The 57671-nt window shown below is 56.9% G+C and carries 50 protein-coding genes and 1 pseudogene; 16 read left to right on the top strand and 35 right to left on the bottom strand.

Features of this window, described 5'->3' with window-relative positions; genetic code table 11:
- Window positions 1–27 precede the first annotated feature (27 nt).
- Window positions 28–654, top strand: coding sequence for a J domain-containing protein (locus tag AC2FH8_RS10615; protein ID WP_496689725.1), 627 nt, complete (start codon window positions 28–30; stop codon window positions 652–654).
- 5 nt (window positions 655–659) lie between these two features.
- Here the strand turns inward: AC2FH8_RS10615 and AC2FH8_RS10610 are convergent, their stop codons facing one another.
- Window positions 660–1562, bottom strand: a complete 903-nt coding sequence (locus AC2FH8_RS10610) for a Hint domain-containing protein (protein ID WP_496689724.1) — start codon at window positions 1560–1562, stop codon at window positions 660–662.
- A 611-nt stretch (window positions 1563–2173) separates the two neighbouring features.
- Between AC2FH8_RS10610 and cobS the strand changes: the two genes are divergently transcribed.
- Window positions 2174–3157, top strand: a complete 984-nt coding sequence (gene cobS, locus AC2FH8_RS10605) for a cobaltochelatase subunit CobS (protein WP_271950250.1) — start codon at window positions 2174–2176, stop codon at window positions 3155–3157.
- Between the two features lie 93 nt (window positions 3158–3250).
- Here cobS and AC2FH8_RS10600 read toward each other — a convergent pair whose 3' ends face one another.
- A complete protein-coding gene (locus tag AC2FH8_RS10600) occupies window positions 3251–4282 on the bottom strand; it encodes a hypothetical protein (RefSeq protein ID WP_281972783.1) in 1032 nt (343 codons plus the stop codon).
- A gap of 251 nt (window positions 4283–4533) precedes the next feature.
- On the opposite strand from AC2FH8_RS10600, the gene cobT reads away from it, so the two are divergent.
- From cobT to AC2FH8_RS10585, 3 genes are all read left to right on the top strand, one after another.
- Window positions 4534–6411: a cobaltochelatase subunit CobT gene (gene cobT, locus AC2FH8_RS10595; RefSeq protein WP_142634986.1), complete on the top strand. Its 1878-nt coding sequence runs from the start codon at window positions 4534–4536 to the stop codon at window positions 6409–6411.
- 53 nt (window positions 6412–6464) lie between these two features.
- Window positions 6465–8246, top strand: a complete 1782-nt coding sequence (locus AC2FH8_RS10590) for an aminopeptidase P family protein (protein ID WP_496689723.1) — start codon at window positions 6465–6467, stop codon at window positions 8244–8246.
- Between the two features lie 65 nt (window positions 8247–8311).
- Window positions 8312–8653, top strand: a complete 342-nt coding sequence (locus AC2FH8_RS10585; RefSeq protein WP_142634990.1) for a DUF427 domain-containing protein — start codon at window positions 8312–8314, stop codon at window positions 8651–8653.
- A gap of 136 nt (window positions 8654–8789) precedes the next feature.
- On the opposite strand, the gene AC2FH8_RS10580 is transcribed toward AC2FH8_RS10585, so the two are convergent.
- The 8 genes from AC2FH8_RS10580 to AC2FH8_RS10545 all read right to left on the bottom strand — a co-directional run bounded on the left by AC2FH8_RS10580 (window position 8790) and on the right by AC2FH8_RS10545 (window position 14653).
- Entirely contained in the window at window positions 8790–8915 is a 126-nt protein-coding gene (locus AC2FH8_RS10580) for a hypothetical protein (protein ID WP_271950255.1), read from the bottom strand.
- Window positions 8916–8993: 78 nt separating this feature from the next.
- Complete coding sequence (locus tag AC2FH8_RS10575; protein ID WP_142634991.1) at window positions 8994–9275, bottom strand: hypothetical protein; 282 nt, start codon at window positions 9273–9275, stop codon at window positions 8994–8996.
- A gap of 119 nt (window positions 9276–9394) precedes the next feature.
- On the bottom strand, window positions 9395–9607 hold the full coding sequence (locus tag AC2FH8_RS10570) for a hypothetical protein (protein WP_281972780.1): 213 nt from the start codon (window positions 9605–9607) through the stop codon (window positions 9395–9397).
- A 48-nt stretch (window positions 9608–9655) separates the two neighbouring features.
- Entirely contained in the window at window positions 9656–10777 is a 1122-nt protein-coding gene (locus tag AC2FH8_RS10565) for an alanine/ornithine racemase family PLP-dependent enzyme (RefSeq protein ID WP_496689722.1), read from the bottom strand.
- Window positions 10774–11973 (bottom strand): N-acetyltransferase DgcN family protein, encoded by a 1200-nt coding sequence (locus AC2FH8_RS10560; RefSeq protein WP_496689721.1) that lies wholly within the window; start codon window positions 11971–11973, stop codon window positions 10774–10776. The genes AC2FH8_RS10565 and AC2FH8_RS10560 overlap by 4 nt, the downstream gene beginning before the upstream one ends.
- A gap of 83 nt (window positions 11974–12056) precedes the next feature.
- Entirely contained in the window at window positions 12057–12821 is a 765-nt protein-coding gene (locus AC2FH8_RS10555) for a hypothetical protein (protein ID WP_282027536.1), read from the bottom strand.
- 64 nt (window positions 12822–12885) lie between these two features.
- Window positions 12886–13239 carry a hypothetical protein gene (locus AC2FH8_RS10550; protein WP_142635000.1) on the bottom strand — a complete coding sequence of 118 codons (354 nt, stop codon included), beginning with the start codon at window positions 13237–13239 and terminating at the stop codon, window positions 12886–12888.
- Window positions 13240–14011: 772 nt separating this feature from the next.
- Entirely contained in the window at window positions 14012–14653 is a 642-nt protein-coding gene (locus AC2FH8_RS10545; protein ID WP_496689720.1) for a cysteine hydrolase family protein, read from the bottom strand.
- A gap of 145 nt (window positions 14654–14798) precedes the next feature.
- Here AC2FH8_RS10545 and AC2FH8_RS10540 point away from each other — a divergent pair, with 145 nt between their 5' ends.
- From AC2FH8_RS10540 to AC2FH8_RS10505, 8 genes and pseudogenes are all read left to right on the top strand, one after another.
- Window positions 14799–15647, top strand: coding sequence for a MurR/RpiR family transcriptional regulator (locus tag AC2FH8_RS10540; RefSeq protein ID WP_271950266.1), 849 nt, complete (start codon window positions 14799–14801; stop codon window positions 15645–15647).
- A complete protein-coding gene (locus AC2FH8_RS10535; protein ID WP_496689719.1) occupies window positions 15644–16948 on the top strand; it encodes a glutamine synthetase family protein in 1305 nt (434 codons plus the stop codon). Before AC2FH8_RS10540 ends, AC2FH8_RS10535 begins: the two co-directional genes overlap by 4 nt.
- A pseudogene (locus tag AC2FH8_RS10530) lies at window positions 16948–17717 on the top strand (Rossmann-fold NAD(P)-binding domain-containing protein). The gene AC2FH8_RS10535 and the pseudogene AC2FH8_RS10530 overlap by 1 nt, the downstream one beginning before the upstream one ends.
- Window positions 17714–18484 carry an N-formylglutamate amidohydrolase gene (locus tag AC2FH8_RS10525; protein WP_496689718.1) on the top strand — a complete coding sequence of 257 codons (771 nt, stop codon included), beginning with the start codon at window positions 17714–17716 and terminating at the stop codon, window positions 18482–18484. Before AC2FH8_RS10530 ends, AC2FH8_RS10525 begins: the two are co-directional and overlap by 4 nt.
- On the top strand, window positions 18481–20361 hold the full coding sequence (locus tag AC2FH8_RS10520) for a branched-chain amino acid ABC transporter ATP-binding protein/permease (protein ID WP_496689717.1): 1881 nt from the start codon (window positions 18481–18483) through the stop codon (window positions 20359–20361). The genes AC2FH8_RS10525 and AC2FH8_RS10520 overlap by 4 nt, the downstream gene beginning before the upstream one ends.
- Entirely contained in the window at window positions 20358–21509 is a 1152-nt protein-coding gene (locus tag AC2FH8_RS10515; protein WP_142635012.1) for an ABC transporter substrate-binding protein, read from the top strand. Before AC2FH8_RS10520 ends, AC2FH8_RS10515 begins: the two co-directional genes overlap by 4 nt.
- A 12-nt stretch (window positions 21510–21521) precedes the next feature.
- Window positions 21522–22235: an ABC transporter ATP-binding protein gene (locus AC2FH8_RS10510; RefSeq protein ID WP_142635014.1), complete on the top strand. Its 714-nt coding sequence runs from the start codon at window positions 21522–21524 to the stop codon at window positions 22233–22235.
- Between the two features lie 3 nt (window positions 22236–22238).
- Entirely contained in the window at window positions 22239–23126 is an 888-nt protein-coding gene (locus tag AC2FH8_RS10505) for a branched-chain amino acid ABC transporter permease (RefSeq protein WP_142635016.1), read from the top strand.
- Between the two features lie 524 nt (window positions 23127–23650).
- On the opposite strand, the gene AC2FH8_RS10500 is transcribed toward AC2FH8_RS10505, so the two are convergent.
- The 15 genes from AC2FH8_RS10500 to ftsW form a co-directional block, all read right to left on the bottom strand.
- On the bottom strand, window positions 23651–25336 hold the full coding sequence (locus AC2FH8_RS10500) for a chloride channel protein (RefSeq protein WP_281972772.1): 1686 nt from the start codon (window positions 25334–25336) through the stop codon (window positions 23651–23653).
- Between the two features lie 81 nt (window positions 25337–25417).
- On the bottom strand, window positions 25418–27067 hold the full coding sequence (gene recN, locus AC2FH8_RS10495) for a DNA repair protein RecN (protein ID WP_496689716.1): 1650 nt from the start codon (window positions 27065–27067) through the stop codon (window positions 25418–25420).
- A gap of 35 nt (window positions 27068–27102) precedes the next feature.
- Window positions 27103–27945: an outer membrane protein assembly factor BamD gene (locus AC2FH8_RS10490; RefSeq protein ID WP_142635022.1), complete on the bottom strand. Its 843-nt coding sequence runs from the start codon at window positions 27943–27945 to the stop codon at window positions 27103–27105.
- A 126-nt stretch (window positions 27946–28071) separates the two neighbouring features.
- The gene (lpxC, locus tag AC2FH8_RS10485; RefSeq protein ID WP_185956629.1) at window positions 28072–28992 is read right to left on the bottom strand and encodes a UDP-3-O-acyl-N-acetylglucosamine deacetylase; all 921 of its coding nucleotides are present in this window, start codon (window positions 28990–28992) and stop codon (window positions 28072–28074) included.
- A 212-nt stretch (window positions 28993–29204) separates the two neighbouring features.
- Complete coding sequence (gene ftsZ, locus AC2FH8_RS10480) at window positions 29205–30812, bottom strand: cell division protein FtsZ (protein WP_496677586.1); 1608 nt, start codon at window positions 30810–30812, stop codon at window positions 29205–29207.
- A gap of 348 nt (window positions 30813–31160) precedes the next feature.
- Window positions 31161–31574: a hypothetical protein gene (locus tag AC2FH8_RS10475; RefSeq protein ID WP_271950279.1), complete on the bottom strand. Its 414-nt coding sequence runs from the start codon at window positions 31572–31574 to the stop codon at window positions 31161–31163.
- Entirely contained in the window at window positions 31561–32895 is a 1335-nt protein-coding gene (gene ftsA, locus AC2FH8_RS10470; protein ID WP_281972769.1) for a cell division protein FtsA, read from the bottom strand. The genes AC2FH8_RS10475 and ftsA overlap by 14 nt, the downstream gene beginning before the upstream one ends.
- Before the next feature lie 8 nt (window positions 32896–32903).
- Window positions 32904–33899, bottom strand: a complete 996-nt coding sequence (locus AC2FH8_RS10465; RefSeq protein WP_142635027.1) for a cell division protein FtsQ/DivIB — start codon at window positions 33897–33899, stop codon at window positions 32904–32906.
- On the bottom strand, window positions 33887–34807 hold the full coding sequence (locus AC2FH8_RS10460; RefSeq protein WP_496689715.1) for a D-alanine--D-alanine ligase: 921 nt from the start codon (window positions 34805–34807) through the stop codon (window positions 33887–33889). Before AC2FH8_RS10460 ends, AC2FH8_RS10465 begins: the two co-directional genes overlap by 13 nt.
- 104 nt (window positions 34808–34911) lie before the next feature.
- On the bottom strand, window positions 34912–35838 hold the full coding sequence (gene murB, locus AC2FH8_RS10455) for a UDP-N-acetylmuramate dehydrogenase (RefSeq protein ID WP_142635030.1): 927 nt from the start codon (window positions 35836–35838) through the stop codon (window positions 34912–34914).
- Between the two features lie 45 nt (window positions 35839–35883).
- Complete coding sequence (locus AC2FH8_RS10450) at window positions 35884–36138, bottom strand: DUF2484 family protein (RefSeq protein ID WP_142635031.1); 255 nt, start codon at window positions 36136–36138, stop codon at window positions 35884–35886.
- The gene (locus tag AC2FH8_RS10445; RefSeq protein ID WP_496689714.1) at window positions 36135–36419 is read right to left on the bottom strand and encodes a DUF2484 family protein; all 285 of its coding nucleotides are present in this window, start codon (window positions 36417–36419) and stop codon (window positions 36135–36137) included. The genes AC2FH8_RS10450 and AC2FH8_RS10445 overlap by 4 nt, the downstream gene beginning before the upstream one ends.
- A gap of 52 nt (window positions 36420–36471) precedes the next feature.
- A complete protein-coding gene (gene murC, locus AC2FH8_RS10440) occupies window positions 36472–37869 on the bottom strand; it encodes a UDP-N-acetylmuramate--L-alanine ligase (RefSeq protein ID WP_496689713.1) in 1398 nt (465 codons plus the stop codon).
- Entirely contained in the window at window positions 37866–38963 is a 1098-nt protein-coding gene (locus AC2FH8_RS10435; protein ID WP_496689712.1) for a UDP-N-acetylglucosamine--N-acetylmuramyl-(pentapeptide) pyrophosphoryl-undecaprenol N-acetylglucosamine transferase, read from the bottom strand. Before AC2FH8_RS10435 ends, murC begins: the two co-directional genes overlap by 4 nt.
- A complete protein-coding gene (gene ftsW / locus AC2FH8_RS10430; protein WP_496689711.1) occupies window positions 38963–40126 on the bottom strand; it encodes a putative lipid II flippase FtsW in 1164 nt (387 codons plus the stop codon). The genes AC2FH8_RS10435 and ftsW overlap by 1 nt, the downstream gene beginning before the upstream one ends.
- Before the next feature lie 483 nt (window positions 40127–40609).
- On the opposite strand from ftsW, the gene AC2FH8_RS10425 reads away from it, so the two are divergent.
- On the top strand, window positions 40610–41791 hold the full coding sequence (locus tag AC2FH8_RS10425) for a BaiN/RdsA family NAD(P)/FAD-dependent oxidoreductase (protein WP_142635040.1): 1182 nt from the start codon (window positions 40610–40612) through the stop codon (window positions 41789–41791).
- 22 nt (window positions 41792–41813) lie between these two features.
- Here the strand turns inward: AC2FH8_RS10425 and AC2FH8_RS10420 are convergent, their stop codons facing one another.
- The 9 genes from AC2FH8_RS10420 to mraZ all read right to left on the bottom strand — a co-directional run bounded on the left by AC2FH8_RS10420 (window position 41814) and on the right by mraZ (window position 51456).
- Window positions 41814–42188 carry a glycine zipper family protein gene (locus AC2FH8_RS10420; RefSeq protein WP_246097157.1) on the bottom strand — a complete coding sequence of 125 codons (375 nt, stop codon included), beginning with the start codon at window positions 42186–42188 and terminating at the stop codon, window positions 41814–41816.
- 111 nt (window positions 42189–42299) lie between these two features.
- A complete protein-coding gene (gene murD, locus AC2FH8_RS10415; protein ID WP_496689710.1) occupies window positions 42300–43694 on the bottom strand; it encodes a UDP-N-acetylmuramoyl-L-alanine--D-glutamate ligase in 1395 nt (464 codons plus the stop codon).
- A gap of 147 nt (window positions 43695–43841) precedes the next feature.
- Entirely contained in the window at window positions 43842–44924 is a 1083-nt protein-coding gene (gene mraY, locus AC2FH8_RS10410; protein ID WP_496689709.1) for a phospho-N-acetylmuramoyl-pentapeptide-transferase, read from the bottom strand.
- A 24-nt stretch (window positions 44925–44948) separates the two neighbouring features.
- Window positions 44949–46343, bottom strand: coding sequence for a UDP-N-acetylmuramoyl-tripeptide--D-alanyl-D-alanine ligase (locus AC2FH8_RS10405; protein WP_496689708.1), 1395 nt, complete (start codon window positions 46341–46343; stop codon window positions 44949–44951).
- Complete coding sequence (locus AC2FH8_RS10400; protein ID WP_281972762.1) at window positions 46340–47821, bottom strand: UDP-N-acetylmuramoyl-L-alanyl-D-glutamate--2,6-diaminopimelate ligase; 1482 nt, start codon at window positions 47819–47821, stop codon at window positions 46340–46342. Before AC2FH8_RS10400 ends, AC2FH8_RS10405 begins: the two co-directional genes overlap by 4 nt.
- 21 nt (window positions 47822–47842) lie before the next feature.
- Window positions 47843–49630 (bottom strand): peptidoglycan D,D-transpeptidase FtsI family protein, encoded by a 1788-nt coding sequence (locus tag AC2FH8_RS10395; protein WP_496689707.1) that lies wholly within the window; start codon window positions 49628–49630, stop codon window positions 47843–47845.
- Entirely contained in the window at window positions 49627–49995 is a 369-nt protein-coding gene (ftsL, locus tag AC2FH8_RS10390; RefSeq protein ID WP_142635053.1) for a cell division protein FtsL, read from the bottom strand. The genes AC2FH8_RS10395 and ftsL overlap by 4 nt, the downstream gene beginning before the upstream one ends.
- Window positions 49992–50984 carry a 16S rRNA (cytosine(1402)-N(4))-methyltransferase RsmH gene (gene rsmH / locus AC2FH8_RS10385; protein ID WP_496677605.1) on the bottom strand — a complete coding sequence of 331 codons (993 nt, stop codon included), beginning with the start codon at window positions 50982–50984 and terminating at the stop codon, window positions 49992–49994. Before rsmH ends, ftsL begins: the two co-directional genes overlap by 4 nt.
- A gap of 4 nt (window positions 50985–50988) precedes the next feature.
- Window positions 50989–51456, bottom strand: coding sequence for a division/cell wall cluster transcriptional repressor MraZ (mraZ, locus tag AC2FH8_RS10380; RefSeq protein WP_246097158.1), 468 nt, complete (start codon window positions 51454–51456; stop codon window positions 50989–50991).
- 918 nt (window positions 51457–52374) lie between these two features.
- On the opposite strand from mraZ, the gene AC2FH8_RS10375 reads away from it, so the two are divergent.
- Window positions 52375–52599, top strand: coding sequence for a DUF1127 domain-containing protein (locus AC2FH8_RS10375; protein WP_142635057.1), 225 nt, complete (start codon window positions 52375–52377; stop codon window positions 52597–52599).
- 394 nt (window positions 52600–52993) lie between these two features.
- On the opposite strand, the gene AC2FH8_RS10370 is transcribed toward AC2FH8_RS10375, so the two are convergent.
- Complete coding sequence (locus AC2FH8_RS10370) at window positions 52994–55390, bottom strand: ATP-dependent helicase (protein ID WP_142635059.1); 2397 nt, start codon at window positions 55388–55390, stop codon at window positions 52994–52996.
- A 181-nt stretch (window positions 55391–55571) separates the two neighbouring features.
- Between AC2FH8_RS10370 and AC2FH8_RS10365 the strand changes: the two genes are divergently transcribed.
- Window positions 55572–57359, top strand: coding sequence for a sensor domain-containing diguanylate cyclase (locus AC2FH8_RS10365; RefSeq protein WP_496689809.1), 1788 nt, complete (start codon window positions 55572–55574; stop codon window positions 57357–57359).
- The last annotated feature ends 312 nt before the right edge of the window (window positions 57360–57671 follow it).

The raw sequence follows: 57671 nt of genomic DNA, 5'->3' as shown, positions 1-57671 counted from the left end.
AGAAGATGCGTTCTTAAGGATCATAGCATGACGAAATCAGACCCATTTGGATTCGATATGTCCGTCTCCAGCGCGAAGAAAAAAAACCCGCGTGGACGGCGTGGTATGTCTGGCGCGTCTGAAACTTCGGTGCGAATCTGTGACCATGAGGGCTGTGAAGAGCCTGGTAAATTTCGGGCCCCGAAAGCACCGGATGTTTTGGATGATTTCTTCTGGTTCTGCCAGCAGCATGTGCGCGAGTATAACCAGAAATGGAATTTCTTCGACGGCACGACCGAGGCCGAAATGAATGCTCAACAGTCTAAGGACAAAGTCTGGGAGCGTGAAACCAAACCCATGGGCGATCCCGAGGCACGTGCCTGGGCCCGTTTGGGAATCGAAGACCCACACCAGGTGTTGGGCGCGAACAGTACCCAGAACAAAGGGCGCACTACAGGCGGAGGCGGCCGCCGCCTGCCCCCAACCGAACGTCGCGCTATCGAGATTCTGGAAGCCAATGACAGCTGGTCCAAGGCCGAAATCCGAAAGACCTATAAAAAGCTGATCAAGGTGTTGCACCCCGATATGAACGGCGGCGACCGCTCGCAGGAAGAGCAGCTGCAAGAGGTTGTCTGGGCCTGGGACCAGATCAAAGACAGCCGGAACTTTAAATAGGCGTTTTAATTGCTGGCCATACCCTGCAGCGCCAGCACTTCGGGGCGTTTTAGGCAACGTACGCGCGTTTGCTCAAAAGCGGGTGCCGCGTTTCGCAGTTCGGGAAATAGCTCACGGAGTTCCTCGGCATCTTCCCGATCGAAGGACATCACCGCCATTTCACCTAAAAACAAACTTTCAGTTGGCAAACCATTCGACAACAGTATCGCGTGGCGACAGCAAGCAATATGGTAGTATGTAACGGGATCATAAGTATTTACTTGGCGAATTGTATGATCGTTAACGAGATGAACTGCCGCGGCGAAAACTTTTGGCTCTCCAAACAGCAACTCTGCGCGCCAACCCTCCACGACAATCCTATGTTGTGGAGAAACGTACAAATCTCGGTCAGGCAGTCCTTTTCCGAATGCACCTTTCTGAATGCAAACCGGACGTAACTGGGGGTTTCGCTTCAAAGCTTCTGCCTGCAGGGTCTTCTCTCCGATCCACTCGATGCGTAGCAGTTCACCACTGGAAGCACGCACTTTGTCACCAACAGCGAGTTCCTCAACAGCGCGACAGCCACTTTCAGTTTCAATCAATGTCCCTTTCACGAAACACGGCACCGTTCCAGCGGGCAACCTAACGGTTACCCCAATCGAGGCATTGTTGCCATTTCCAGGCCCGCTGGAGGCTCTGACGATCAAACTCAGAGTTGTATTTGGGGGAACAATAACCCCCGGCTGCAGGTCCACTGTTAGTAAACCAGCACTGGAAATCGTAACCGAGTAATCTGAAGGGGAAAGAAGTCCGTCATCTGTTACAGATACAAACCAAGACGCTGGCTTGCTGGAGTTGTAGTCCACAGAAAATGTGTCCGTGTTCGGAGGAAAGAAAATCCTCGTTGGACCGGTAATTACTAAAGCCATGGCAACCTTTTACTTAAACTAAGTCCAAAATAGTGTACCACCTCCACAACACATTTCAATATCTGCACGTGACGAGCCGCAAGTTGTGACGATTTCTTGTGGCATTTGCCCGAGGTCACTTTCCCGTTCGCCGAAAGTGTTGCCCTGCCTAGTTTCTACACGTCCTTAGGATGACGCTGAATCCAGAAACTGCCATCTCGACGTCTGGTATTGCCAACTGACAGTTCTGGCTCGCGACTAGCAAAGAAATCTGCTGTGTACTTGAGCAACTTGCAAAAAGCCCCATGAGACCATTTTTCATATGTCTGATAAGGTCATTTTCAACATTTGGATTATTGAATACTTACCTGCATACAGCATTTCCGACACATGGATCGGCATGTGCGTCCGAACAGGCCGCAGTGCCTTTGTTGACAAACGCGGCTTGACCTGCACCTGGTACGCGTCGCGACCAAGGATCGCCCGCGCGTCAATAGGGCCAGTTTGAAAGAAAAACCTGCTCACCTTTCCAAGGGGGCCGCTTTCCCTTGCCCTTATCTGCAATATGTTGCACCACACACGGGTTCAGAAGCCCGCGCGGGGGCCGCGGTATCAGGATAAGGACGACAGGCATGGATTGGCCGATTGACGCAAACGCAAAACCAACAGAAGAGATTTCGGTCCGAGATGTGTTCGGCATCAATTCTGACATGCAGGTCAAACGCTTTTACGAACAGACAGAACGGGTTCCCGAGATCGACCCGACATATAAGTTCGACCCAGATACGACGCTGGCAATCCTCGCAGGGTTTACCCATAACCGCCGCGTGATGATTCAGGGTTATCACGGCACCGGTAAATCGACCCATATCGAGCAGGTCGCTGCGCGACTGAACTGGCCGGCCGTGCGCGTCAATCTGGACAGCCATATCAGCCGGATCGACCTCATCGGCAAGGATGCGATCAAGCTGCGTGATGGCAAACAGGTCACGGATTTCCACGAAGGAATTCTGCCCTGGGCTCTGCGTAACCCTGTTGCGATCGTCTTTGACGAATACGATGCCGGGCGCGCAGACGTGATGTTTGTGATCCAGCGCGTTCTGGAAACCAATGGCAGCCTGACCCTGCTGGACCAGAACGAGATTCTGACCCCGCACAAGTATTTCCGCCTGTTTGCCACCGCCAATACTGTTGGCCTGGGTGACACGACCGGCCTGTATCACGGCACACAACAGATCAACCAAGCCCAGATGGACCGCTGGTCTCTGGTCGCGACGCTGAACTACCTTAGCCATGACGCAGAAACGATGATCGTTCTGTCCAAAGCGCCGCACTACAACACGGCCGAGGGCCGCAAGATCGTCGCTCAGATGGTCACCGTTGCCGATCTGACTCGGACCGCCTTCATGAACGGTGATCTTTCAACCGTGATGAGTCCCCGGACCGTAATCAACTGGGCCCAAAACGCCGAGATTTTCCGCAATGTCGGCTATGCTTTCCGCCTATCATTTCTGAACAAATGCGACGAGCTGGAGCGCCAGACAGTGGCCGAGTTCTATCAGCGGTGTTTTGACGAGGAACTCCCGGAAAGCGCTGCAAGCACCAGCTTGGGATAACAAAATATACGGAATTTCCGGGGGCTTGTGCGTGGCACAGGCTTTCGGAAGCTCTTGCAGGGCCACATCATCAAAAGCTACGAAAGTTAGCTTTTATGCATTATTGGCCAAATGTGCCTGTGCAACTTCTTGAGCCGCATCTGGAGCCAACAATCCATCGTCGTCAAGTTTCCAGATTCCAATGTGATTGTCACAGAACTCGCGAAGATGACCGCGTTTACTGACGTCTTCCGCCAATTTGGTTAAACTATCCGCCGCCTCTGTGAAGTTATGCATGGCATAATCATCAAAGTCCTGGGTTTTCCACGGCCGATCATCGCCGAAATGAAACGTCAGACTGACATTCTTGAGCATCAGCATTCGTTTCGAGTGCGCAGCGAGATTGAATAGCATTGGCTGTATGACCCCAGACATCCCGAGGCAGGAATCTGTGCGAACAAATTGATCGAAAACTTCTTTGGAAAAAACAAAGCAGTCGAAACCCGGATGCTGCATACCAACCTCGCCCATAGACAGGGGGTCATGGGAAAACCCATGCGCATCGCCAAATGTCCGACGATTGATCGTGATGGCATCGAAACCACCCGCAATAAGCTGACGTACCGCGCCATAAAAATAGGGCTGAAGACAAATATCTGCATTAGTGTAGATTACAAAATCTCCGGGTTTAGCAACGGATGCACCCTTTTCCAGAACATCAAACAAAAGTGGCAAAGGCCGAGGAATTCGAAACGTTCCGACATCCAGAACCGTGCGTTCCAGTTTTGTCGCAACTTGCAGGCCGTAATGGGCTTGAATCAGATCTTCGTCCCCATGCACCGGAACCTGCACCAAAGTTGTTTCACCTTCACCAGCCAACGGATCTGATTTGGCAGTCACCATGCTATCCAACGTAGCGCGCTGGACATCATTCATCGCTCCGTCGACAGAAAAGAAATTGACGATATGCACTAGGTTGATTGGGTCAGGATCTTTGTATTTGGGATCGAAAACGTGAACTATCTCACTCAGCGGCGTTGAGGGTGACTGACAGAAAACATTCTCGGCTAACCAGCCCGAGGGCTGTAATTCTATGGTCTGTCTTTTGATCCCGAACAATTTTCGAAATTGTCTTCTGAGTCCCATTAAACCGTCCCAAACAAATAACTATATCACGCGTTCGTGTACCGTTCGTTTTGCATTGTACTGACGGAAAAGTCACCCCCAGTTAGAATCACAGGCCACGCAGAAGCCGGGCGTTGCCTCTTTTCTACAGGTCTGGCGTTTTTGCAATTCGGGCGTGCCGCTGATTACCCGGAAAACAAGGCCGACCCTATGGTCAAGACCTATGATTGGCTCTAGGTTGCCCGAGTAGAACAAGACCGGACCTGCCACCGATGAGCAAACCCAAAGACAACCCCGCTGATCCGTTCAAGAAAGCTCTGGCCGAAGCCACCAAAGTGATGGCCGACGATCCGGAACTTACGGTGAGCTATACGGTCGACCCGTCGGGCCTGTCGGGTGAGTCGATGCGGTTGCCTCAGGTCTCGCGGCGCATGACGCGGGAAGAGGTTCTGTTGGCGCGCGGGACCGCGGATGCTTTGGCTTTGCAGCGACGCTATCACGATGATGCTACTCATAATCGCTATGCGCCTCCAGGTGACATGGCCCGCGATCTGTACGAGGCGATGGAGGTTGCCCGGTGCGAAGCGATGGGTGCGCGGGACATGCCAGGCACTGCGTCCAACATCGACGTCAAGATCGGGCACGAAGCGATCCGGCGTGGGTATGATCAATGCAAACAGCCAGCTGACGCGCCTCTTTCGGTGGCCGCCGGCTATCTGATCCGGCATCTGGCCACTGGTCGCGACCTGCCGCCTGCGGCTGACAATGTCATGAACCTGTGGCGCGGGTTTATCGAAGATCAGGCAGGGGGCGTACTGGAGAACCTTGACGAGGTGCTTTCGGACCAGGCCGAATTCGCCAAGTTTGCACGCCAGATGATCAAGGATCTGGGCTATGGCGATCAGCTGGGCGATGACCCGGATGAGCTGGACGAAGATCAGGAAGATCAGGCCGAAGACGACGCCGAAGAACAGCCCGACCCCGACAGCACTGGTCAGGATGATCAGGACGAACAGGACGCGGATGCGACCCCTGAGCAGTCACAGGAAGAACAGCAGGATCAGTCTCAGGCCCAAGTCTCCATGGATGAGATGGCCGAGGATGAAATGGGAGAAGAGGCCGAGATGCCCGAGGGCGAGGCCCCGCTGGAGCCGCCTGCCCCTCCGCCTGCATCCGATGCTGATCCCGACTATAAGGTCTACCTGAGCACCCATGACGAAGAGATCGCCGCCGAGGATCTGGCGGAGCCCGCTGAGCTGGAACGCCTTCGGGCCTATCTGGATCAACAGCTAGAACCGCTGAAAGGTGCCGTCAGCCGTTTGGCCAACAAATTGCAGCGCCGGTTGCAGGCGCAACAGAACCGCAGCTGGGAGTTCGACCGCGAAGAAGGCATTCTGGACGCGGGCCGTCTGGCGCGTGTTGTTGCAAGCCCAACCACACCGCTGAGCTTTAAGGTCGAGAAGGATACTGAGTTCCGCGATACGGTGGTGACGCTGCTGTTGGATAATTCGGGCTCGATGCGCGGGCGACCTATTTCGATCGCGGCGATCTGCGCGGATGTTCTGGCACGCACGCTGGAACGCTGCAACGTCAAGGTCGAGATTCTGGGCTTTACCACGCGAGCGTGGAAAGGCGGGCTGGCGCGCGAGGCCTGGCTGAACGATGGCCGCCCACAGCAGCCCGGTCGTCTGAACGATCTGCGCCATATCATCTACAAAGGCGCGGATGCCCCGTGGCGACGCGCCCGACCCAATCTGGGGCTGATGATGAAAGAAGGTCTGCTGAAGGAAAATATCGACGGCGAGGCGCTGGAATGGGCGCATCGCCGGATGACGGCACGGCGCGAGCAGCGCAAGATTTTGATGGTAATCTCGGACGGGGCGCCGGTCGATGATTCAACGCTCAGCGTGAACCCAGCAAACTATCTGGAAAAGCACCTGCGCGATGTGATCGGGATGGTCGAAAAGCGCAAGATGGTGGAATTGCTTGCCATCGGCATCGGCCATGACGTGACCCGGTATTACGACCGCGCCGTGACCATCACGGATGTCGAGCAACTGGCCGGAGCCATGACCGAGCAACTGGCCGCTCTGTTTGACAGTGATCCGCGCGCACGAGCGCGGGTGATGGGAATGAAGAGAGTAGGCTGAATCGCCTTTTCCATAACATGGCGTCGCGCGCTCCAAACTGATAGAGGTATGATATGTTTCAGTCCTTCGCCGTGACCGCACGGCCGGAACAGGGCCCGCCCCGGCTGGCCGATCTGCGGACCGAATTGGCCCGCGACGGGTTGGACGGTTTCTTGGTCCCGCGCGCGGATGTGCATCAAGGCGAGTATGTGGCCCCGCGCGACGAACGGCTTGCCTGGCTGACCGGGTTCACAGGTTCGGCCGGGTACTGCGTGTTTTTGGCAGATAAGGCCGGCGTCTTCATTGACGGACGTTATCGCACGCAGGTCAAAGCGCAGGTCGCCGCCGATTACACACCCGTTCCATGGCCCGAGGTCAGCCTTGCCGCGTGGCTAAAGGAACAACTCCCGCAGGGTGGTCGGGTTGGCTTTGATCCGTGGCTACATTCGGCGGGTCAGATCGCGAAAACGCAGACCGACCTTGAAGGCCGAGATATTACACTGGTGCGCAGCGACAATCTGGTGGACCGGGTTTGGCGGGATCAACCCGATCCACCAATGAACCCGGTAAAGCTGCACCCGATCGAATTCGCGGGCGAAAGCGCAGACAGCAAAATCGCGCGTCTGGCGCAGTCCCTGCAGGACGCGGGCTGTGGCGCAGCGGTGATTACCCTGCCCGACTCGATCATGTGGTTGTTGAACATTCGGGGCTCCGATATCGGGTACAACCCGGTGGCGCATGGGTTTGCTATACTGCATGCGGATGGCCGCGTGGATCTGTTCATGGCGCACCAAAAGCTGAACGTGGCGATGGCCGATTCAGTCACAGTTCATGCGCCGGACACGTTTTTGACGGCTGTCGCAGCGCTTGACGGTAAGGTTCAGGTTGATCTTGGTACACTGCCACAGGCAGTGGCCGATGTGCTAGAGGGGCAGATGGTCGATGGCGGCGACCCTTGTGCGCTGCCCAAAGCCTGCAAGAACCCTGCCGAAATCGCAGGCAGTGCCGAGGCACATCTGCGCGATGCTGTCGCTGTGATCGAAACGCTGTGCTGGCTGGATGCGCAAGCCGCTGGCGATGTTACGGAAACGCAGGTGGTCACTCGGCTTGAGGAGAACCGGCGCAAGGATAATGCCCTGCAGGATATCTCGTTCGATACGATTGCAGGGACAGGACCCAATGGCGCGATCATGCATTACCGGGTGACCGAGGAAACCGACAGCCTGCTGCAAGACGGTCATATCCTGGTGCTGGACAGCGGCGGACAATATTTGGATGGCACGACTGATATCACCCGGACCATTGCTATCGGCAATGTGGGTGAAGAAGAAAAAGCCTGCTTTACTCGCGTGCTGAAAGGCATGATCGCCATGTCTATGCTGCGCTGGCCTGCCGGGTTGGCTGGACGTGATATCGAATCCGTGGCGCGTATTCCCCTATGGGCAGCGGGTCAGGACTTTAATCACGGTGTCGGGCACGGCGTCGGTGCCTATCTGAGTGTGCATGAGGGCCCTCAGCGTCTGTCCAAAGCCAGCCATGAGCCCTTGCTGCCGGGCATGATCTTATCGAATGAGCCGGGTTATTACCGCGAAGGTGCCTTTGGAATCCGGATTGAAAACCTTTTGGTGGTGCAATCTGCCCCTACACTGTCCAGTGGTGACGCGGAACGTCCCATGTTGGAATGGCGCACATTGACCTATGTCCCTATCGACCGACGCTTGGTTCTGACCGATATGCTGACGGCAATCGAACGCGACTGGCTGAACGCATATCACCGCGAAGTTGTCGAAAAAGTTCGACCAAGGCTGGGAGATGACGCCCAACTGTGGTTGGATGCCGCAACCGCACCGATCTGACACCGCATCGTTACATATACCGGGCAGTGGACAAGCGGGAAACCGGACCAGAGGAAAGAGCAAAGATGACCGAGATCACCATTCGCAAGACACCAGGCAAATGGAGCGTCCGTTCAGGAGGCGCCATTCTGGGTGAAACCACAAATGCTCTGGAATTGCTCGAGGGCGATCTTGATCCGGTCATCTATTTCCCTCGTACCGATATCGCGATGGCATTTCTGGACGTTACCGACAAGGTCACGCAGTGCAAACACAAGGGCCAAGCCACGCATTTTTCGATCGTCAACAAATCCTCGGTCACTGAAAACGCTGCTTGGAGCTATGAAGACCCGATCCATTCTGCCTTAGACATCAAAGGCCATGTCGCCTTCTACCCGCTTGATTCCGTGAAGGTCGAACAAATCTGACGTATGTCCCAGATGCGCAATACCTCTACTCAATCGAGTTGTTGCACAATATGAAAGGCCAGATCGCTTTGGCCTTCACGTCAAAATCTGGCTCGAAGTAAGAGAACGATCCTTTACGCTGGATACCACGAAAGTATCAAACGAGCCCGACCTGCACCTTGGGATTTCTCGCTGCGCCTACACTAAAAACTGCTTTTTTCCGGTATTCATGGCGCAGTTTCTTGGCAAAACCCACGCCCAAAATGGTCTGTTTTTCTGGCACCAAATAGATTTACTTTTTGTCGATCTAATGCCGCAATCAATGTGAATTTAGAGAGTTAAACTGAAGCCTGCTCAAGATCTAAAACTCATCAAATTCCGGAACATTTCCAAGCCTAATGATGAAACTCGGCGCCCCGACCTCGCCACTGTTCGGGTCCTCACTGACCATGTAGGCATCAGCGCCAGCGCAATCGTCGGATAGCGCTTCCCTTTCTGCTCTGTTTTGTGCCTCTGCCGCCGTGGAATATTCAAATTGCTTACCAATTTTCAAGTTTCCTTGCCCTCCGCGACCGGGCTTATTTTCCACATATGTCTGGCAGATATAGTGAATTTTTTCTGAGCTCTCATCTGAGATTGTCATGGCAGTATCCGTAAAATGAGTATGGGTGCGATTGATGCATGGGAAAAACAATGCTCGCTAGCCGCTTTGTTCGTGTTTCGATAATTCCAGTCGCGCAAAAAGAAGGGGCGACAATCCTGTCACCGCTTTTTGACGGGCTTCGGCGGACAGGCTTCAGATAATGTATTCGCATCCCTTTCGAGCCGAGTTTTGCGGAGCCGGGCATTCTTGATCTGTCTTTGCTCTGCTTCTTCGTTGACCATTTCTCTAACGATCCGCGTTGTTTTGTCCATCGGTGTTTCCGCCTTGGGAACGTGTGCATTGAAGACAGTTTTTTTTGTCAGCTTTGCCAATGGTTATTCTCCTAACCGTTTTCAACGGTGCATTTATCAGTTGAGTGTTCAAATCGATGCCAGGTGATTGCCTGATCCTTGAGAGACATGCGCATGTCGTGAATGACTGCCACGGAGCAGCTTTGTCTTAACGTCAGGAGCGGACATAGCATTCATCAATGCACTATAGTTCATTTGGAACTTCATTTCCGATCCTACGCTTTGCGTCGAATGGTAAGTGCCAACGACAAGATGATCGCTTGTTGCACCGATAAACCTGTATCCAGGGGGCATCGAAAGCCCCAAAATGTCCGTATCTTGCTGACCAACGGCCAGAATTATTTGTGTGCTCTGTCCGCTTTTCGGGACGAGGTGAAGTCTTTTGAATACCGGATCGCAGATGCTCTGAGGGTGAGATGCAGGTTTGGACCCTGTTTCAATTACCTCAGCGATAAGTATGAAGGCATCCGTATACATCCCGCCTATTTGATCTCCGGAAACCGGATCAACGCCCAGAAGTATTGCTTCCCCCAGCCTTAGATCGTTGATGCGACAAGCTGGGTGTCCGCCGAGGGCCCAAGGAAGGTTGGCCGAGTTTCCGCCAGATACCGTGTGAAGGAAGGGACCACACTGCCCCTCTGTTTCATTAGCCAGGTCAGATAGGGCCTCCATATCTGCAGCATTCGGGGCAATTCCCCCCAGACATGCAAAGTTCGCTCCGATGCCTTTCAGTGTAACGCCGGGCATGTCCACCACTTGCTGTGCAACCGAGCCGAGGTCCTTTGGCATGATCCCTTCGCGCAGATCGCCCATCTCAACCATCAGGATAATGCCGTGAATGCAGTCTTTCCGGATCGCGGCGGCGGCCAGAGCGGTAATCACGAGGATTTCTGTATTGTAGCTCGCCTCACAGTATTGGATGACCTGATCGACCTGGCTCAGCGTTGGTGTACGGATCAATGTGATCGGACATGTCATGCCCGCGTTGCGTAACCTTCGCACGTTACTAAGCCGCGCTTCCGCAAGCCCCACAGCGCCGCCGTCGAGCATTGCCTGAGCGATGGCTGGATGCCCGCACACTGCCTTGGTCACACCGGTGACACCGATGCCGCGTGTCTTGAGGCGCTCGACAACAGTCTTCGCATTGTGACGTATCTTGCTCAGATGCACCTCAATGCGAGGGGTACTCATATCGCAGCCACGGGTGTCGAGTGATGTAACCCAGGATAAGCGGCAACAACCATTGCAAGCAAATGCGAAGCCGGCCGGCTGAGTACATCCGTTACCGGCAGCCCGAGTATTTGTGACTGTGCGGCGATCGTGTCGGTTACCTCGGCCTCGGACATCCCCTCATGATTGAGCGTGACACCAATGACCTTTGTGTCAGCAAATGCTTCGATAAGGGCAATCTCACTTGCAGGCTTGGGCATCGGCATATTGGGAAAGTCACAGCGATGCGCGCGCTTTGGAGCGTGCTGGAGGATTACGGCGTCCGGCTGGCTGCCCCGCAGGATAAAGGCGGATGTGCAGAATGCCGGATGGCTCAACGCGCCTTGACCTTCGATCAATATGACATCGGGTCGTTCAGACTCGGAAGCGTCAACGATCGCGCCTTCAAGTTCGCCGCAACAGAACTGCGGCGGTACGGCATCCATTGCCACCCCATATTTTGCACCCTGCATCAAACCTGTCTGGCCCGTACCAACAAGGACAGTCTTGATGCCCCTTGCGTTCAAGGCACGGGCTAAAACAGTCGCTGTTGTCCGCTTTCCGATGGCGCAGTCGGTCCCAAGAACAGCTATGCGCAGTGCTTTCACACCTGCAATACTTCCATCGAACAGGCGCATATCCTTGCTGGGTTTGGGTTTGCGAATATCTCGGATGGTGACTTTGCGTTCGGCCGCAAAAGAAGCGATTTCTGGATCATCGCCCAGATATTCATGCAATCCACTGACGATGTTCATACTAAGTGATATCGCGTCGAGAACAACGTCACGATCTGTCGATGAGAGCCTGCCCGTAGATGGTGCCATCCCGTAAATGAGGGTATCCGGGATTACAGCTTCATGGACAACAGCAGCGTCCAGACTTCTGAAGACCGGAATGTGGTTTACAGTATCGTCAAGAACCAACCCGCTGTCTTTGCCGTCGTGATCGCTATCGATGACAGACAGGATCCTGTAGGCCTCTGAATGGCGAACGAGGCCATTTGCAGTTTTGCCATCCGCCTTGGCAAAGTTACCTTGGCAATAGACAATCGCAGTTGGCGGCAAGATGATCTGAGTGGCAGAAGTTGATCTTATGGGTTCGTCGCTGGTCAATGGCGGCGCCTGCGCCCCGCTAACAGGACGACGGATCGTGTTTGCCACGTTAAAGTCGGTTTTCATGATGTTTCCTTTGTGTGGTCGACACCCAAGGCAACACGGTCGTCACCATCGGATACCAAAGTCGAAGTAGTCGCGCCGCGCGCTCAGTTATCGAGAACGCACAGACCTTTAGATGACTTGAAATTCTTGTTGCAGTTCCAACGGTTTCCGGACCTGTCAAGATGGGCATTCGCAGGAAGCTCTATTGTTTCGCAATTCACACCTGAGGTCGCGTATCCCCGCTCGCACTTCCATCCCGTGCCGTACGTTGCATCGTCCAAGTAGGCATGTTCAGGGATCACGACGGCCGCGCACGTGCCATCCTTTACAAAATATCCACGTTCACATGTCCAGGGTTGGCCGTATCCTGATGAATTCAAATACGCGTTAGCCGGGACCACAATGGCGACGCAACGGTCGTCCAATGCTTCGAACCCACGTTTGCATTCCCACGCGGGTCCATAGGTCGTATCAGCCAGATAAGCGTTTGCGGGTACGACAATTTCTTGGCACGTATCGTCGATTTTGAGAAAACCGCGCGAGCAATGCCAGCGTTCACCTGATGAATCAAGGAATCCGCCATCGGGTACAATCACCGCAACACAGGTCGCTTCATCGTTCTCGCGAAAACCATGAAGACATTCCCAACCTAAACCATAGGTACGGTTGGTCGGATAGGCATTTTCTGGCACTACGACAGCTGCGCAGACGTCGCCACTCAACCTATACCCGGCGTTGCATTTCCAACCGTCACCGTAACTCGTTGCAGTGGCATTTTCTGGCACCGATTGCGATGTAGATTGAGAGAATGCAGGCATCGAAAATAAAAGCAAAGCACAGAGTGTAAACCCAATCAGCGCCGCACTCATCTGAATGCCTAGTGACAGATTTGCGCGCCAAGTCGTCCGAAGGAGTTGCGGCATTGCCTTTGCCTTATGATCCATCCAGCTCAAGCCCCGCGATACAGGCATCTGCGAGGTCGCGGCTTGGCGAATCTGACCCCGGCAGTGTTGCCCAACCTGTATCCATCATGGCCTTGCGGCGGTTAAAGCCAGAGGCCTCTTGCAGTGTTTCGATTATTTCTTCGCGCTTGGGGTCAGCGGTTGACCTGTTCAGGCAGACCGGCACCATCGCAAGCGTTACTTCTTCGCTTGCATGGTCTTTCGCCAATTCTTGAGCGCTGCCGCTGGTTGTCCATCCGCCCCAGGTAAAGCCAAGGATTGAGACCGCAACCGCACCACACAAAGCACCGTAGATGCCTGGTTTCGTCCATTCTGGAAATGTCATTTTAGTTCCTCTGGCGGAGAAAGCGCCGCCTCGCTGTTTTATGTCTTTCTGCGCAATCTTAATCTTGCGCCCAGGCCATTCTCAGGACGCGATGGTCGATAGGCGCAGTTCTTGCCTATCGGAAGCTCATTTGATCAACGGTTGCGTTGTGGTTTATTGGCAAGCCATCGGTGCGTCTGATCACCACAAACGGATCAACTAACATCACAAGCGATGTGGTCGTGCGCGATAACATCGGCAACTTTCCCAAACATCAAATCCAAGTAGAGGACGTGACAGCTGAATTTTCATGATGGAAGAACTTAGTTCACTCTAGCAGGCGATACGCCTGGGCTGCAGAAAACCAGAACTTTAGTGTTCCCTATGTAACCACTTGGAGCCGCAATTACAACGCTCGTGGCCCTACCGCTGTTCCCAAGGCCCCGATACCGATCAAAAAAATGGTTTCAACCTGGCATTTACTTTGTGTATCGGCAAATCCGTGACCACTTATGTAGCCTTTTTACTATGTCACTCTGAAACTGGCATTCGCTGCATCAAGGAAAACATGTGGTGAGGGCAGATAATGCTTGGACGTTTTACCGAAAAGTGTGGGTTTGTCTCTGATCTCACATGCTGTTTTGAGTGCGGCTCGCCAAACATTTCTGAGCGATTTTTTGGATAATGACAGGTTGAACTGACGCGCAGGGGAAAATCGGAATTTGGCGAGAAAACGGGTGTGGGTAACGCCTGAGACGCGCCGTCAAACGGATCGGCTGGGCGCCTCACCGACCTAGCCACGACCGATTTCGTCAAGCAATTCGGCTGTCGTCACCTGACGGCAGTAGCCTTTGATCGTTTGCAGGGAATTGTCGTGACGCTCTTGCGTGTAGGTCATGCAGGCATCCGTTACTTGGGTGACCAGATAGCCCAGATCACAGGCATCGCGAATTGCGCTTTCGACGCATTGATCGGTCACGATCCCTGCCAGCACCAATTGCTTTATGCCGAGATTGCGCAACACGTAATCTATGTGGGTCGAGACAAAGACTGAGGACGAAGATTTTGGAAACACGATCTCATCATCGGCTGGTGCCAGTTCGTCGATCACCTTGCCGTCCCAGGATCCTTTGGGCACGTTGAAGCCCGTGATTTTGTAATCCAGAGATCTGTCGCGCCCGTCTTTGGTCAGACTTTCAATCGTTGTGTAAAGAACCTCGATTCCCGCCGCGCGAAATCCCTTTTGCAAGGCTTGCATATTAGGTACGATACGGGATTTCAGCTGCTCAAAAAACCAGCCAAACTTTGCGTCAAACTCGGCATTTGTCAGCCCTTCGAATTCGGCACCATCCCTGTGGGCTGCAAAGTTCTGCACGTCAATAAACAGCAATCCCGATTGGTCATATTCTAGTGGAAGATCGCGGGTCAATTCCATGTCTGTCTCTGCTTTCAAATGTTTGCCCAAGAGGTCTAATTTTATGAATGAGGGCGATCATGACGTCCATACTAAAAGAAAATAAAATTCCAAAGTCAATTCAATTTAGATTGACAGAAAATATTTTTCCATCACCATATAACGCATGTTGATCAGAGACCGCATCGAGAACGCAGCCGATATGCTAACCAGCGGAGAGCGCAAACTTGCTGCAGCTATCCTGTCGGATTACCCATTTGCTGGCCTTTCCTCGATCCAGGAGCTGGCAAAACACGCCGAGGTGTCACCGCCTTCAATCTCACGGTTTGTTACCAAGATTGGACTTGATGGATATCAGGATTTCCAACGTGATCTTATCGCGGAATTGAAAGAAGGGCACCGCTCGCCGGTTCAACTCCACCAGGCGGAACGGCCCGTTCATGGGGGATATCTGAAGGACTTTATTTCCAAATCGGCCAGCCAGATGGCCATGGCGGCTGATGCTATCACCGAAGATCAGTTTAACCAGATCTGCACCCTTCTGACCGACCCGAAACGCAGCGTTTACGTGCTGGGTGGCCGGATCAGCGATACGATCGCCAAGCATCTTTCGTTCCACCTGCGTCAGATCCGCAAGGATGTGTTTCATCTGCCTGATACGCCTGAAGGCTGGCCAGAATATCTGTTGCGGATGCGGCCCGGGGATATCCTTTATGCTGTTGATTTTCGCCGTTACCAACCGGCGCTGGAGCAGCTGTCGCTTGTTGCCTCACGCGATCGGAATGCCCGTGTGATCCTGATGACGGACAAATGGATTTCACCGATTGCCAAACACGCCCATGAGGTCATGCCGGTGCCAATTGATAGCGGCACCTTGTGGGATACTTACTCGGCGGCACTCTCGGTGACCGAGGCCATCGTGACGCGGATTGCCGAGGACAACTGGGAACAGACCCGAGACCGCATCAAGGCCTGGGATGCTTTGCGCTTTACTCAAGAGGAAAATGAAAAATGACCCTGCCGCTAATTTTTGCTGCCATATCCGATGTTGCCGGAAAGGTGCGCGGCAAAGCCTTTCCCGCTGATCAGTTGGAAAAACGGCTGGTGCGGGGGGTCGGCTGGACCCCTACCAATGTGCAGATCACCTGTTTCGACATAATCGCTGACAGCCCGTTCGGCGCACTAGGTGATTTGCTTTTGATTCCCGATGCAAACGCAGAGGCCCGGGCGACATTTGGAGATGTGACCGAGCATTTCCTGATGGGCGATGTCGTCACGCTTGACGGGGATCCTTGGGCCTTTTGTACGCGCGCTATCCTCAAATCCGCGCTGAAGCGCCTGCATGATGTAGCAGGCGTTCATCTGATCTCGGCGTTCGAGCACGAGTTTCAACTGAAAAGCCCACCGGCGGTGGAAAACCAGGGATACGGACGCGAAGGGTTCGAGATTCAGCGGAAGCTTTGCGAAGTGCTGATGGCGACACTCGCAGAAAACGGGCTCGAGCCAGACAGTATCATGAAGGAATTCGGCCCCAATCAATACGAGGTCGTTATCGGCCCTGCCAAAGGTGTGCGCTCGGCAGATGCGGCAGTAATCCTGCGCGAGCTTACTCGCTCGGCAGCGCGTCACCTGGGTGAGGCTGCAACCTTTACACCAATCCGCGATGTGGCGAGCGTCGGCAATGGCGTTCATATCCACATGAGCTTTGTCGACGATGCCGGCGAGCCGGTCACATTTGATGCAAGCGGCCCCTGCGGGATGTCCAGACTTACTGATGGGTTCGCTGCTGGCGTGCTAAAATACCTGCCTAACATTTTAGCGCTGACGGCACCGTCTGTCGTGTCATACGAACGCCTTACTCCGCACCGGTGGTCGGCTGCGTATAACAATCTCGGGTTCCGAGACCGCGAGGCCTCGTTAAGGGTCTGCCCTGTGACGGCAAAGGACCCCGCTTCAATCGCCAGACAATTCAACATTGAATACCGCGCGGCGGATGCAGCGGCGTCGCCCTACCTGGCTTTGGCCGCTGTTGTACATGCTGGTGTTCAGGGGATCGAAGATGGGCTGAAAGCGCCTGCGCCGACCGAGGAAGACCTGTCGCTTCTGTCAGCGGATGATCTCACGGCGCGTGGTTTTGTGCGCCTGCCCGAAACGCTTGAGGCCGCCCTTGAGGCGTTTCAGGCGGATACGACCGTCACCAGTTGGTTCGGACCAGATTTCGCGAGCGTCTACGCCGCCCATAAGGCTGCAGAAATCGACGCGGTAAAAGACATGGACACAGCACAGAAATGCGCCGCGTACGAAGGAACATACTGATGAGCGCGCCCTCTGACAGAGCATTGGTTCCATTTGTCAGCGTCGAAAACATGCGGGCCCTGGTCCATAAGCATGGCCTACGGGACTGCCTTGCAGGATTGGCCAATATGATCGAAGCCGATTTCAAACGCTGGCCGGTATTTGACAAAACACCGCGCGTTGCGTCCCATTCTAAGGCGGGTGTGATTGAACTGATGCCAACCTCTGATGGTGTGGATCACACCTTCAAGTCCGCGAACGGGCACCGATCGAACACCAAGGTCGGCCTGCAAACCCTAACCGCCGTTGGTGTGCTGGCCTCTGTTGATACCGGCTATCCACAGCCCTTTTCTGAAATGACCCTTCTGACGGCGCTTCGCACGGTGGCAACATCGGCGATGGTGACGCGTATACTGGCCCCCAAATCAGCTAAAACCGCTGCGAGTATCGGCAACGGGATATTCTGATGCGCAATGACATTTCTGTAGAGTACCCAAAACAGACGCGCATCAAGGGCGATATCCAGCAACTCGACCCGGATCACGCGGTCAACGAACTGTGGCAGGTTCTAACCGGTTCTAAAAAGGGACGAACCTCCGAAGATCAGATCACGGTTTTTGATGGTGTTGGCTTTGTGGTCGAGGATTTCTCGGCCACGCGCTGGCTGCACCAAAAAGCGACTGACGGCGCCCCAAGCGAAATGCTGGATCTGGTTGCCGACCCGCACGACCCCAAGGATCTGCTCGGTATGATAAGACGATGCACACACCGTGCGGTCCAAGCTGCATGAATTTGTGTACTCATACCTTATTGGGGCCAAACGATCCTGCGCCGATTGACGTCGTTAATGCAGATAGCACGTCGGAGATCGTGCTGCTGTGTGAGCATGCAGGCAATGCAGTCCCCGAGATGCTTGGAGATTTGGGAGTCTCCCGCGACGTCATTGAAAGCCACCGCGGCTGGGACATTGGTGCTCAGGATGTAGCGCGCCAGTTGGCTGAACAGTTGAACGCGCCTCTCGTCGTCCAAAATTACTCACGGCTGGTATTTGACTGTAACCGTCCCCCTGACAGCCCCTTGGCGGTCCCTGCGATCAGCGACCAGGTTGAGGTGCCGGGGAACAGCGCGATCACCGAATTGAGCCGGGCCATGCGTGTCGATGAAATCTTTCGACCTATGGATGCAGAGTTGAATCGGCTCTTTGCCAACCGTCCGCGTCGTGCCGCGTTTTCGATCCATTCCTTTACACCGCATCTCGATGGCAAGGACCGGCCTTGGCAGGCAGGCTTTTTAAGCCGCGGAACAGGCGGTGCTGCCAAAGCATTGATGGCACATATCGCGCAGCGCCGCCCTGACATGACCTTTGCGTTGAACAAGCCCTATCAGATCGAAACTGAGGGCGATTGGTTTATTCCAGCGCATGCAGAACCCCGTGAGCTTGTGCATTGCCTGATTGAAATTCGAAACGATCAAATCCGCGAACAATCGCAAGTCGGGCTGTGGGCGGATCTGCTGGCAGACGCAATCGTTACAGCGGTAGGGGACATTCCCTCATGAGCATCGCCCCCCTTCATACACATCCCGGACGCTTGCGGGCGTCCAACTTGCTCCGGACGGCGGCGGCGGTTGCTGTGCTGCTGGCAGTGGTGCTTGGGCTGACGTTGATTTTTGGACGCACTGGCGAGCGGATTGCTGTACAGATGTGTGTCAATGTGGTCGCTGTAGTGGCCCTTGCGATTTATTGCGGCAACACGGGCATTGTGTCTTTCGGGCATGGCGCGTTTTTGGCGCTAGGCGCTTATCTGTCAGGCATTCTCACCATGCCTGCTGCTCTTCAACGTTCTGCCCTGCCGGATCTTCCGTCATTTCTGGCAGGCCATGAAGTAACGATCTGGGTGTCGCTGCCGGTGGTCGCCCTTGCGGGACTTGCCTTTGCAGCCCTAACCGGAAGCGCCATCGCTCGGCTTGTGGGTGCGTCTGCCACGATTGCCACGCTTGGCCTGCTGATCATCGCCCATGGCGTGGCCATCGCCGCACGCGAGATCACACGCGGCAGCCAGACGTTTTACGGTGTGCCAAGGGTGACAGATCTGGTTCTGGCCCTCGGCGCGGCCACGGTCGCAATCCTGCTGGCCCGTTGGTATCGCGAAAGCCGTTTGGGCCTGTTTTCCCGCGCGGCCCGTGACGATGAGGATGCCGCAACAGCACTTGGCATCAATGCCCGACGCACAAGATTCATCGCTTGGTGTGCCTCTGGTACCATGGCGACAGTCGCGGGTGCACTTTACGGGCATATGCTGGGGGCATTTTCACCCGCATCCTTCTACCTTGGGCTCGTCTTTGCGCAGGTGGTCATGATGATTGTCGGTGGAATGTCATCGGTTGGCGGCGCAGTGGTCGGGGTGATCGCGGTGACGCTGCTGCAGGACACTGTGCGCCAGTTCGAAGGCGGCTCAACTGTGCTTGGCGTCACCTTGCCCGAGGTCTTTGGCCTGACGACGATTGTCCTGGGGCTTGCCATCCTGCTGGTGATCTGGGCGCGACCTCAGGGTCTGGTCGGAGGCTTTGAACTTGGCCCTGGCGCCGATGCAAACCTGCTCGGGCGCCTGAAGTCCCGAGTAACTCCTGCGCGCACGCCCGAGCCCGTCGTCCCAGCCACGCTGAAAGCATCAAACCTGTCAAAAAGTTTCGCAGGCGTCAAAGCCGTAAGAGACGTCAGTTTCGAAGCTCCGACTGGGCGCATCACTGGCCTGATTGGCCCCAACGGTGCTGGCAAGTCCACGCTTGTTAACTTGCTGACACGCGCCTATCAGGCGGACACCGGTTCTGCGCATATGGGCGAGGTTGATCTGACCCGTGTCTCGCATCACAAAGTGCCAGGCTTTGGTGTCTCGCGTAGCTTCCAAAACTTGCGCCTGTTCAGCGGTCTGACAGCCTACGAAAATGTTCTTGTTGCCGCTTTGGCCGCAGGTCACGACCGCAAGACTGCCGCGGCTATCACCCTGCGTGAACTGGATGCCTTTGATCTTGGGGAAGTCGCCGGGTATCGCGCCGACAGCCTGCCATATGGTGCCCGCAAGCGCCTGGAAATCGCCCGCGCTTTGGCACAAGACCCGAAGATTCTTTTACTAGATGAACCGGCCGCTGGCATGAATCCCGGCGAAACAGATGACCTGGCTGATCGGCTGATTAAGGTCGGCAAAACACGCGGCATCGGTGTCCTTCTGATCGATCATGACCTGAGGTTCGTGAACCGCCTGTCGGACTGGATCGTGGTGATGCACCAAGGTGGCGTCATCGCGCAAGGCACGCCTGAAGACGTGCGCGCAAATCCCAAAGTCATCGAGGCTTACATCGGCAAAGGGCGCACAGCCCAAAAAGCAGAAATTAGCGAAACCAACCGAAGTCAACCAACAGAGGTAGCAATAAAATGATACGTAATGCCCTTCTTCTTTCAACAGCAGTTATCACCGGCCTGGCTGGAACAGCGATGGCTGAGAGTTATAAAATCGGCGTAATGTCCGCGCAATCGGGCTATCTGGCCCCCTATGATGGACCCGCCTATGCCGGGTTCCAGTTCTGCATTGACGAAATGAACGCCAAGGGGGGCCTGAACGGCACAACACCGGTTGAGCTGATCGTGCGCGACACCCGGTCTGACATCGCCGAAGGCGTTAAAGTCGTACAGGAAATGATCGATGACGGCGCGCAGTTCATCGTGGCGTCAGCCGATGCCGATCCGACAATCGCCGCAGCCCAGATCACAGCGGCTGACAGCATCCCAACAATGACCTTTGCCGGAACAGCCCCGGTTCTGACGCAAGTCGGTGAACATGTCTTTGGCAGTTACCCTGCGGACAACCAACAGGCCGCCGTACTGGCAGGCCACGCACGCGAGCAAGGGTTCGAACGTGTCTGGCTCGTGAAATCCCCGGACAGTGCCTACACATTGGGTGGGCCCGAGTACTTTGGCGAGGCCTTCACATCGCTTGGTGGTGCCGTTGTCGGGGAAAGCAACTATTCGCTGAACCAGCCGGACTTTTCTGCCATCGTGACGACCATCAAGAATGCGGATACCACCCCGGATGTGATCGTCACATGGGCTTGGGAGCCTGATTTCCCGGCCTTCATCCGTGCGCTGCGCGGTGCCGGGGTTGATACCCAGGTGATGGGAGGTGACGTACTCGATTCACCAACCGTACGCGGCCTTGGTGATGTCGTCACAGGCGTAGCGCATACATCTGGTGGCTTCCCAGACGAAGGCTCTGCCTATGCCGATTTCATCGCTCGGTTCTCTGCTGCAAAGGGGATCACGCCTGACAACAATTACTACGTCAATGGCTGCGATATTGCGCATATGATCGAGGATGCTGTCGCAGCGGCTGGCACGACAGACCCTGCTGCCGTGACTGCCGCAATGGCCGGCATTGAGAATGGTGAGGGTATCATGTCCAACTTCACTTTCGCGGGGACCGACCGGATGCCTCTGCGTGATGTTGTGGTCGCGCGGATTACCGATGCAGGCGAAAAAGAGTTTGTCCTGCGCACCTCAGCTGATCCCGCAATCCTGCCACAGCCGTAAGGTCTGAACCCAATGGAAACAGCACTCGATATCCAAGGCTTGCACGTCCGCTATGGCCCAATCCGCGCGGTTCAGGGCATTGACCTGATCGTCCCCAAAGGCGGCATAACGGCGCTTTTAGGGGCCAATGGCGCAGGCAAGACAACGACGGTCATGGCCATCGCAGGTGCTTTGCCCGTGGTATCGGGCGCTGTTTCCCTTTTTGGCAAGGATATGACAGGGGCCAAACCCGACGCCATTGTGCGGGCGGGTGTGGCCATCTCACCGGAAGGACGCCGCGTGTTTGCGCAGCTGACGGTCGAAGAAAATCTTTTGCTGGCCGGATCAATTCTGGGCGACGAGAAGCTCAGCGCCAAACGTTTGGCCGAGATGAAAGAGCGTTTCCCGATCCTGGGCGAACGCCGCCGTCAGATGGCGGGGCTTTTGTCGGGGGGCGAACAACAGATGCTGGCGGTGGGACGTGCCTTGATGAGCGGACCGCGCTTGCTGTTGCTGGACGAACCGTCGCTTGGTCTTGCGCCGCAGGTCGTGGATCAGATTTTCGACATCGTAGAAGAATTGAAAGCCGACGGTATTTCAGTGCTTCTGGTCGAGCAAAACGCGGCTCTTGCCCTGGACATTGCCGATCATGCCGTGGTGCTGGCGAATGGCGCTGTTGCCGCTGCCGGTGCACCATCGGAACTAGCAAATGACGCGGTCTTGCAATCCGCATATCTGGCGGCTTGAGCGATGGAAGTTCTTCTTCAACAAATGATCAACGCGCTTAGCCTTGGGGGAATTTATGCGATGCTGGCCCTGGGGCTGGCGATTGTGTTCTCTATTGTGCGGTTGATCAATTTCGCGCATGGCGAAATCATGACTTTTGGGGGCTATGGCATCTTTCTGGCCATGAGCTTTGGCCTGCCGCCGATCGCCGCTCTTGTTGTCGGGCTTGGCGCTTCTGTGTTCATGGCCATGGCAATGGAGCGTACAGCGTTTCGCGCCATGCGCGGCGCGGATGTCGTTGCACTTTTGATCACATCTTTCGCGGTATCCGAGATCCTCAAAGTTCTGTTCCAGAACGGAATTTCCGCCAGACCCGTCCCGATCTCTTTTCCAGCGTCATGGTCTGGCACGTATCATATCGGCCAGACGACATTTGGCATTATCCCGACCGTATCAATCATCGTAACATTTTCAGCCCTTGCAGGCCTGACATTCGTGTTGCGGCGCACAACGATTGGCATGGCCATGCGCGCCGCTGCCGAAGATATCGAGATGCTCAAACTGCTGGGTATCAAGGCCAACCGGGTCGTTGCTGTGGCTTTTGCCCTGTCAGGGCTACTTGCGGGTATTGCCGCTGTCATCTGGACGGCACAACGCGGGTCAGTGGATCCACTGATGGGATTTTTCCCCGTTCTCAAGGCCTTCATTGCGACCGTACTTGGGGGTTTGGGCAGCTTGGGCGGCGCTGTCCTTGGTGGGTTCATCGTCGGCGGGCTGGAGGTTCTGCTACAGGCTTTCCTGCCAGACAGTCTGGCCCCATACCGGGATGCAATGGTTCTGGCCTCAGTCATCTTGCTGCTGCTGTTGCGCCCGGATGGCCTCCTTCCAGCTGCGAATGCCAACAGATCGTAAGGTGCGGTGTTGGCGCAAAGTTCATCACTAGCTCGGATTGTTGCCCTCAGAGCGCGATGACAGACAAAGAGTGTGCAAACCGGATTCTGCGGAAATTGAATCTAACTTCCAAAATCAGACATTGGCGCAGCCGGCGCTGAATTGGGCTGCGCCGCTCTGCCGTTCTTTGACCAGATACCGACAAAAGTCCGCAATAGATCAGAATTTCTCGATGTTACCGCCAATATTGCATGACCCGCTGGCTCGAAAAGATTCTGGGAAGCTGTCGGCGGCTCAAAGTTGCGCGTCGTTCCACAAATTCCAGAGCGTCAGTGAGGTAAAGTTAGTCCTTCACCAGCGCTCCAAGGCCTAATGTTTTTCAGCTAGAAAGCTCAGTTCTGCACAGCTTGTCAGATCGAACACATGAGCCTCTGGATTTCGACTGGCCACGCCCGGCAAGTGCAGATCCAAAGATCGTATCGCTTCAATGCCTCGCCTGTATCAAGGAACAAGATGGACAAAGACCAATGTTACAGGGGCCTCTGTTATGAATGTTCTTCTGCAGCCGTAGCTGCCAACGCGCGGTTATAGGCCTTTAGCGCATCAATATGGTAGAGCGTACCGACTGGCGTCTCAGCTCCGTCATCACCGCTCACCACCACCGGTATGCAGAGGATTTCGTCTCGGTCGAAGAACGGCATCGCCGCCTCAAGCGTAGCGCTTGCTTGAACAAAAAGACCCTGATCAATCAAAACCTGTGCTTCTTCCCGGGTGATTGAACGTGCATCGCCAAGCGGTCTCATCACTGCGCCTGCGCGCAACATCGCCAGAAGATAGGCCTGTGGCCCCGCGGCCAGATGCACATTGCGCCGTTCCAGTTGGGTCAGGAAGAAGGATCGATCCACGAGGCGCGAAGCCAGCGCCGTGGACATTGAAACCGACACCATCACCGCCAGACCGATCTGCCAATCTCCGGTCAGTTCAAAGACAATCATCGTGGTCGAAATCGGGGCACCAAGCACGGCAGCGGCAACCGCTCCCATCCCGGCAAATGCATAAAGGGTATGGGTCCCCGATACATCGGGCAGCAAACCCGTTGCAATCAACCCGAATGCCAACCCGGTCAACGCACCTATCATCAGCGAGGGTGAAAACACACCGCCACCCATACGTCCCCCCATCGTGATCGCAACAGCCACAGTTTTGATGATTGCGAACAGGATGGCGGTTGTCAGAACCAAATCTCCGGCCAGAGCCCGGATCGTGGTTTCGTATCCAACGCCGATGATGTGGGGAAACCAGATCGCGATCAGTCCCAACATTGCGCCTGATACAGCAGGACGCAGCCATCCGGGCAAGGACAGCCGGCTTTGAATGTGATTGCCAATATCTTCTGCAAAGAAGATCGACCGCATCAGAAGCAAGGCCACCAACCCGCAGATCAACCCAAGGATCAGAAACGCGGGCAGCTCGACATAGAATTGCAGGGATCCGGGCGTATCTAGCGTGAATTCGGTCACGTCGCCGTATTCCAGCCGGTTAATCACCGTCCCGGCGACCGAAGCGATAACGATGGGCGCAAAAGCATGCACCGCGAAATGGCGCAGCACCACCTCAAGCGCGAACAAAGCACCGGCAATGGGTGAGTTGAAACTGGCCGAAACTGCAGCCGCCACCGCACATCCCAGCAAATCACGCCCGGTAATTCCGTCGGCATGGATACGATTACTGACCCAGGTCGAGATCACGCCTGCCATATGCACAACCGGCCCTTCTCGACCCGTAGATCCACCTGTGCTCAGCGTAATCAGCGAGGAGAAAAAAGACGCGATACCCGCCTTGCCTTCGACCCGACCATCGGTGAGGGCAGCGCCTTCGATTACATCGGCAACTGAACGCACGCGCCCGTCATCGGTATACCGGTGCAGGATGATGCCAACGATAAGACCGCCGATGATCGGTGTGATCAGGATCAGGAACCACGGCAGCTTTTCCACATGGCTGTGCAGTAACGAGATATCCCCGGTGTCGTAGACATAGGCCTGCAATGCCTGAATTGCCTTACGAAATCCCAATGCCATAAAGCCTGCGGCAATCCCAATCGCCAGCGCGATGAACCAGAACTGAATTTGGCTGGGCCCGCGCCTGCGCATCACCCGCCACGCGTCCTTCATCGCGGCCAGAGCCTGATTGAGCTGGTTGCGCAGAACGGTGCGGGTTGACTGGGTCATTTGCCCTCGGGGGATCAGGATACACCCCTTACTAAGCCACGGAGGGCACGGATAAAAGCCGGATCGCGCGTCTGTGAGGGCCTATGCGTCCAGAAGAGCACGGGCAGCGGCACGCGCTTCGTCCGTGATCGTGTCACCGGCGACCATCCTGGCAATTTCGTCCACCCGGTCGGCTTGGGCCAATGGAACCACGGTCGACAGGGTTTGCCCGTCGGTCACATGTTTCTGAACACGCCAGTGATAGGCGGCACGGGCGGCGACCTGCGGCGAATGCGTCACAACCAACACCTGCCCCCCCTGCGCGAGCGCAGCCAGACGCCTGCCAACAGCATCCGCGGTCGCGCCGCCAACACCCCTGTCGATCTCATCAAAGATCATCGTGCGCGCGCTGTCATCGCCGGTCAGACAGACCTTGAGCGCCAGCAAGAAGCGGCTCAGTTCACCGCCCGAGGCGATTTTGTTTAACGGTCCAGACGGTGCACCGGGGTTGGTGGCAACGGAGAACGCCACAGCATCCGCACCTTCGGGGCCGGGATCGGACGGGGTGATCTCGGTCTGGAACACAGCGCGTTCCATTTTCAGCGGTGCAAGCTCGGCCATCACAGCGGTGTCAAGTTCACCCGCTGCCCGTTGGCGCAGGCTGCTGAGTGCCTCCGCAGCCTTGTGATAAACTGCCTGCGCAGTCTCAACCGCAACGCGCCTGTCGGCCAGATCAGCGTCACCAGCATCCAAACGGTTCAGCCGCTCACGCAAAGTCTCCGCGAACCCGCCCAAGTCGTCCGGGGCAACGTCATGCTTTCGGGCCAACGCACGAATGGCGAAAAGCCGTTCCTCGACTGCTTCCAGTTCAACCGGATTGAAGTCCAGCGCCTGAAGACTGGCATTAACGCCATCTTGCGCCTCGCCCAATTCGACCAGTGCACGCCCCAGTGCGGCAACAGGCTCTTCCAACTGCCCGCCTGCATTATCGGACACGCCTTCCAGCCAGCGCAGAGCATCAGACATCGCGCCCTCAGCCCCATCACTGCCAAGCAAGTCATAGGCACGGGCGACGTCATCGCGAATCCGCTCTGCCCCCTGCATCATGCGGCGCCTTGCATCCAGTTCGGCATCCTCGCCGGGCTGCGGATCAAGCTTATCAAGCTCAGTGACCGCATGGCGCAGAAATTCTTCCTCTGCCCGCATGGCAGCCAAGGCAGATTCGACCTCAGACAAAAGCTTGCGCGCACGCGACATCTCGGACCATGCAGAGCGCACAGTGGCCAGTTGCCCCCCTGCCCCGGCAAAATCATCCAGCATCGCGCGGTGGCCACGTGGGTTCAGCAGGCCGCGATCATCGTGCTGGCCATGCAGTTCCACCAGGGTTTCCGACAAGGCCCGCAGCACCTCGCCCGAGCAACGCCGGTCATTGACCCACGCGGTTTTCCGGCCCTCGGCTGTGTTCACGCGGCGCAAGATCAGCTCTTCACCTCCGGGCAATCCGGCTTCGGCCAAAATCGCATGTGCGGGGTGGTTTTCGTGCAGCTCGAACTCGGCCACAACTTCACCCTGAGCGGCCCCCTGACGCACCAGCTCGGCCCGCCCGCGCCAGCCCAGAACGAACCCAAGCGAATCCAGTAGGATCGACTTGCCCGCGCCGGTCTCGCCGGTCAACGCGTTCAATCCCGGCTGGAACGTCAGTTCCAACCGGTCGATGATCAGCATATCGCGGATATCAAGGGCGCGCAGCATCGGGTCTCAGCGTCCCACGCCTTTAGCCATGGCGATTACAACCACTGACCTTTGACGGTCTGGCGATAAATCGTGCTGAGCCAGTTGTTGCCGCGGCTTTTGAGTTTCAGCCCGCGAGAGGTCAGCAGCTTATAGCCAGCGTCATACCATTCTGAGGATTGGTAGTTGTAACCCAGAATTGCACCGGCCGATTGCGCCTCATCCACCAGACCCAACGAGAGATAGGCCTCGATCAGGCGATAGAGCGCTTCAGCGGTATGCGAAGTTGTCTGAAAATCCTCTACCACAACGCGGAACCGGTTGATCGCGGCAGTATAGTGATCCTGACGCAGATAATAACGTCCTATCTCCATTTCTTTGCCAGCCAGATGGTCAAAGGCCAGATCGAATTTCAACACGGCGGAGGTGGCATATTCGCTGTCCGGATAGACTTCGATCACCGTGCGCAATGACTGAAGCGCCTGGAACGTCAGGCCCTGATCGCGGCCCACCTCGTCAATCTGGTCATAATAGCTGAGTGCCAACAGATATTGGGCATAGGCCGCATCTTCGTCAGTTGGATAGAAATCTATATAGCGCTGTGCTGCTGCACGGCTTTCTTCGTAATTCTCATCTGCATGGTATGAAAACGCCTGCATGATCAGCGCGCGCTTTGCCCAGTCAGAGTAAGGGTAAAGACGTTCAACCTCGGAGAAGTACCACGCTGCATCGTCGGAACGATTCTCCGACAGCTCAAATTCCCCACGCGTGAAAATCTGTTCGGGGGTGAACCCTTCTAGGTTCTGATTGCGGTCAGCGCCCCCGCTGTTGCACGCTGTCAAAACTGCTGTCAGAAGTACCGCCCCTGCGAATCTGACCGCCGCTTTGGTGCCTATCATTCCGCCAATCCTTGTCGTCTTGCTTAATGGGAATACCCCGGTTTGGGCCTTGGTCTAGCACATAAAATTCCAGTGCAAAACGCCTTAGTAGGCCCTTTGGCGGATTTGTCAGCAGAGTGGAACCAATCAGGCGACTTCGGGGATTTCGTCCCAGACCAGACCCTGTCCGGGCAGACGCGCGGCCTGTTCGGGGGTACACAGGATCGGACGCACAGCACCGGGCGTTTCAAACAGCTTGCGCAGCAGCGTGTTTGTCATCGCATGACCAGACTTGTCGCCGGTGAAATGACCCAGAATCGGTCCACCCGCCAAATACAAGTCACCCAGAGCATCTAGCATCTTGTGACGCACCGCCTCGTCTGCGTGGCGAAGGCCACCCGGGGTCAGAACTTCGTCGCCCTGAACGACCACAGCATTTTCAAGCGTGCCGCCAAGAGCCAAGCCGTTCTCGCGCATCGCTTCGACGTCGGTACGACGGCAGAATGTCCGGCAATCACTAAGCTCGCGTGCAAAAGAGCCATTGCACATATCCAGCGTCTTAGTCTGACGACCAATGGCGCTGTCTTCAAAATCGATATGAAAATCGATAATCAAACCGTCCGCAGGCGCAATCGAAGCACTGGCACCCTCACGGGTTGCGGTCACAGGTTTAAGAACCTCATAGGCCAGGACCGGGCTTGCCTGACGACGCACGCCTTTCAACATGATGCCACGAACGAATTCAATCGAAGACCCGTCCATGATCGGCACCTCGGGGCCATCAATCTCGATCAGCGCATTGTGGACACCGCATCCAGCCAAAGCTGCCATGATATGCTCGACGGTGGAAACCGTAACGCCCGCTTCATTGACCAGTCGGGTACAAAGCGGGGTACGATCGACCACATCGTAGATTGCAGGGATCAACGCATTGCCCAGCTCGATATCCGTCCGTTTGAACCAGATGCCGTGGCCAGCAGCAGCCGGCTTCAGGATCATCGTCGCAGGCTTACCGCTGTGCAGCCCCAGGCCTGTAAACGTGATCGGAGATTTGAGCGTATGTTGCAAGTGTGACCTCGGTGAGTGGCGTCCGACCTGTGATGGCCGTGTTGGCATTCAACTAAGGAAGCAGGTCAAAAGGCTCAACTCACTCTTTGCAACCGAATGAAACATGAATGTGACAGGTCGGCAAAACCCTGCTCACATAGGGATAATGCACTGTTTTAAAATAAGAAAGGGCCGCCAAATGGCAGCCCCTCTTTAGTATATTGTTACCGCGATCAGTTGGCTTGACGGCGAAGGAAGGCCGGTATTTCGATCCGATCCTGCTCCGGGTCGTCCTCGACATGTGCAGGTGCCGTAGCGTCAGATTGGCGCAATACCGGCTGCTGGCGGGCCGGTTGCTGCGCCGGAGTATCGGCTGCGTGGCCGGTCATGCGATCAATCAGGCGGTTAAAACCAAATCGCGGGCGGTCGGCATCCCCATGATTATCGGAGACCTCCTGCGGTCGAGGCGCAGGATGACCTCTTTCAGCCGGAGGTACATTCTGGACGGCTGCCTGCAAGCGCCTCAGAGCTTCGGGTGATGGCGATCCTGCGGGTGCTTGCGGCTGAGGTGCGACAAAGCTTTCGGGGGCGTATTCGACCGGCTCGGGAGTCGGCTCGAATTCGGCCACGCGCGGCTGATAGGCCGGGGGTGGCAGGCCGTCATCATCCTGTTCTGCACGCGGTTGGAACTGCGGTTCCATCGGCTCTTCAGTTGCCTCAAACAGCGAAGGTTCACGCGTTGGCTCGGGCTGAGGTTCAGGTTCGGCGCTTGCCGCCACTGACATTTCTTCCAGGGCCGCTTCCTCTGCAGAAACCGAACGGGTCAGCGGTGCCGACATCGAACGACGCGCGACAGGCACATCATCCTGCTTTTCGCTGGCGTCGATACCTGTTGCCACAACCGAAACGCGCATGCCGCCTTCCATTGCGGTATCCAGCGTGGAGCCGACGATGATATTCGCCTCTGGGTCCACTTCCTCACGGATACGGTTTGCGGCTTCGTCCAGTTCGAACAGGGTCAGGTCGTGGCTGCCAGTGATGTTGATCAGAACGCCCTTGGCGCCCTTGAGGCTGATTTCGTCCAACAGCGGGTTGGCGATGGCCTTCTCGGCGGCCTGTACGGCGCGATCTTCGCCGGTGGCTTCGCCCGTGCCCATCATCGCCTTGCCCATCTCGTCCATAACGGCGCGAACATCCGCGAAGTCGAGGTTGATCAGGCCCGGACGCACCATCAGGTCGGTCACGCCTTTGACACCCTGATACAGAACGTCATCCGCCATCGAAAACGCCTCGGTAAACGTGGTCTTTTCGTTGGCCAGACGGAACAGGTTCTGGTTTGGAATGATGATCAGCGTGTCGACAACGCGCTGCAGGGCTTCAACACCGTCTTCGGCCTGACGCATCCGCTTAGCGCCTTCGAACTGGAAAGGCTTGGTCACAACACCGACGGTCAAAACACCCAATTCACGCGCTGCCTGCGCGATGATCGGTGCGGCACCCGTGCCGGTGCCACCGCCCATACCGGCCGTGATGAAGCACATATGCGCGCCTGCCAGATGGTCTACAATCTGCTCGATGCTTTCTTCGGCCGCTGCCGCACCCACTGTCGGACGCGCGCCCGCACCCAGACCTTCGGTGACTTTCACGCCCAGTTGAACTCGTGACGAAGACTGGCTTTGCTGCAGCGCCTGGGCATCGGTGTTGGCAACGACAAAATCGACACCGTCCAACTGTTTTTCAATCATGTTGTTGACGGCGTTACCGCCCGCTCCGCCAACGCCAAAAACTGTAATCCGAGGCTTCAGCTCGTCGTGCCCGGGCATCGAAAGATTCAATGTCATGCTTCTGTCCGCCTGTTTATATAACCCGCCAACGCGGTGTTTTTCTTACCTATCCACTAACAATCCTACCGATCCAAACGGCAAACGTCACGCCAAAAATCGCGAAAATCCACAAAATATGGAGGAAATAAGGCACCTGGAAACAGTATTTGGCAGAGATTGCCAGATGTTGCGGAATTATCTCAAAGCACCACAAAACATGCGACGCTCGCGCCACTGTTGACGGGCGCGTCACTTGCAATTCATTCACATTCTGTCTGCGGAAAACTGCTCAAGCCCTCTCGCAAGGCCTCTGACGGGCCCTGTGGATATCTTGCGGGATTTTGACAGCCCCTGCAAGATATTTCTTTAGCTAATTGGGGCACTTGGGCAGTTAAGACCCTTCTCAGAAATGTCCCTGACCTCTTGAATTTCTGTCCTAGAGAAACCGACCATTCGCACCATCAACTGGTCTTCATACAAAAACGGCCACCAGCAAACTGGCAGACCATCCTCGTCATCGTCGTACAGAAAGCAAATCTGCCCATTAGGAGTTGTAATTTTCCCGTACACACAACCCTTGCCCTCCATACGCCAGACCGAGAGAGTCGGGCTCAGGAACTCTTCGGTGCCGACCAGCATACCGCTGTCATAGACGTGAAACTTTACGGTCTTTCCTTGAACGGCCCCCAGGAAGGCTTCGGGTGTGATACGGGTCTGAGCCTCTATCGCTGACGGCACAGCCATGACCAGCGCCGCGATCGCGGCTTTACCAGTTGTCACGGAACCACCGCACAGCGCGCTTGAACGGGCGTGCGGAATAGGTGTCTACGGGGATTTCAAAATCCCACCATTCATCCTGTGGGTTGGCTGCAAACAGGCTTAGCCCCACAACCGAAGAGAACCCCGGCCCTGTGGCCGATTGCGGCAACCCATGGACCCGCAGCGGGCGACCAAGGCGAACACGCTGCCCCAGAATACGAGAGGCCAACCCGTCCAGCCCCATGATTTGGCTGCCGCCTCCGGTCAGGACGATCTGCTGGCTGGGCATGTGCTCAAAGCCAGCCGCATCCAGCCGTACACGCACTTCCTCCAGGATTTCTTCGACACGTGGACGCATGATACCTATCAACTCTGCCCGGCTGACGGTACGGCGGTCATGTTCCCAATCGCCGGTATCACCGCCAATGTCGATCAGGTCGCGGTCATCCGCGCCGGTCGCGTGAACGCCGCCATTGAATGTCTTGATCCGTTCGGCAACAGACGCCGGAACGCCCAGCCCCATCGAGATGTCACTGGTCACATGATCCCCACCCATGCGCACGCAATCGGCATAGATCATGTGTTTCTTCATGAATATTGACACGCTCGTGGTGCCACCGCCCATGTCGATACAGGCGGCACCCAGTTCCTGTTCATCCTCAACCAGCGCCGAAATACCCGAGACATAGGCCGAATTCGCGATACCGGCCAATTCGAGATCGCAACGCTTGATACAGCGCACGATATTCTGGATTGCAACCGCGTCCACGGTCAGCATGTGCATATCGACGGCCAGCGATTGCCCCATCTGACCCCTTGGGTCGATCAAGCCCGATCGGTTATCCAGCGCAAAATTCACCGGCTGAGCATGTAGGACTTCGCGGCCGGCACCATAGTCGGGTACGTCACAGGCATTGAGAACACGGCCGACTTCGGCCTCGGTTACCAGCTGACCTTCCAGATCCACCTGGGCATCCAAACCATAGGACCGCGGGTTTGCCCCCGAGAAACAGGCGATCACATGGTCGACACGGATATCTGCCATTTTCTGCGCGGCCTGAAGCGCGGTTCGAATGGCGCGCTCGGTCTCCTGCATCGCAGTGACTTCGCCAAATTGCACACCACGGGAACGCGTGGTCGCGGCACCGATCACCCGAAACCCGGATTGTCCGGCCAGAGACCCGATGCCACTGTCCTCGTGCAAACGTCCGGCGCCGTCGAACCGCAGCACAAGGCAGGAAATCTTAGAGCTCCCGACATCTAGAATAGCGACAACGCCGCGTTGCATCGCCTGCCTGCGCATTTGCCGCATGGCCCGTTGGGACTGATAAAGATCGGTCATCATTGTCGTTACTGCCCGCTACTCACATCTACTTTTGTATTCCACCAGTCTTCGCTGGCGGCTTTGGTCATTCGGATTGTCGGTCGCTGACCCAGGCGCATATCCACCACGGCCACATCGCGTTCCAGAAGATCCTGAACCTCGTTCACGGCCAACACGCGTTCCAATGCGCGCACTGGCCGTTCCGTCGGCAACATGATGCGCTGACCGCGATCCAGAACTAGATCCCAGCGACGTTCGCCAATTCGCACCAGACCGCGCACCCGATTGCCCAGACTGCTGGCTGTGGCCGTCAGTTGCAGCGCTTCGGGTACATAGGAATCCGCGCCCTCACCCGCGATCAGTGGCAAATTGGAGTGATCCTGCCGCGATGCGATGATTTCAACATGCGCGCCGGTTTCATCCAGCAATTCGACCCCTCGGCGGGTACGCCAGACAATGGCGGGCTGCCGTTCGACAACATCCACCTGCAGGATACCTCCTGGACGGATGCGCACAGAGGCTGATTTAACCGGATCCAATCCTGTGATCGTTTCGCGCATCTGTTCGACATCCAGGTCCCAGGAACTGATTGGGAAGTCCAGCGGCACCACTTCACGAATGTCTTCCGAAAGGTTGGTTCCCGCCCCATCAATCGCCATCAGGTTGACCATGAATTCTGGTCGCTGCTGGATCGAGATTTTCACATCATGGACATGAGCCACAATCGCTTCGCGCCGGTCCTGAGAGCTGAAATACCCGCCAAGCGCTGCACACACAGCGAAGACCGGCAGCCCGTATTTCAGGCCACGGCGAACACCAGGCGTCAACATCCAGCGCTGTAACCGATAGCTTAGGCGGGACGGCGCCGGATCAAACGCCGATGACTTACGCCCCCAAAGTCGCCGCAGGCGGAACTTGGGTTCTACATTGTTGCGGTCCCCCGAAGCGAAATCGGCATCCGGACCAGCAAGTGGCTTTGAGCGATGGATAACCGGCGCACGGGTGGCTGTCAGCGGTCGCATGATGCGTCCTCCACCATCCATGCGCAAAGCTGGCCGAAGGTTATCCCGCAATGCGCGCCCTGTTCCGGAGCCAGTGACGTCGGCGTCATTCCCGGCTGGGTGTTGGTTTCCAGAAGGAACAAGCCCTCTGCGCCCTTGCTGTCATCCCACCGAAAATCTGTGCGGCTGACGCCTTTGCAACCCAACAGATCATGCGCCTGTTTGGCAAAGCCCATACAAAGGTCAAAAATGTCCTGCGGGATTTCAGCAGGCAGCACATGCCACGACCCACCCGGCTTGTACTTGGCATCGTAATCGTACCAGCCATCCGTCATGATTTCTGTCACGGTCAAAGCGCGGTCGCCCATGACTGTGACGGTCAACTCGCGGCCAGCCACATATTGTTCGACCATTACCAGTTCGGGCATGTCGTCTGCCAGTTTCGGTGGAGTGTTGGCGCCTTCATGCACCAGATAAATGCCGACGCTGGAACCCTCGTTGTTGGGCTTGACCACATAGGGCGGTTCCATCGTGTGACGCGCGGCAACTTCGGATTTGGCCTCGATCACACTTTCGGCGACTGGCAGACCCGCGATACGGAACGCCGCTTTGCTGCGCTGCTTGTCCATGGCCAACGCCGATGCCAGCACACCGGAATGAGTATAGGGAATACGCAACCACTCCAGCAGACCCTGCACGCAGCCATCCTCGCCCCAGCGACCATGCAGAGCGTTGAAGACCACATCCGGCTTGATATCCAAAAGGCGCACATAGAGGTCCGGACCCGCGTCCAGTTCGACCACTTCAAAGCCTTCTCCCCTTAGGGCGGCCGCGCATTCGCGCCCAGAGCTGAGAGACACCTCACGTTCCGCCGAGGGTCCACCCATCAATACCGCCACTTTGGGGTTTGTCCTGCTCGAACTACCCACGTCGTGCGCCTCAAATTCTGCGGACCTTATGTGGTGGTCCGTCCTGCTTTATGCCTTTGATCCGTCGCCCTATTTTGCCTGTTTTGGGTCTGACGGTCGGAGCTTTAATCTGTCAGCGGATCACCGACCCGCATGATTTCCCACTCTAGCGTGATGCCGCTTGTTTCGTAAACCTTTTTTCGCACATCTTCGCCCAACCCTTCGAGGTCGGCAGCGGTGGCAGAGCCGGTGTTGATCAGAAAATTGGAATGCTTGGGGCTCATCTGCGCCCCGCCCCGCATCACGCCCCGCATTCCCGCGTCGTCGATCACCTTCCAGGCCTTGAGGTCATGCACATCATCCGCGCGACCGGTTGAGGAAAATCCCGCCGGATTGCGAAAGGTCGAGCCCGCGCTGCGATCTTTGGTCGGCTGGGTCTCATCCCGCTTTTTCAACTGCGAGTCCATGCGGGCATGCAGTTCATCAGGATCATCTAGGGGGCCTTCGAACGTGGCCGAGATCAGCACCGCACCCTCAGGCAGATCCGACTGACGATAGCGAAAATTCAGTTCTTCGGGCGTCAGATCGACGACCTGCCCTTGCCGCGTAATGATCGTCGCCTTGCACAGAACATCCGCCGTATAGCTGCCATAACATCCCGCATTCATCCGCACAGCGCCGCCAATCGACCCCGGAATGGTTCGCAAAAACGTCAGGTCCACGCCCGCATCAGCTGCCTTGCGCGCCACATGCGCATCCAGCGCTGCCGCGCCTGCGGTGACAATGTTGCCCTCAATCGAGATGCCATTAAATCCCCGGCCCAACCGGATCACTACGGCGCGCAGCCCACCGTCCCGGACGATCAGGTTTGAGCCGACGCCCATCGGGAAAACCGTGATATCGTCAGGCAAGTCGCGCAGAAACTGCTGCAGGTCTTCCTGGTCGGCGGGTTGAAAGAGGTAATCCGCCGGTCCTCCGACCCGCAACCAGGTCAGATCATTCAGCGGGCGGTTCTGGGTGAGCTTGCCGCGTGGCGAGGGAACAGAAGTCATGGCCGCTAATTCGCGGATTCGAACCGCCAAAGCAAGCTGTATCCGCTATTGCGCGGCACCCAGGATCCGACGCAACCACCGGCCCAGATAAATCACGGGCCAACGCAGTACCGAGATCCCAGCAACCAGAACAATCAACCCGATCCACGGACCGTTCTGCAGCGTGACATAGCCAACGATAGGAATACCCGCAGCAATCAAGAAATAGGCGCGGGTCCAGTGATTATCCTTGCTGGGGATCATCGCCAGGACATTCGCAACAACTCCCCACAGGGCGGCAAGGGCAATGGACCAATTCATTCGTCGTCCCCTCGGCCTGTCCAACGTTGCCAATAGTGGCGAATTGGGTTTCGGAACATGGATGCAAAAGCCGCAAAGCCCAGGACCGAAAAGAACCAGCCGAAATCGTAACCCAGCCAGACAATCAGCGCCGGCGCAACGATAACCAACACAATCCCCGGTGGAAATTGCAGGCGCATCGGTAGCATGGCCACGATAGTCGATGCTATGACCCACAACCCTGCAAATAATACCGAATACGCCAAATCTTGCCTCCGAGACCGCTTTTTCTGCGGTTGCACGATCACTCTTTAGGGTTGCACCACAAAAGAGTCCATTACGTCACATCGCCTGTTATTTCTGCAAGCGCGAAGGCAGGCCATTGGCCCAGGCGCTGATCGTACCGGCACCAAGGCAGACAACCATGTCTCCGGGGCGGGCCTGTTCACGAACCAGGCGTTCAAGATCGGATTCGTCCATCAAAGCGCGGGCATGTCGATGCCCATGCCGGATCAGCCCCTGAACCAGGTCATCGCGGGACGCCCCTTCGATCGGGTCCTCTCCGGCAGCGAAAATATCGGCGATGGCAACAACGTCGGCGTCATTGAAACAGGTACAGAAATCATCGAACAGATTAGACAAACGCGAATACCTGTGGGGTTGATGGACCGCTATCACTCGGCCTTCGGTGGCCTGGCGTGCGGCTTTCAGAACCGCTGCGATTTCAACCGGGTGGTGACCGTAATCGTCGATGATCGTGACGCCATCGACCTCACCCACTTTGGTAAAGCGACGATTGACGCCACCGAAATTAGCCAACGCTTCGCGGATTTCGGCGGCTTTCATGCCCAGGTGGCGGGCAACAGCGACGGCCGACAATGCGTTCGAGACGTTGTGGTCGCCGGGCATCGGCAGGGTGCAACCCTCGATCCTCTTGTCTTCGTATTGCAGGTGAATGTCGAAATGTGCGACGCCGCCCTTATAGGTCAGGTTCTCGGCCCGCACATCCGCCTGCGCGTTGAAACCATAAGTCCGCACGCGCCGGTCTGTGATGCGACCCACCAGTGTTTGCACTTCGGCGTGGTCGGTGCAGCAGACGGCAAGCCCGTAAAACGGCAGGTTCGAGACAAATTCGTAGAACCCGTCGCGCAGCTGGACGAAATCGCCCCAATGTTCCATATGCTCGGGGTCGATATTGGTGACAATGGCAATGGTCGCAGGCAGACGGTTGAACGAGCCGTCGGATTCGTCCGCCTCGACCACCATCCATTCGCCCTGCCCCATCCGCGCGTTCGAGCCATAAGCGTGAATGATACCGCCATTGATCACGGTCGGGTCAAATTCCCCTGCCACCATCAGTTCAGCCATCATCGTGGTGGTGGTGGTCTTGCCGTGGGTTCCGGCAATGGCAATGTTGGATTTCAGGCGCATCAACTCGGCCAGCATGTCGGCCCGACGCACCACTGGCAGGCCGCGCGCACGGGCACCGTCCAGCTCCGGGTTGCCCGGTTTGATCGCGGTCGACACCACAACCACGGCGGCGTTCTCAAGGTTTTCAGCGCTTTGACCAACGAAGATTTCGGCCCCCAGCCCCGCCAAACGGTCGGTGATCTTCGAGGCCTTCAAGTCCGAACCTTGCACACGATAGCCTAGATTCAAAAGCACCTCGGCAATGCCCGACATCCCGATCCCGCCAATCCCCACAAAATGGATCGGCCCGACATCCTGCGGCAGTTTGGTTGCTGGGGTCATGCGGTCTCCTTCTGCGCCAACTGTTCGACCCGGGCGACCAAGCGCTCGGTCGCGTCCGGTGCGCCGGTCGATAAGGCGGCATGGGCCATCTTTTGCGCGGCTTCGGGGTTTGTCAGAACTGCGGTGATTTGCTGTGTCAGCGAAGGAACGTCAAGCAGGTTCTCGGGGATCATGATTGCCCCTCCGGCCTGAACCAGCCCGCGTGCATTGGCGGTCTGATGATCGCCCGCTGCGGCGGCATACGGGATCAGGATCGAGGGCCGCCCGATGACGGATATATCCGCCACACTTGACGCGCCTGAGCGTGATATCACCAGCTGCGCATCAGACATGCGACGGGGCACATCCTGAAAGAACGGTTTCACTTCGGCACGGATACCGTGGTCGTCATAAAACGCGGAAACACGGGCGCCGTCTTCGTCGCGGGCCTGATGCGCGACACGAATATGTCGGCGCATCTCATCAGGCAGCGCGGCAATCGCTTCGGGCACAATCTGACTAAGGATGCGCGCACCTTGCGAGCCACCCATCACCAGGATCGACATCGGGTAATCGCCCGGTGGGATATAGCCCGCCGCAGCCCGGTCCAGCACGGCGGCCCGAACCGGGTTGCCGGTATGTATGCCCTTTGCACCGTCCGGCAGATCAGTCGGCCAGACACCACAAGCCACCTGCGCCACGCGGGTCGCAAACAGCTGATTCACGCGGCCCAAAACGCCGTTCTGCTCATGGATCATGCGCGGGATCTTCAACATCGTCGCAGCGCCCAGCGCTGGGATCGAGGGGTAACCGCCAAAGCCGACCACGACGTCCGGTCGGTCGCGCAGCATCTGAAACGCCATACCGGCGACACCACCTGCGATCTTGGGACCGACCATCAGTTTGGCGGCCAGTCCGCCACGAGCGAAGGTTGCCGAGGACGCCTCGACAATTTCAGTCGAATGCGGAAAGCCACCCGTATATCGTGCGCCGCGCGTATCGGTGGACAAGCGCACACGCCAGCCCCTGTGCAGCATCGCCTCGGCTAGCGCCTGAGCCGGGAACATGTGGCCCCCGGTCCCGCCAGCCGCAATCAGAAGGTAGGGTTTGCCCATCAGCCTCGTCCGCGTAGAATATCACCAAGTTCGCCCTGTGGGCGGGTGCGGGTAAACGCCAGAAGCATGCCGATTGCAATACCACCTGCAATCAGCGAGGACCCACCATAGCTAACGAACGGCAAAGTCATGCCTTTGGCAGGCAAAAGGCGCACGGCGACGCCCATATTGATCATCGCCTGAACCCCGAACATGCAGGCCAGACCGGTGCCCGCCAGGCGGATGAACATGTCGCGCTCGCGCATCAGCCGCAGCAATGACCGCACGACGATCAGGGAATACAGCGCGATGATGATCAGCACCAGGATCAGGCCATATTCCTCGGCCGCGACAGCGATGATGAAATCCGTATGGGCATCGGGCAGCGACCATTTCACCTGCCCTTCACCCACGCCGACACCGAAAAGCCCGCCCTCGCGGATCGCATTGGTGGCATAGCCCAGCTGGGTGGTCGGATCGACCTCTTGGTTCAGAAATCCGTCAATACGTCGGGCGAAATGTTCCGAGTTGGAATAGGCGAACATACCGCCTAGCACGACAAACCCCGCCATACCAACCAGCAACAACATCGGCGCACCGGCAACGAAATACATCACGCCCCAGCCAAACAGGATCAGGCAGGCCTGACCAAAATCGGGCTGCATAACCAACATGGCGACAATCGCCATGCACAGCGCAAAAGACCATAGCCGACCGGGCGGGCCGTTGATCTGTTGTGACGCGGCCAGCAACCAGGCCGCCACAACGATAAACCCGGGTTTCAGAAATTCAGACGGCTGCAGCGAGGCAAAGCCAAGCGAATACCAACGCACCGCACCTTTGCCAAAATCTGTGCCAAAGACGGGAAGGAAGACCAGCGCGACAAAAGCAGCAAGAAACCCCAACACCGCCAGACGTCGAACCAGTGTGGGCGACATCATCGAAGTCAGCAGCATCGCAACAAGCGCCATTCCGCCGAACAACGCCTGGCGTTCGACGTAATGGAACGGGTCGAACCCGTTGCGACCAGCCAGCGGCGGCGATGAGGCCAACCCCAGCAACAGCCCGATGACAAACAGGATCAGTACGCAGGACATCGTCCAACGATCAATCGTCCGCCACCACTTCGGTAGAATCGGTTCTCCGCGCTGGTCTTGGACCGCGCCATACACCATCTCAGTCATGAGATACCGCCACTATCTGCCTCGTCAACGCCCCGTTTTCGGGGTCTACGTGCGAGTCTACAGGGGTTTTAGCGTTTGGGCTAGTGGAATGACGCCGCAACAGGGGGAAATTGGCGCCTTCAAGCCAGTGATCCGCTTCATGGCTTCCCGTCCCGGGCGTTCGGATCACCTAGGGAACAAGATCGTAGTGCTTTATCCTCCTGGATTCGACCAATTCAGCCTTTTTTCCCAGTTGAACTGTGACTTGGGAAATGCGCGTGATCACTGAACCGGCCTCCTGTGCAGTGCGTCAAATTGAGCTTCCTTGTCAGGCGTATTCTGGCACATGGTATTCCGGCCAATATCACAAATGTTCCAACTGCCAATTTCATTCCACTTTCCCAAACCAATCAGAGGACGGAGCCACAGTCACGGACGGACGTTTGCAGCGCGTTTTCACGTCTCCCCCTTGCCATCCCAGCCATTCCACGCCATCCCCCGCGCATGACTTATGATACGATCATCCTGGGCGCCGGTGCTGCTGGCTTGATGTGTGCCGCCCATTGCGTTGGGCGCGTTCTGGTGATCGATCACGCGAAGGCGCCGGGTGAGAAAATCCGCATATCGGGCGGCGGGCGGTGCAATTTCACCAATATGTATGCAGGGTCAGGCAACTTCCTGTCTCAGAACCCGCATTTCTGTAAGTCCGCATTGGCGCGCTACACGCAGTGGGATTTCATTGAAATGGTCGGGCGTCATGACATCGCTTGGCACGAGAAAACACTGGGACAGCTGTTCTGCGACGGTTCCTCGAAACAGATCATCCAAATGTTGCTGGATGAAATAGAGCGCGCCGGGGCCGAGCTGTGGGTAAGGACCGAGATGAAGGACCTGCGCAAAACCGACACTGGTTTCGCGCTGACGGTTGAGCGCGAGGGGCAGCGTCATGCCCTGACCTGCACCAATCTGGTACTGGCCACAGGCGGCAAGTCGATCCCTAAAATGGGGGCGACGGGTCTGGCTTATGACATCGCGCACCAGTTTGGATTGCGGATGACCGAGACACGCGCGGCTCTGGTGCCGTTCACCTTTTCCGATGGCAGGTTCAAGGACCTGTCCGGTGTCTCGCTGCCGACGCGGCTGTCGAACGACCGGACCAGCTTTGACGAGGCTTTGCTTTTCACCCATCGCGGCCTCAGCGGACCAGCTGCGCTGCAACTATCCTCATACTGGCGCGAGGGTGAGGCGATCCGGGTCAACCTCATCCAGGATATGCCACTGTTCGACCTGCTGCGAGATCAGCGCCAAAACAGCGGACGCAAAGCCCTGACTACTGAACTTTCCCGGCAGTTACCCGCGCGATTGGTCGATTTCCTGAGCCAACACATTCCCATGCAGGGCAATCTGGCCGACCAATCGGACACTGCCCTTTCGGACCTGGTCGAGGCCCTGTCGAACTGGCATCTGACCCCTTCCGGGACCGAAGGCTATCGCACCGCCGAGGTCACGCTGGGCGGCATCGACACCGATGATCTGTCGTCAAAAACGATGGAGGCCAGGGATGTCCCCGGCCTCTATGCGATAGGTGAAGCGGTGGATGTCACCGGTTGGCTGGGTGGGTACAATTTCCAATGGGCATGGTCCTCAGGCCATGCCGCTGGAACTGCAATCGCCAGTCGTGGTTAGCCGACACGGTATTTGCGCGGCACTAGCCGACGACGTTGTACCCACGGCCACGCATGCAGTTACGCACCAACACTTCTTTGTTCTGGTTCTTGTTGATCACATCCGCACCGGCGCCAACCAACGCACCTGCAACTGCAGCACGGCCCAGATTATCGCTGCTGTCCTGTACGATCCCGGTCACTGCGGCTGCGCCAACGGCGCCGATGGCTGCATTCCCGGCCGTGGTGCCATCAACAGATGCCTGCGATGCCGCAAGCTGTTGGCACTGCTGCAGATCAACGTTGTAATTCGGGCCAACCGGACCATCGATGATCGGTTGGTAGTTTGCGCCAGTGTTGGTGCAGGCACCCGCAATCAGAATGGCAGGCAGGATCAGGGAAAACTTACGATATGGCATAGTCATAACCTCGTGTTGAATTTGACGGGTAGCAAAACCAAAAAATATGGCGCGTCAAGCTGATAGCATCTCAGCTTGGCCCAACCGGCGATCTATTGCAAATGGCGTGTCCTAAAGCCGTTTGCGAACCTGTTCGGCAAAATCCTCACCGCGTTGTTCGAAATTGTCATATTGATCAAAGCTAGCTGCGGCAGGGGCCAGCAGAATCGTCTCGCCCGACTGCGCGTCGTTCATTGCCTGTTCAACGGCTTCTGCCATTGTGGTGCAAACCACGGTATCTGCCTGTAACTGCATTGCAAATCCGGCAGCTTCGCGCCCGATCACATAAGCCTTGAGCACATGTTCACTGGCTGAGTTGAGTGCAGACAACCCGCCCTCTTTCTCAAGCCCGCCACAGATCCAGCGGACCTTCTTGAACGCGTTCAACGCCTTTACAGCGCTGTCGACATTGGTCGCCTTTGAATCGTTCACATAGGTGACCCCATCCGCTTCGGCGATGATCTGACTGCGATGCGGCAGGCCCGGATAGCTGTGCAACGCATCCTGAATGATCCGAGGGGCTAACCCCAACGCGCGGCACGTGGCGTAGGCGGCACAGGCATTCTGGTGATTGTGTGCACCGGGCAGACCTTTGATCTCGCGCAGGTCAATCGATCCCGCCTGTCGCCCCTTGCGATACTCCGACAGGAACCCTTTGCGCGCAAATACCTGCCATCCGGGTCCGGTCAACTTGCGGGCAACTGATATACGGATCACCCGGTCATCCGTTGGCGCTTCGGCCAGCTGACCGGCCAGAAAGGCGCCTTCGTCCTCATCCACTCCGATCACGGCACGGTCAGGGCCACCTTCGGCAAACAGACGGCGCTTGGCGGCGAAATAGCCACCCAAGCCGCCGTGACGATCCAGATGATCCGGTGACAGATTGGTGAAAACGGCCACATCAGGTGTCAGCGACCGCGCAAGCTCTGTCTGATAGCTCGACAACTCCAACACCACGACCGAGCCATTGCCCCCTGGATCAATGTCCAAGACGCCTCGGCCGATATTCCCCGCCAGCTGCGCCTCACGGCCAGCTTCAGTCAGGATATGATGGATAAGTGCGGCGGTGGTTGATTTCCCGTTCGACCCGGTCACCGCGACCACGCGGGGCGGAGTATCGAGATTGTCCCATTCTGGCCCGGCGAACGAGCGGAAAAACAAACCGATATCGTTATCCACCGGTACCCCGGCCTCAAGCGCGGCAGCCACGACCGGGTTAGGCTCTGGGTACAGATGTGGGATCCCCGGCGAGACAATCAGACAGGCAACCTCATCAAACGCCCCGTGACGGCCTAGATCGCAGCATGTGAACCCTTCGGCTTCGGCCGCCGCGCGTGCAGCCGGATTATCATCCCAGCAGACGGGTTCGGCATTACCGGCCCGCAAGGCGCGCGCCGTGGTCAGGCCAGACCGACCCAGCCCCAGAACCGCAACTTTCTGTCCTGAAAACCCTTTGACCGGGATCATATTTCCCACCTTCTTTCGACTTCAAATGCGCCGACACACTGCACAGATGAACCTGCCATTGGCAAGATCGACAGCAGGTTCGTGCGCAGCGCGAGCCCGGCCCAACTGGAGGCGGCGGGCCGGCTGTCCTCCGAACCTGGCGGGAGCCTACCGGACCTTCAGCGTCGCAAGCCCAATCATCGCCAGGATTAAAGAAATGATCCAGAACCGGATCACGATGGTGGGCTCGGCCCACCCCTTTTTCTCATAGTGATGGTGGATCGGGGCCATCAGGAACACGCGGCGTCCTGTGCGTTTGAAGTACAGCACCTGGATGATCACGCTCAGCGCTTCGACTACGAACAGACCTCCGACGACGGCCAGCACCAGCTCGTGTTTGGTGGCCACCGCAATCGCGCCCAAAGCGCCGCCCAATGCAAGCGATCCGGTATCGCCCATGAACACGGCTGCGGGCGGCGCGTTATACCATAGGAACCCAAGGCCAGCGCCGAACAGGGCCGAGGTGAAAATGAAAATCTCGCCGGTTCCGGGCACGTAATGCACATCCAGATACTCGGTAAAGTCGACCCGGCCCACCGCATAGGCGATGATCCCCAGGGTCGATGCGGCGATCATTGCGGGCATGATCGCCAAACCGTCCAGCCCGTCGGTCAGGTTGACCGCGTTTGCGGACCCAACGATCACGACAATCGCGAAAGGAATATAGAAAATCCCCAGGTTAAGCAGCGTGTCTTTGAAGACCGGTACCGCAAGCTGATTCTGCAGCGCCTCAGGGTGGTGCATCGTGGCCCAGACCGAGGCCAAAACCGCGATAATCACCCCAAGTCCCAGCCGCATTTTTCCCGAAACGCCTTTGGTGTTCTGTTTGGAGACTTTGGCATAGTCATCTGCAAACCCGATGGCGGCATAGGCCAACGTTACGAATAAGACCATCCAGACATAGGGGTTGTCCCACCGTGCCCAAACCAGTGTCGATGTGACAAGCGCGCCCACGATCAGCAAGCCGCCCATGGTCGGCGTACCCGCCTTGGAAAAGTGCCCCTCGGGGCCATCATCCCGGATCGGTTGCCCTTTGCCCTGCTTGCGGCGCAGAACATTGATCAGCGGTTTGCCAAAGATAAACCCGAAAATCAGCGCTGTCATAAAGGCACCGCCCGCCCGGAACGTGATGTACCGGAAGAGATTGAAAAAATCCCCTCCGTCCGACAGGCCGGTCAACCAATAGAGCATATCAATACCTTTCCCGTGCGGCGATCATGGCTCAAGCGCGTCCCCTTGCCCCATTTCCCGCAAACCGTCAACAATTCGCGCCAGCGCCATGCTGAGTGATCCTTTGGCAAGAACAGTGTCGCCTGTGCAGATCAGCTCTGGCAGCCGTTCAGCCATCTCAACGCTGGTCTCAAACCAAAGTCCGCGCTTTTCCGCTGGCAACGCATCGTAAAGCGCTTTCATAAGCGGGCCAATGCAGTGAACCTGATCCATCTGCGTCATAGCCGCGACATTCGCCATCGCTGCATGCATGGGGATCTCTTGCGCGCCCAGCTCTTTCATATCACCCAGAAACGCGATCCGGCGCATGCCCTGTGAGGCGGCCAAAACTTCCAAGGCAGCCTCCATCGAAGTTGGATTGGCGTTATAGCTGTCGTCCAGCAATTCGATCTGACCACCACCGGCCAGCGAAATCTGCTCGCGAACGCCGCGACCTTTTACCGGCGACCAGTTGCGCAGGCCGGTGATGGCGTCGTTCAGGTCAACACCAAGTTCAACGCAGGCGGCCAATGCCCCAAGCGCATTCATGGCGAAATGAGTGCCTGCTGATTGCACATCAAAAGAAATGTCTTTTCCGTCGACGCCGGCCGTTGCATGGACCGAGTCAGGTTTTTGCACAACTCCGGTCAGCACGTAATCTGACGCAGCGCGCCCAAAATCGACGATCCCTGCTCCGGCCTCATCTGCGTATTGGCGCAGGATGTCGGCGTGTTCGATATCCGCATTCACGATGGCCGCACCGCCCGGGACCAACCCTTCGAATATCGCGGCTTTCTCTTTCGCTATACCTGCAACCGACTCGAATGCTTCCAGATGGACTGCCGCAACTGTGGTGACCATTCCCACGTGTGGACGGGCCTGACGCGCCAGCGGAGCAATCTCTCCGGGATGATTCATCCCGATCTCGATCACAGCGAATTCGGTATCGCGCGGCATCCGCGCCAGCGTCAGCGGCACACCCCAATGGTTGTTGTAGCTGGCAACGCTGGCATGAGTTTTCCCCTGCGTTTCCAGAATATTGGCTAGCATTTCCTTGGTCGATGTCTTGCCGACGCTGCCGGTTACACCGACCACGCGCGCCTCTGTCCGGGCACGAGCCGCCTGTCCCAGCGCCTCAAGCCCGGTCTGCACGTCCTCGACGATCAGTAACGGCGCGTCCGGGGAAACGCCTTCGGGTATCTGCGAGACCAGCGCGGCGCCTGCGCCCTTCTCAAGCGCTTGCGTCACAAAGTCGTGACCATCGCGCGCCGCCTTCAGCGCAACAAATAGATCTCCGGGCTGCAATGTGCGGGTGTCGATGGATACGCCATTGACCTGCCAATCGGCGGTGGCACGCCCGCCAGTGGCCGCAACAGCCTCGGCCGCAGTCCAGAGCGTCATGCTACCCTCCCGTCCAGGGCGGCCACGCTGATGCTGGCCTGTTCTACGTCGTCGAAAGGTAAAACCTGATCGCCCACGATCTGGCCTGTCTCGTGCCCTTTACCGGCGATCAGCAGCGCATCACCCGGTTGCAGGGCATCTATGCCGCGCAGGATGGCTTCGGCACGATCACCCACTTCGGTTGCCTCGGGCGCGCCCAGCATCACCGCAGTACGAATGGTAGCTGGGTCTTCGGTGCGGGGATTGTCGTCGGTAACAAATACCACATCAGCGTTATTGGCCGCAGCCTTGCCCATCAGCGGTCGCTTGGTCGCATCACGATCTCCGCCGGCACCGATGACGGCAATCAGCCGGCCCATAACATGAGGGCGCAAAGCCTTGAGTGCCGTGGCCACAGCATCTGGCGTATGGGCGTAATCGACAAACACAGCAGCTCCGTTTTCACGCGTCGCAGCCAGTTGCATCCGTCCCCGGACCGTCGTCAGATGCGGCAGGGTCTCGAAAACACGCGTGGGATCTTCGCCACCAGCGATCACCAGCCCACATGCCAGCAGGATGTTTTCAGCCTGGAACCCACCGATCAGGTTCAATCGGGTCTGATATACCTTACCCTGCCACGAAAACCGCAGATCCTGCCCGGTTGCATCAAAGCGCTGATTGAGCAGACACAGATCTGCATCACCCAATCCAACGGTCAGCACATTTTGCCCACGGGTTTCAGCGATACGACGAACCTGCCCACCCTTTGGATCGCTCATGTTGACCACAACCGTGCCGTCCTGAGGCAACACGCGGTCGAAAAGTCCTGCTTTGGCGGCAAAATACGCCTCAAAAGTCTCGTGATAATCCAGATGATCCTGGGTGAAATTCGAGAAACCCGCTGCCGCCAACTGTACCCCGTCGAGGCGGCGCTGCTCGAGACCATGCGAGGATGCCTCCATCGCGGCATGTGTCACACCGTTCTCCGCCGCCTCGGCCAAACACCGATGCAGGGTGATCGGTTCGGGCGTTGTATGCGCCAAAGGGGCAGTCCATGCGCCCTCGACCCCGGTTGTGCCCAGGTTGACGGCCGCATGACCCAGTTCCATCCAGATTTGGCGGACAAAGGTCGCGACAGAGGTTTTACCATTGGTCCCCGTCACAGCCACGATGGTCTGAGGCTGCTTTCCGAACCACAGTGCTGCGCATCCTGCCAGCGCCTGCCTTGGGTCTTCAACCACCACCAGCGCGGCATCCGACCCCGCAAGCACGCCCGCTGCGACCTCGGCCCCTTCGGCATCGGTGAGGATTGCGGCGGCCCCCATGCGCAGAGCATATTGAATGAACTCTGCGCCATGGACGCGCGTTCCCGGAAGTGCCGCAAACAGATAACCGTCTTTGACCTCGCGGCTATCAACGGCCAACCCGGTAATCTCAGGGTTTGCACCCGCACGTGCGGTCAGGGCCAGTTGGCTGAGTTTCTTAGTCCTAGTGCCCATGACCCACCTTTCGCCGGACGCCTAATTCGAGGTCAGCGTTATAGCAGCGCGCGCCTCAGGCTCAAGCCGGGGGCGCAATCCCAACAAGGGCGCGACACGCCCGATCAGCTCCGCAGCCACAGGTACGGCTGTCCACCCTGCTGTACGGCGTTTTTCGCCATAGGCCACGATGGAAGGTTCATCCAGAGTGACGATAAGTACGTACTTCGGATCATAGGCCGGGAAGATCGTCGCAAAAGTGGCGATGACTTTGTCATCATAGTACCCACCGCGCGGCTTCGGTTTGTCTGCCGTACCGGTTTTACCTGCCACGTCATAGCCGGCGACATCGCCAAAGCTCGCTGTGCCGTCGGTGACAACCTTGCGCAGCATCTTCTGCGCCTGCGTCGCAGCGCCCAGAGACATCACGCGCGGGCCATATTGTGACCCGCTCCTGCGCAGAATCGTTGGGCTGACATAATACCCGCCATTGGCAATCGCCGCATATCCCGCCGCCAGATGCATCGGGCTCGTCGACAAGCCATGGCCATAAGAAATGGTCACTGTGCTCAGCTCACCCCATTTCTTGGGCTTGAGCGGCTCGCCACCTTTTGCTTCGACAATCTCGAACGGGGTCGGTTCGAACATGCCCAGCGAACGCAGGAATTCCTGTTGCCGCTGCGCGCCAATTTGCAGCGCCAGACGCCCAGTACCCCGGTTCGAGCTGTGGACGATCACATCCGCCACGCTGATCTTTCCGTAATTCTTGCCGTTGAACTCACCAATCGGAAAACGACCGATTTTCATCGGACCCGAGGTGTCGATGATCGTTTCAGAATTCACCAGACCAAGCTGAATTGCCTGCGCGGCGGTGAATATCTTGAACACCGATCCCAACTCGTACACGCCCTGCACATAGCGGTTGAACAAGGGGCTGTCCGAAGGGTCAAACCCCGACGTCGGGGGGCGCGGGCGATCATTAGGATCAAAGGATGGCAGCGACGCCGCCGAGATGACCTCGCCCGTATGCGCATCCATCAAAACGGCTGAGGCGCCTTTGGCGTTCATGATCTTCATGCCGCCAAAAAGCACCTGCTCGACAGCGGCCTGTACGGTCAGATCCAGCGAGAGTTGCAGCGGCTTGTTTCCGTTGGCGGGGTCCCGCAGATAATCGTCGAACTGCTTTTCTATCCCGGCCACGCCTATCACCTCGGCAGCGCTCACGCCTTCACGCCCAAAACCTGACCCGCCAAGGATATGTGCTGCCAGCTTGCCATTCGGGTAAAGGCGCATTTCGCGGGGGCCAAACAGAATACCTGGATCACCGATGTCATGCACGGCTTGCTTCTGCTCGGGCGAGATACGCTTTTTGATCCACAGGAACTTGCGGTTGCCGGTGAAATCCTTGATCAGACGCTCTTTTTCCAAATCCGGGAAGATTGCCACCAGTTGATCCGCGGCGGCAATCGGGTCGATCATCAACGGCGGCTGGGCATAGACGGAATAGGTGTCTAGGTTGGTCGCCAGAATGCGCCCTTCACGGTCAACAATATTGGCGCGCTGCATCGCGATTGTGGCACCGGGGGCGTTGGCCAAGGGTTCTTGCGCCTCGGATGTCGCAAGCATCCCCATCCGAACGCCAACTACCGAGAAGGCGCAAAAGAAGAAAAGACCCAGCACCAGCAAACGGCCCTCGGCCCGAGCGCGGGCTCTGTCCTTCATATCTTCGTGGCGTTTCTGGATGTTTTCGCGCTCGATCACCTTGGGGTTTTCACCGCGTGCGCGCGCATCCAGGACACGGGCCAGAGGGCGGAGGGGCGTGCGCGTCATGGGAACTGCACCTCTCCCAACGCCTTAATGTTGGTTATCGCCTGCAATTCGATGGGATCGACAATCGGAAGATCCGGATCCTCGGCATAGGCAACCTGATCCGCGCGTCCGAACTGCTCTGCTCGCAAGGGCAGCAGGCCGAGACGTTCAAAATTCAGATCCGCCAGCTCTCGAAGACGATCAGGACGGTTCAAATAAGCCCATTCCGCATTCAGAACGGCCAGTCGGACCTGTGCCACGCCGATCTCTCGTTGCAGTGTTTGCGTTTCTTTCACAACTTGCTGGGTGCGGTAGTTCTCTTGATACGCCCAAAGGGCCACCCCGAACACGGCCAAGGCAGTCAACACATACAATACACTCTTCATTTTGCCCTTCCCCCTAGTTGCGGCATCCCAATGGCGCGAGCTTCAATTTCCCCCGCCGGAGCCTCGGTGCGCACAGCGACACGCAGCTTGGCTGAGCGCGAACGCGGATTTTCTTGTAATTCCTGCTCGTCCGGCCCCACTGCCTTACGGGTTTTGAGCGTAAATTGCGGCTGGTCCTGCGCAATTTCGGGCGCATAGCGATTTGCCCGACCTGTTTTGCCAGCCCGCGACTGAAAGAACCGCTTGACCATGCGGTCTTCGATCGAATGAAACGTCACAACAGCCAGCTGCCCGCCAGGTTTCAGCGCGCGCTCAGCGGCCATCAGGCCCTGGAACAATTCTTCATATTCTGCATTTACCGCGATGCGCAGCCCCTGAAAGCTGCGTGTCGCGGGATGCGATTGACCGGGTTTGGGCCTGGGCAGACAGGATTCGATAAGCCCCACCAACCGCAAAGTGGTTGTGATCGGCTCTTCCGCCCGCGCCTTGACTATAGCCCTCGCAATTCGCCTGCTGGCGCGTTCTTCACCATAGTGAAACAGGATGTCGGCGAGTTGCGCTTCGCTTGCGGTGTTGACCAGATCAGCCGCGCTTTCGCCGTCCTGGCTCATGCGCATGTCCAGCGGGCCGTCCTTCATAAAGGAAAAGCCACGCTCGGCCAAATCCAGCTGCATGGAGGAAACCCCAAGGTCCAGCACCACCCCGTCCAAGTCCTGCGCGTATTCGTCCAGACGCGAAAAGACGCCGGGCTGCATCACCAGCCGATCGCCATAGCCCTTGGCCCAGTCCGCGGCCATTTCAAAGGCCAGCGGATCACGATCAACGCCGACGACCTTGTCCGCGCCTGCCTCGAGCAGGCCACGGGTATATCCCCCGGCACCAAAGGTTCCGTCCAACCAAACACCCGACACCGGAGAGACCGCAGCCAGCAAAGGGCGCAATAATACCGGAATATGTGGTTTGTCAGAAGAGGGTTGCGCACCGGCCATGCCGTCACGCGTCCCCGACGCCATCTAGGAACACCAGAGGGTCAAAATCTTCGGGCTGATCATCCAGCCATTCTTCGGCCGCCGCCAATTCATCAGACTCGTAGGTTTCAGGCTTCCAGATCTGGAACGTGTCGCCAGCGGCAATAAAGAAGGCTTCACCCTCTAGATCAATCTTGCTGCGCAGCTTGGCGGGTAGAACCAGACGCCCGGTCTCATCCACGTTTGTCGGAAAGGATTGTCCGTGGAACATGCGCTGCAATGTCTTCCGCTGCATTGAGCCCCGTGGAAGCGCATCAATCTTGGCGTCAACTTCGTCAATCGCCTGCATAGTATAGCATTCAAGGAATTTGCGCCGGTGGTCGCCATAAACAATTACAAGTTCGGGATTGTCACCGGGCTGCCAGTTGGGATCAGAAGCTTCAAGCACACGGCGAAACGAGGCCGGGATCGAGACCCTGCCCTTCGTGTCCACCTTATGGCGGCTTTCACCTCTAAACCTGCGCGCCAAGACGACTGTCCCTTTCGCTTGCGCCCCACTTGAAATTCTCACTCCCCCCAGAATTAAAACGGCGGGTTGATCTGCTGCCACTGATCAACCCGCCGCATTGACCCGCTTTGCGGGATGTCCAGCTGCGCGCGCCACCTGGGGGGATGTCTGCTCGCCCGCGCGCCGGATCTCTTGATTGATGAAAGCGAGATGCCTGTATGAAACCTGATTTTATTGGTTCGGGGTCGTTTAGCGCCCCATGTGCCTCGTCCTCATCGGATAACCAAGGGATGGCATGGGAATTCATGGAAATCAATAGAAAATTTCTCACACTCACGTCCCAACTCACAATGTAATCGATAAGAAAATGAATGGAAACTCTATTTATACACCAGAATTAGAACACAACTACCTCAAAGCAACCATATATAGACAAATCAGAGAAATTATGAGCATCCCATGAATTCCCAACATTTTTTCACTTTCATCGATTCCCCGTAGATAGAGCCAGCAAATCCTCCATTCCAAACTACGAATCAACAAAGGTGGCTCGGTTCCCACGCACTCCCAAGTTACTAAAAACCACCTGAACCCACGATTTCCCATATACGCACGACCACAGCCATTCGGCTTCTTCGATAACCCTACCGAAGCAATCGGACCTTACGTCACGATCCTATGGTTTTCAGTGGAACCGCATTAGAAGCGACACCCTTGGCGCAACTCAAACCCATATTTTTAAGGCATATTCGATTGCCAACATTCAACTCTTTGATATCCATGCATTTGCTGCATAGCAGCATTGACGACGTCAACTATTGTGCAATCGCAGCATTTGCTTATTTTCATCCTCAAGCAAACGCCGAAACACTTCGGCACCAACATACGAAACGGGTTACGCAGATGGGTGTAGCAACACAACAAACCGCTCTGAGAAGCGCTCCGGCATTCGGCCTGGCTTCGATGATCGAAACCGCAAAGACCCGGTTTGCACGCTATCGGGCCTACCGCCAGACGGTTAACGAACTGTCCGAGCTGTCCGATCGCGAGTTGGCCGACCTGGGCCTGCACCGCTCAATGATCCGTCGGCTGGCAATGCAGGCCGCAGAAGAACAATTCGCGCGTTAAGCGCACAGCAATACAGAGATCAGACCCTACTCCTCCCTTGGGTCTGTAATCTGCGGCAACGTCTCTCCTCCTCCCTGACGTTGCCGCCTTTTATACCGGCCCTGAACGCCGGAAGCAGATACATCGGGGCTCTCCTCCTCCCTGCCCTGATGTTGAAAGTACGCGGCGACGTCTCTCCTCCTCCCTGACGTCGCCGCGTCTTCCTCATACCGGGATCAAACCCGGGTTCGGATACATCGGGGCTCTCCTCCTCCCTGCCCTGGTGTTGAAAAGAACGGCGGTTTCCTTCCTCCTCCCTGGGAACCGCCGTTTTTCGTTTCTCCCAAAGAAAAAGGCGCCCACCCAGGCGCCTTTCAAAACATTGAGCATGCGCCGTCAGGCGCATTCCTTTTGGTTAAAACGGAACGTCGTCCTTCGGAAAAAGATACTGGGCAACAACCTTCTTGGTGCCCGCCTTGTCGAACGCGACCTCAACCTTGTCGCCCTCGATGCCCTCCACAGCGCCATAGCCGAATTTCTTGTGAAACACCCGTTCGCCCAGCGTGAAACTTGCCACTGCGGTTGCGTCGATCACCGTGTTGCGGGTTTCGCGCGGTTGCGACATGCCATATTGTCCCTGCCGCGCCTGCAGCCGTTTCCAGCCGGGTGAGTTATAGACATTTGCCTCAGCCGCACGGGTTTCGATCCCGGCCGAGGGCTGCCCCCCGCCATAGAGTCCCGGAGGCGTCAGAACCTCGACATGCTCCTCGGGCAGTTCGTCAATAAACCGTGATGGCATCGAATTCTGCCATTGCCCGAACACCCGGCGGTTGGCGGCAAAGGAAATCGTACAGACCTCTTCGGCACGGGTGATGCCCACATAGGCCAGGCGCCGTTCCTCTTCGAGCCCCTTGATTCCGGTCTCGTCCATCGACCGCTGCGACGGGAACAAGCCATCCTCCCAACCCGGCAGGAACACGGCGGGAAACTCCAGCCCCTTGGCCGCATGCAAAGTCATGATCGAGACCTTTGCCCCATCCGTTTCCTTTTCATTGTCCATGACCAGGCTGACATGTTCCAAGAACCCTTGCAGGTTCTCGAAATTGTCCAGCTGGTTGACCAGTTCCTTGAGGTTTTCCAGCCGCCCCGGCGCCTCGGGCGTTTTCTCATTCTGCCAATGGGCGGTATAGCCGGATTCATCCAGCACGATCTGCGCCAGTTCGATATGCGTGTGCTCGGGCGCGCCATAGCGGATCGGAGACACCCCGTCATCAATGACGGTGTCATCATCCACTTCGATCCGTGGTCCGCGTGTCATCGCATTCCACCGAGCCAGCCCGTCGATCAACTCGCGCAGCGCCTTGCCACCCTTGCCCTTGATCAGCCCCTGCTCGACCACGATCCGCGCCCCTTCGACCAGGGACACCCCGTTTTCACGCGCCACCACTTGAATGGTCTGCTGCGCCTTGTCCCCAAGGCCGCGCTTGGGCGTGTTTACGATCCGCTCGAACGCCAGATCATCCTCGGGGCTGACCACCAACCGGAAATAGGCCATGGCATCGCGAATCTCCATCCGCTCATAAAACCGTGGCCCGCCGATCACCTTGTAGGGCATCCCGATGGTCAGGAACCGATCCTCGAACGCGCGCATCTGGTGCGACGCGCGCACGAGGATAGCCATTTCGTCCAGGTTCATCGGACGCACGCCACGCGTCCCGCTCTGCATCGCGTCGATCTCTTCTCCGATCCAACGCGCCTCTTCCTCACCATCCCAATGGCCAATCAGGCGAACCTTTTCACCCTCTTCTCTGTCGGTCCAAAGCTCTTTGCCCAACCGGCTTTCATTGCCCCGAATAACGTTCGAAGCCGCCGCCAGAATATGCGGGGTCGAGCGGTAGTTCTGTTCCAGCCGAACCACAAAAGCACCGGGAAAATCTTTCTCGAACCGCAGGATGTTGCCTACCTCGGCCCCGCGCCAGCCATAGATCGACTGATCATCATCGCCGACGCAACAGATATTCTTGTGCCCCCCGGCCAGCAGCCGCAGCCACAGGTACTGAGCGACGTTGGTATCCTGATACTCGTCCACGAGGATGTAGCGGAACCAACGCTGGTACTGCTCCAACACGTCCGGATGGGTCTGAAAGATCGTGACCATATGCAGCAGCAGATCGCCGAAATCGACGGCATTTAACTCGCGCAGGCGGGTTTGGTATTGGGCATAAAGCTCAATGCCTTTGTTATTATAAGCTCCGGCATCCGCAGCAGGCACTCTATCTGGCGTCAGCGCGCGGTTTTTCCAGTCATCAATGATCCCGGCCAGCATCCGCGCAGGCCAGCGTTTGTCGTCGATATTGGCTGCCTGAGTCAGTTGCTTGAGCAAGCGCTTTTGGTCATCCGTATCCAAAATGGTAAAATTCGACTTGAGGCCCGCCAGTTCGGCATGGCGGCGCAACAGTTTGACACAGATCGCGTGGAACGTTCCCAGCCACGGCATCCCTTCGGCAGGTCGGCCCAGCATGCGCCCGACCCGTTCTTTCATCTCGCGCGCGGCCTTGTTGGTGAAGGTCACGGCCAAAATCTCGTTCTCGCGTACCCGATGAGATCTGAGCAGATGGGTGATCCGCGCGGTCAGTGCCTTGGTCTTGCCCGTGCCGGCACCTGCCAGCATCAAAACCGGACCGTCCAGCCGCTCGACCGCTTCGCGCTGTGCCGGGTTGAGGTCGTTCAAATAGTCGACAGCCACCGCAGGCATCGCCCGCGCCGACAGCAATGCGCCCTCGAAGGCGTCCATTTCGTCAAAACTGCTCATACTCTCAAACTACGCCGGATGGGCGCAAAGGGAAAGGCTTTGTTCACGGCTTGTTCACAAGCTTTTAAGATTTTCCTTGCGTTCAATTCCAACCAAATGAAGCGGTGTTCGACTGATGCCATTAACTCTCTGTAAAGCCTTAGGTCAGATGCTTGGCCCAAAGGTTTGGGAGCATATGGATATGGCATTGGCTGAGCGGGGGACGATCAATCATCGACTCAAATGGACCGGGATCACCCTATTGCTGATCAGCCTCGCCATTGGTGCGGGTTGGGGTGTCTATAGGCTTCCTGCGCCCTTGGTGGAACGGATGCTGCGGACAGATATCCTCAAACAGTCAGAATTGTGGAAACGCCGGGTTGTTTTGCACCTTGAAGACCCCGAAACAACGCTGCGAACCGGCCATATAGACGGGCATGACGCAGAGTTTCTGACCTCGATGCCCGAAGCATCGGATGTCTACCGGTTCAGGTTGTTCGACACGAGTGGACGCGTGGTCTGGTCCACTCGTCAAGGTGAGGTCGGCTTGCGCGAAGACAGCGCGTTCTTTCGCGCCGACGTTGCCCGGGGAATGGTGTACTATTTACAAGAGGTTGTGCCCCTATCCGAGATTGACGGCTTGGACTTGCACACAGGCAACATTCAGAACTCCAGTGCGCATCACATAGTCAAAGTCTTTATGCCGGTTACCAAAAACGGTCGCTTCATCGGTGCGATAGAGTTTTTTACCGATATCTCGGATTTGCGGGCGACCTTCATAACCCGGCTGAGAATTTCGCTGATCGTTCTAAGCGGTGTGGCCCTGTTGGCGCTGGCGATGGTGTCATTGGTGACCTACAGGACCAACCGGGCGCAACTGCGCTCTTTGCACAAACAATCCGAGAAAGAGCGTGATCTGATGGCTGACCAGTTGCGGCTGGCGCGTGAGGTGCGGCTGCTAGGGGAGCTGAACGAGTGGCTGCAATCCAGCCGTTCTCTGGATGAGCTGTTCGACATGGTCTCACGTTTTATGACCCATATCCTGCCTGAAGCAGAGGGCAGCGTTTACGTCTACTCGAACTCGCGCGATGTGCTTGATGGCTGCGCCAGTTGGAACGGCGGCACCCATAAGGCACATATCCACCCAGAGGGTTGCTGGGGCCTGCGCCGAGGACGCACATATGAATTCGGCGCCTCAGAGATTGACTTCATCTGCGAGCATGCCGAACCGCATGACGGGCGCCAATATTTCTGCTTTCCAATTCTGGCTCATGGCGAGACGGTTGGATTGTTGCATCTTCGGGCACATGAAAACTGCGAAGAAGAGTTTCACGTCAGCAGGAAACTGGCGCAGCTCTGCGCTGAACAGATCAGCATGGCCATTGCAAATGTGAGGATGCGCGATCAGCTGCACGACCAGTCCGTGCGTGATCCTTTGACCGGACTGTTCAACCGTCGTCATATGACGGAAACCCTGCGCAAGTCTATTTCACGCAGTCAACAGACCGGTGTACCGCTGAGCCTGATCGCCGTTGATGTCGATCATTTCAAGAAGTTCAACGACACTCATGGCCATGATGCAGGCGACATGGTGCTGCGCGCAGTCGGAGCCGCCTTGGAACAGGGCTGTGACCGCGACGAGGTTGCCTGCCGTATTGGTGGAGAGGAATTCATGCTGATCTTGCCGGACAACACCCCGGATGACGCGGTGAGCCGTGCCGAGAAATTACGGCAGTCGGTCGAAGCGGTTTCGGTCCGATACGGTGACAAGTCGCTGCCGCGAATAACGATTTCGGTTGGTTTATCGCATTACCCGGCGCACGGCACCATGCCGCAAGATTTAATGCGCGCCGCCGATGACGCGCTGTATATGGCAAAAGACAAAGGGCGCAATCAGGTGCAAGTCGCCAAGGGAACGCCAACCGAAACCGGGTCCGCTGATAGCAACGGCCAAAAGGTTCGGACTTCAGGCCCAGTCGCGGCGGCGTGAAGCTCTAGCTAATACTTAGCAAAAACTTCACTTACCCGGCGCCTGATTGCGCGGGCAAGGTAGCCACTTCTATACTTGTTAGCTTTCTCCAAGATCTTGGCCACATCGCGATCTTGCCAACCGTCCTAGCCAGCCCTATCGCCTTTGAGCGGCACAATCCCTAGGTTCTGGACCTATTAATTTGGTTGCCGTCATCCCGCCTGCGTGATTCATACCCGTGAGTTTCAGGGGTATGACATGAGCAATCTATTCTGGTTGACTGACGAGCAGATGGCGCGGCTTCAGCCTTACTTTCCAAAGAGCCATGGTAAG

It is taken from the genome of Ruegeria sp. CDSC025 (assembly GCF_059610805.1).
The sequence above is the reverse complement of the archived record's forward strand: the minus strand, read 5'-3'. Positions and strand labels throughout refer to the sequence as shown.

Coding starts and splice junctions, on each gene's coding strand:
- AC2FH8_RS10615 (WP_496689725.1), top strand. CDS start 28: ATGACGAAATCAGACCCATTTGGATTCGATATGTCCGTCTCCAGCGCG.
- AC2FH8_RS10610 (WP_496689724.1), bottom strand. CDS start 1,562: ATGGCTTTAGTAATTACCGGTCCAACGAGGATTTTCTTTCCTCCGAAC.
- cobS (WP_271950250.1), top strand. CDS start 2,174: ATGGATTGGCCGATTGACGCAAACGCAAAACCAACAGAAGAGATTTCG.
- AC2FH8_RS10600 (WP_281972783.1), bottom strand. CDS start 4,282: ATGGGACTCAGAAGACAATTTCGAAAATTGTTCGGGATCAAAAGACAG.
- cobT (WP_142634986.1), top strand. CDS start 4,534: ATGAGCAAACCCAAAGACAACCCCGCTGATCCGTTCAAGAAAGCTCTG.
- AC2FH8_RS10590 (WP_496689723.1), top strand. CDS start 6,465: ATGTTTCAGTCCTTCGCCGTGACCGCACGGCCGGAACAGGGCCCGCCC.
- AC2FH8_RS10585 (WP_142634990.1), top strand. CDS start 8,312: ATGACCGAGATCACCATTCGCAAGACACCAGGCAAATGGAGCGTCCGT.
- AC2FH8_RS10575 (WP_142634991.1), bottom strand. CDS start 9,275: ATGACAATCTCAGATGAGAGCTCAGAAAAAATTCACTATATCTGCCAG.
- AC2FH8_RS10565 (WP_496689722.1), bottom strand. CDS start 10,777: ATGAGTACCCCTCGCATTGAGGTGCATCTGAGCAAGATACGTCACAAT.
- AC2FH8_RS10560 (WP_496689721.1), bottom strand. CDS start 11,973: ATGAAAACCGACTTTAACGTGGCAAACACGATCCGTCGTCCTGTTAGC.
- AC2FH8_RS10555 (WP_282027536.1), bottom strand. CDS start 12,821: ATGAGTGCGGCGCTGATTGGGTTTACACTCTGTGCTTTGCTTTTATTT.
- AC2FH8_RS10550 (WP_142635000.1), bottom strand. CDS start 13,239: ATGACATTTCCAGAATGGACGAAACCAGGCATCTACGGTGCTTTGTGT.
- AC2FH8_RS10545 (WP_496689720.1), bottom strand. CDS start 14,653: ATGGAATTGACCCGCGATCTTCCACTAGAATATGACCAATCGGGATTG.
- AC2FH8_RS10540 (WP_271950266.1), top strand. CDS start 14,799: ATGTTGATCAGAGACCGCATCGAGAACGCAGCCGATATGCTAACCAGC.
- AC2FH8_RS10535 (WP_496689719.1), top strand. CDS start 15,644: ATGACCCTGCCGCTAATTTTTGCTGCCATATCCGATGTTGCCGGAAAG.
- AC2FH8_RS10525 (WP_496689718.1), top strand. CDS start 17,714: ATGAATTTGTGTACTCATACCTTATTGGGGCCAAACGATCCTGCGCCG.
- AC2FH8_RS10520 (WP_496689717.1), top strand. CDS start 18,481: ATGAGCATCGCCCCCCTTCATACACATCCCGGACGCTTGCGGGCGTCC.
- AC2FH8_RS10515 (WP_142635012.1), top strand. CDS start 20,358: ATGATACGTAATGCCCTTCTTCTTTCAACAGCAGTTATCACCGGCCTG.
- AC2FH8_RS10510 (WP_142635014.1), top strand. CDS start 21,522: ATGGAAACAGCACTCGATATCCAAGGCTTGCACGTCCGCTATGGCCCA.
- AC2FH8_RS10505 (WP_142635016.1), top strand. CDS start 22,239: ATGGAAGTTCTTCTTCAACAAATGATCAACGCGCTTAGCCTTGGGGGA.
- AC2FH8_RS10500 (WP_281972772.1), bottom strand. CDS start 25,336: ATGACCCAGTCAACCCGCACCGTTCTGCGCAACCAGCTCAATCAGGCT.
- recN (WP_496689716.1), bottom strand. CDS start 27,067: ATGCTGCGCGCCCTTGATATCCGCGATATGCTGATCATCGACCGGTTG.
- AC2FH8_RS10490 (WP_142635022.1), bottom strand. CDS start 27,945: ATGATAGGCACCAAAGCGGCGGTCAGATTCGCAGGGGCGGTACTTCTG.
- ftsZ (WP_496677586.1), bottom strand. CDS start 30,812: ATGACATTGAATCTTTCGATGCCCGGGCACGACGAGCTGAAGCCTCGG.
- ftsA (WP_281972769.1), bottom strand. CDS start 32,895: ATGACCGATCTTTATCAGTCCCAACGGGCCATGCGGCAAATGCGCAGG.
- AC2FH8_RS10465 (WP_142635027.1), bottom strand. CDS start 33,899: ATGCGACCGCTGACAGCCACCCGTGCGCCGGTTATCCATCGCTCAAAG.
- murB (WP_142635030.1), bottom strand. CDS start 35,838: ATGACTTCTGTTCCCTCGCCACGCGGCAAGCTCACCCAGAACCGCCCG.
- AC2FH8_RS10450 (WP_142635031.1), bottom strand. CDS start 36,138: ATGAATTGGTCCATTGCCCTTGCCGCCCTGTGGGGAGTTGTTGCGAAT.
- murC (WP_496689713.1), bottom strand. CDS start 37,869: ATGACCCCAGCAACCAAACTGCCGCAGGATGTCGGGCCGATCCATTTT.
- AC2FH8_RS10435 (WP_496689712.1), bottom strand. CDS start 38,963: ATGGGCAAACCCTACCTTCTGATTGCGGCTGGCGGGACCGGGGGCCAC.
- ftsW (WP_496689711.1), bottom strand. CDS start 40,126: ATGACTGAGATGGTGTATGGCGCGGTCCAAGACCAGCGCGGAGAACCG.
- AC2FH8_RS10425 (WP_142635040.1), top strand. CDS start 40,610: ATGACTTATGATACGATCATCCTGGGCGCCGGTGCTGCTGGCTTGATG.
- AC2FH8_RS10420 (WP_246097157.1), bottom strand. CDS start 42,188: ATGCCATATCGTAAGTTTTCCCTGATCCTGCCTGCCATTCTGATTGCG.
- murD (WP_496689710.1), bottom strand. CDS start 43,694: ATGATCCCGGTCAAAGGGTTTTCAGGACAGAAAGTTGCGGTTCTGGGG.
- mraY (WP_496689709.1), bottom strand. CDS start 44,924: ATGCTCTATTGGTTGACCGGCCTGTCGGACGGAGGGGATTTTTTCAAT.
- AC2FH8_RS10405 (WP_496689708.1), bottom strand. CDS start 46,343: ATGACGCTCTGGACTGCGGCCGAGGCTGTTGCGGCCACTGGCGGGCGT.
- AC2FH8_RS10400 (WP_281972762.1), bottom strand. CDS start 47,821: ATGGGCACTAGGACTAAGAAACTCAGCCAACTGGCCCTGACCGCACGT.
- AC2FH8_RS10395 (WP_496689707.1), bottom strand. CDS start 49,630: ATGACGCGCACGCCCCTCCGCCCTCTGGCCCGTGTCCTGGATGCGCGC.
- ftsL (WP_142635053.1), bottom strand. CDS start 49,995: ATGAAGAGTGTATTGTATGTGTTGACTGCCTTGGCCGTGTTCGGGGTG.
- rsmH (WP_496677605.1), bottom strand. CDS start 50,984: ATGGCCGGTGCGCAACCCTCTTCTGACAAACCACATATTCCGGTATTA.
- AC2FH8_RS10375 (WP_142635057.1), top strand. CDS start 52,375: ATGGGTGTAGCAACACAACAAACCGCTCTGAGAAGCGCTCCGGCATTC.
- AC2FH8_RS10370 (WP_142635059.1), bottom strand. CDS start 55,390: ATGAGCAGTTTTGACGAAATGGACGCCTTCGAGGGCGCATTGCTGTCG.
- AC2FH8_RS10365 (WP_496689809.1), top strand. CDS start 55,572: ATGGCATTGGCTGAGCGGGGGACGATCAATCATCGACTCAAATGGACC.